At 42.4% G+C, this 57,671-nt stretch carries 42 protein-coding genes (1 of these 42 running past the window's edge); 20 read left to right on the top strand and 22 right to left on the bottom strand.

Features of this window, described 5'->3' with window-relative positions; all coding sequences use genetic code 11:
• Positions 1 to 406: the 3' end of an AsmA family protein gene (locus E0E36_RS26120; RefSeq protein WP_130858389.1), read on the top strand. 2,552 nt of this gene lie to the left of the window's left edge; 406 of the gene's 2,958 nt are visible here — the last part of the coding sequence; its start codon lies off the left edge, out of view; it ends in the stop codon at positions 404 to 406.
• Between the two features lie 87 nt (positions 407 to 493).
• Here the strand turns inward: E0E36_RS26120 and E0E36_RS26115 are convergent, their stop codons facing one another.
• The 8 genes from E0E36_RS26115 to E0E36_RS26080 form a co-directional block, all read right to left on the bottom strand.
• Entirely contained in the window at positions 494 to 2,260 is a 1,767-nt protein-coding gene (locus tag E0E36_RS26115; protein ID WP_130858388.1) for a RagB/SusD family nutrient uptake outer membrane protein, read from the bottom strand.
• A gap of 34 nt (positions 2,261 to 2,294) precedes the next feature.
• The gene (locus tag E0E36_RS26110) at positions 2,295 to 5,561 is read right to left on the bottom strand and encodes a SusC/RagA family TonB-linked outer membrane protein (protein ID WP_130858387.1); all 3,267 of its coding nucleotides are present in this window, start codon (positions 5,559 to 5,561) and stop codon (positions 2,295 to 2,297) included.
• 399 nt (positions 5,562 to 5,960) lie between these two features.
• Positions 5,961 to 6,827: a phospholipase A gene (locus tag E0E36_RS26105; protein WP_207303817.1), complete on the bottom strand. Its 867-nt coding sequence runs from the start codon at positions 6,825 to 6,827 to the stop codon at positions 5,961 to 5,963.
• 111 nt (positions 6,828 to 6,938) lie between these two features.
• On the bottom strand, positions 6,939 to 8,627 hold the full coding sequence (gene ilvD / locus E0E36_RS26100; protein WP_130858386.1) for a dihydroxy-acid dehydratase: 1,689 nt from the start codon (positions 8,625 to 8,627) through the stop codon (positions 6,939 to 6,941).
• Positions 8,628 to 8,694: 67 nt separating this feature from the next.
• Entirely contained in the window at positions 8,695 to 9,264 is a 570-nt protein-coding gene (locus tag E0E36_RS26095) for a Crp/Fnr family transcriptional regulator (protein ID WP_130858385.1), read from the bottom strand.
• An 82-nt stretch (positions 9,265 to 9,346) separates the two neighbouring features.
• Positions 9,347 to 10,723: a sulfatase-like hydrolase/transferase gene (locus tag E0E36_RS26090; protein ID WP_130858384.1), complete on the bottom strand. Its 1,377-nt coding sequence runs from the start codon at positions 10,721 to 10,723 to the stop codon at positions 9,347 to 9,349.
• Positions 10,724 to 10,761: 38 nt separating this feature from the next.
• Entirely contained in the window at positions 10,762 to 12,267 is a 1,506-nt protein-coding gene (locus E0E36_RS26085; RefSeq protein WP_130858383.1) for a family 43 glycosylhydrolase, read from the bottom strand.
• A 304-nt stretch (positions 12,268 to 12,571) separates the two neighbouring features.
• The gene (locus tag E0E36_RS26080) at positions 12,572 to 13,153 is read right to left on the bottom strand and encodes a YdeI/OmpD-associated family protein (RefSeq protein WP_130858382.1); all 582 of its coding nucleotides are present in this window, start codon (positions 13,151 to 13,153) and stop codon (positions 12,572 to 12,574) included.
• 111 nt (positions 13,154 to 13,264) lie between these two features.
• Between E0E36_RS26080 and E0E36_RS26075 the strand changes: the two genes are divergently transcribed.
• Positions 13,265 to 14,455, top strand: coding sequence for a thioredoxin family protein (locus E0E36_RS26075; protein ID WP_130858381.1), 1,191 nt, complete (start codon positions 13,265 to 13,267; stop codon positions 14,453 to 14,455).
• Positions 14,456 to 14,511: 56 nt separating this feature from the next.
• Here the strand turns inward: E0E36_RS26075 and E0E36_RS26070 are convergent, their stop codons facing one another.
• Positions 14,512 to 15,645, bottom strand: coding sequence for a glycoside hydrolase family 43 protein (locus tag E0E36_RS26070; protein ID WP_130858380.1), 1,134 nt, complete (start codon positions 15,643 to 15,645; stop codon positions 14,512 to 14,514).
• Between the two features lie 230 nt (positions 15,646 to 15,875).
• Between E0E36_RS26070 and E0E36_RS26065 the strand changes: the two genes are divergently transcribed.
• The 8 genes from E0E36_RS26065 to E0E36_RS26030 all read left to right on the top strand — a co-directional run bounded on the left by E0E36_RS26065 (position 15,876) and on the right by E0E36_RS26030 (position 30,741).
• Positions 15,876 to 18,863 carry a ligand-binding sensor domain-containing protein gene (locus tag E0E36_RS26065; protein WP_130858379.1) on the top strand — a complete coding sequence of 996 codons (2,988 nt, stop codon included), beginning with the start codon at positions 15,876 to 15,878 and terminating at the stop codon, positions 18,861 to 18,863.
• A 69-nt stretch (positions 18,864 to 18,932) separates the two neighbouring features.
• The gene (locus E0E36_RS26060) at positions 18,933 to 19,553 is read left to right on the top strand and encodes a response regulator transcription factor (RefSeq protein ID WP_130858378.1); all 621 of its coding nucleotides are present in this window, start codon (positions 18,933 to 18,935) and stop codon (positions 19,551 to 19,553) included.
• A 262-nt stretch (positions 19,554 to 19,815) separates the two neighbouring features.
• Positions 19,816 to 20,424 (top strand): phage tail protein, encoded by a 609-nt coding sequence (locus E0E36_RS26055; RefSeq protein ID WP_130858377.1) that lies wholly within the window; start codon positions 19,816 to 19,818, stop codon positions 20,422 to 20,424.
• A gap of 20 nt (positions 20,425 to 20,444) precedes the next feature.
• Complete coding sequence (locus E0E36_RS26050) at positions 20,445 to 21,602, top strand: ABC transporter substrate-binding protein (RefSeq protein ID WP_130858376.1); 1,158 nt, start codon at positions 20,445 to 20,447, stop codon at positions 21,600 to 21,602.
• Positions 21,603 to 21,623: 21 nt separating this feature from the next.
• Positions 21,624 to 28,481: an Ig-like domain-containing protein gene (locus E0E36_RS26045; RefSeq protein WP_130858375.1), complete on the top strand. Its 6,858-nt coding sequence runs from the start codon at positions 21,624 to 21,626 to the stop codon at positions 28,479 to 28,481.
• A gap of 61 nt (positions 28,482 to 28,542) precedes the next feature.
• Complete coding sequence (locus E0E36_RS26040; protein ID WP_130858374.1) at positions 28,543 to 29,451, top strand: PorP/SprF family type IX secretion system membrane protein; 909 nt, start codon at positions 28,543 to 28,545, stop codon at positions 29,449 to 29,451.
• A gap of 120 nt (positions 29,452 to 29,571) precedes the next feature.
• Entirely contained in the window at positions 29,572 to 30,375 is an 804-nt protein-coding gene (locus E0E36_RS26035; RefSeq protein WP_013667686.1) for a carbon-nitrogen hydrolase family protein, read from the top strand.
• Between the two features lie 135 nt (positions 30,376 to 30,510).
• The gene (locus E0E36_RS26030) at positions 30,511 to 30,741 is read left to right on the top strand and encodes a DUF6597 domain-containing transcriptional factor (protein ID WP_130858373.1); all 231 of its coding nucleotides are present in this window, start codon (positions 30,511 to 30,513) and stop codon (positions 30,739 to 30,741) included.
• Positions 30,742 to 31,235: 494 nt separating this feature from the next.
• On the opposite strand, the gene E0E36_RS26025 is transcribed toward E0E36_RS26030, so the two are convergent.
• On the bottom strand, positions 31,236 to 31,745 hold the full coding sequence (locus tag E0E36_RS26025; protein WP_013667683.1) for an SRPBCC family protein: 510 nt from the start codon (positions 31,743 to 31,745) through the stop codon (positions 31,236 to 31,238).
• Positions 31,746 to 31,887: 142 nt separating this feature from the next.
• The gene (locus E0E36_RS26020) at positions 31,888 to 32,247 is read right to left on the bottom strand and encodes a winged helix-turn-helix transcriptional regulator (protein ID WP_013667682.1); all 360 of its coding nucleotides are present in this window, start codon (positions 32,245 to 32,247) and stop codon (positions 31,888 to 31,890) included.
• Positions 32,248 to 32,372: 125 nt separating this feature from the next.
• Between E0E36_RS26020 and E0E36_RS26015 the strand changes: the two genes are divergently transcribed.
• Positions 32,373 to 33,164, top strand: coding sequence for an SDR family oxidoreductase (locus E0E36_RS26015; protein WP_013667681.1), 792 nt, complete (start codon positions 32,373 to 32,375; stop codon positions 33,162 to 33,164).
• 64 nt (positions 33,165 to 33,228) lie between these two features.
• Positions 33,229 to 33,552, top strand: a complete 324-nt coding sequence (locus E0E36_RS26010) for a nuclear transport factor 2 family protein (protein WP_013667680.1) — start codon at positions 33,229 to 33,231, stop codon at positions 33,550 to 33,552.
• 115 nt (positions 33,553 to 33,667) lie between these two features.
• Here E0E36_RS26010 and E0E36_RS26005 read toward each other — a convergent pair whose 3' ends face one another.
• From E0E36_RS26005 to E0E36_RS25975, 7 genes are all read right to left on the bottom strand, one after another.
• Complete coding sequence (locus E0E36_RS26005; RefSeq protein ID WP_130858372.1) at positions 33,668 to 34,450, bottom strand: NIPSNAP family protein; 783 nt, start codon at positions 34,448 to 34,450, stop codon at positions 33,668 to 33,670.
• 100 nt (positions 34,451 to 34,550) lie between these two features.
• Positions 34,551 to 36,383, bottom strand: coding sequence for a glycoside hydrolase family 2 protein (locus E0E36_RS26000; RefSeq protein ID WP_130858371.1), 1,833 nt, complete (start codon positions 36,381 to 36,383; stop codon positions 34,551 to 34,553).
• A 92-nt stretch (positions 36,384 to 36,475) separates the two neighbouring features.
• The gene (locus tag E0E36_RS25995) at positions 36,476 to 37,903 is read right to left on the bottom strand and encodes a DUF3863 domain-containing protein (RefSeq protein ID WP_130858370.1); all 1,428 of its coding nucleotides are present in this window, start codon (positions 37,901 to 37,903) and stop codon (positions 36,476 to 36,478) included.
• A gap of 127 nt (positions 37,904 to 38,030) precedes the next feature.
• On the bottom strand, positions 38,031 to 39,713 hold the full coding sequence (locus tag E0E36_RS25990; RefSeq protein ID WP_130858369.1) for a hypothetical protein: 1,683 nt from the start codon (positions 39,711 to 39,713) through the stop codon (positions 38,031 to 38,033).
• A gap of 63 nt (positions 39,714 to 39,776) precedes the next feature.
• Positions 39,777 to 41,438 carry a RagB/SusD family nutrient uptake outer membrane protein gene (locus E0E36_RS25985; RefSeq protein ID WP_130858368.1) on the bottom strand — a complete coding sequence of 554 codons (1,662 nt, stop codon included), beginning with the start codon at positions 41,436 to 41,438 and terminating at the stop codon, positions 39,777 to 39,779.
• A 19-nt stretch (positions 41,439 to 41,457) separates the two neighbouring features.
• Positions 41,458 to 44,841 carry a SusC/RagA family TonB-linked outer membrane protein gene (locus tag E0E36_RS25980; protein WP_130858367.1) on the bottom strand — a complete coding sequence of 1,128 codons (3,384 nt, stop codon included), beginning with the start codon at positions 44,839 to 44,841 and terminating at the stop codon, positions 41,458 to 41,460.
• Between the two features lie 237 nt (positions 44,842 to 45,078).
• A complete protein-coding gene (locus E0E36_RS25975; RefSeq protein WP_130858366.1) occupies positions 45,079 to 46,101 on the bottom strand; it encodes a FecR family protein in 1,023 nt (340 codons plus the stop codon).
• Positions 46,102 to 46,243: 142 nt separating this feature from the next.
• On the opposite strand from E0E36_RS25975, the gene E0E36_RS25970 reads away from it, so the two are divergent.
• The 4 genes from E0E36_RS25970 to E0E36_RS25955 all read left to right on the top strand — a co-directional run bounded on the left by E0E36_RS25970 (position 46,244) and on the right by E0E36_RS25955 (position 51,316).
• Positions 46,244 to 46,786 carry an RNA polymerase sigma-70 factor gene (locus tag E0E36_RS25970; protein WP_130858365.1) on the top strand — a complete coding sequence of 181 codons (543 nt, stop codon included), beginning with the start codon at positions 46,244 to 46,246 and terminating at the stop codon, positions 46,784 to 46,786.
• A 158-nt stretch (positions 46,787 to 46,944) separates the two neighbouring features.
• Positions 46,945 to 47,718, top strand: a complete 774-nt coding sequence (locus tag E0E36_RS25965; protein ID WP_130858364.1) for an SDR family NAD(P)-dependent oxidoreductase — start codon at positions 46,945 to 46,947, stop codon at positions 47,716 to 47,718.
• Between the two features lie 89 nt (positions 47,719 to 47,807).
• Positions 47,808 to 48,722: a helix-turn-helix domain-containing protein gene (locus E0E36_RS25960; RefSeq protein ID WP_130858363.1), complete on the top strand. Its 915-nt coding sequence runs from the start codon at positions 47,808 to 47,810 to the stop codon at positions 48,720 to 48,722.
• 197 nt (positions 48,723 to 48,919) lie between these two features.
• Complete coding sequence (locus E0E36_RS25955) at positions 48,920 to 51,316, top strand: ABC transporter permease (RefSeq protein ID WP_130858362.1); 2,397 nt, start codon at positions 48,920 to 48,922, stop codon at positions 51,314 to 51,316.
• Positions 51,317 to 51,333: 17 nt separating this feature from the next.
• Here the strand turns inward: E0E36_RS25955 and E0E36_RS25950 are convergent, their stop codons facing one another.
• The 4 genes from E0E36_RS25950 to E0E36_RS25930 form a co-directional block, all read right to left on the bottom strand.
• Positions 51,334 to 51,714 carry a VOC family protein gene (locus E0E36_RS25950; RefSeq protein WP_130858361.1) on the bottom strand — a complete coding sequence of 127 codons (381 nt, stop codon included), beginning with the start codon at positions 51,712 to 51,714 and terminating at the stop codon, positions 51,334 to 51,336.
• A gap of 304 nt (positions 51,715 to 52,018) precedes the next feature.
• Positions 52,019 to 52,669, bottom strand: a complete 651-nt coding sequence (locus E0E36_RS25940; protein WP_013667673.1) for a DUF2306 domain-containing protein — start codon at positions 52,667 to 52,669, stop codon at positions 52,019 to 52,021.
• 365 nt (positions 52,670 to 53,034) lie between these two features.
• A complete protein-coding gene (locus tag E0E36_RS25935) occupies positions 53,035 to 53,388 on the bottom strand; it encodes a cupin domain-containing protein (RefSeq protein WP_013667672.1) in 354 nt (117 codons plus the stop codon).
• A gap of 80 nt (positions 53,389 to 53,468) precedes the next feature.
• Positions 53,469 to 54,257, bottom strand: a complete 789-nt coding sequence (locus E0E36_RS25930; protein ID WP_130858360.1) for an AraC family transcriptional regulator — start codon at positions 54,255 to 54,257, stop codon at positions 53,469 to 53,471.
• 544 nt (positions 54,258 to 54,801) lie between these two features.
• On the opposite strand from E0E36_RS25930, the gene E0E36_RS25925 reads away from it, so the two are divergent.
• The 4 genes from E0E36_RS25925 to E0E36_RS25910 form a co-directional block, all read left to right on the top strand.
• Positions 54,802 to 55,650 carry a helix-turn-helix domain-containing protein gene (locus E0E36_RS25925; protein WP_130858359.1) on the top strand — a complete coding sequence of 283 codons (849 nt, stop codon included), beginning with the start codon at positions 54,802 to 54,804 and terminating at the stop codon, positions 55,648 to 55,650.
• 53 nt (positions 55,651 to 55,703) lie between these two features.
• On the top strand, positions 55,704 to 56,204 hold the full coding sequence (locus E0E36_RS25920) for a DinB family protein (protein ID WP_013667669.1): 501 nt from the start codon (positions 55,704 to 55,706) through the stop codon (positions 56,202 to 56,204).
• 199 nt (positions 56,205 to 56,403) lie between these two features.
• Positions 56,404 to 57,330, top strand: a complete 927-nt coding sequence (locus E0E36_RS25915) for a hypothetical protein (RefSeq protein ID WP_130858358.1) — start codon at positions 56,404 to 56,406, stop codon at positions 57,328 to 57,330.
• A gap of 157 nt (positions 57,331 to 57,487) precedes the next feature.
• Positions 57,488 to 57,671: hypothetical protein (locus E0E36_RS25910; protein ID WP_130858357.1), on the top strand; the 184-nt coding region annotated here is incomplete at its 3' end.

Below are 57,671 nucleotides of genomic sequence, written 5' to 3'. Positions count from 1 at the left end.
CCACTTGGCCGTGCAAGACAATGAAGCGTTTAGGGAGCTGGCCAAAACCTTCAAGTTCAAGGAACGAGACAGCACATACATCGATTCGCTGAACGTAGAAATGTTAATTAAAGATCGGCAGCTAGAGATTTTACCCGCTTTGGTCGAAATTGACCGTTATCGCCTAGCAGTAGGAGGCATACAACATATTGATCTGTCCTATGATTATCATATCTCGGTACTAAAATCTCCGGTCCCTTTTAAAATGGGCGTAGATGTAAAGGGTAAGATACCTGACTATAATATTAGCATGACAAAAGCCCGATATAAGTATTATTTTACCGATAAAGAACGTTTAGCCAAAAAAGCCGATAGTACCATTATCCGTAAGAGAAATGCGGTTCTGAAACTGATCAATTTTGAGTAAAGGAAACGCTAAAGAGAGTTCAATTAGGTGATTTCAATCGGTAAAGTTTGCATATAGAAACTTTACCGATTGAAATCATTATTTGATTTATTCTAAGGTCGGATTAAACGTACCACCCCAGTTATTGTTCTGTTCAATTTTAGGATTTTTATCGATTATGCTTTCCTGAATCGGAAAGAAATAATAGCTTTCAGGTAACGAGTTTACTTTAACGCCTGATAGGGGAACTTGTAAAACGCTATATTTAAAATTGTTTTCCATCAGTTCGTATTTATCGGCAAGTGCCCGTGCCTGTCCCATCGCCATTTCTGATCCATCATCATTAATCGCAATCGCTTCTACACCATGTTTTGTGGTGCCGTCTAAACGATTTAACATCCGTAGCCGACGTAAATCCCAAAAGCGATGTCCTTCGAAGCAGAACTCTATATTACGTTCTGCCAGAATCGCCTCACGCATTTGATCTCTCGTTATTGCTTTGATTCCGTAGTTACTGTCTCCACCGGCTTCAATACCGGCCCGTTGGCGTATTTGCTTTAAAATATCCATCGCTTCACCGATTCTCCCGGTTTCATTAGCGGCCTCTGCATAATTCAGCATAACTTCCGCGAAACGCATTAGCACAAAATCGACATCATATTGTTGCACCTCCGCCTGTGTCAGTTTCAGCAAACTATTTTTTTCGATAAAAAAACCACTGTACCTATTGAGATTGGTTGAATTCACACCAGCTTTTGGATTCACACCAAAATCATCCAATTCATGTGCTATGCCTAGTGATGTATATTGCCGTTTTCCCGTTTTGCCGGAAACAGCATAGGGTTTTCCGTTCCAAACGATCGACTTATCGAAACGGGGGTCTCTATCTTCCCAATATTGCTGGAGAAAGGCAGCCTCCGTTTTATGATAGGCGCTCGTGGAATCGTTATATAGTTTGCCATCTTTCATCGGGAATTCTTTTATGAACTCCCAAGTTGGACATGCATAGGCGGGGCCACGGCTTTCGGATCCCGGTCGGACACCATAATCCCATGAGGCGACTTTATTGGGATAGGAATTTACCACGGCAAAGATTACTTCGGGGCCTTTTTCCACTAAAGCGATATTCGCATAGTCCTCCGTCAATCGATAACCCCTTGCCTGCAAATCATTAAAGGCCTTTTTGTTTTCCTGATAAGCGGCTTCCCAGTATGAATTGTTCCAAGGGTTAGTAGGATTGAATTGAGGAGAGGCCTTATAAAGAAGTACTTTTGCTTTAAAAGCGAGCGCAAAACTAGCGTCAATTTTTCCATAGTCAGTAGATGAGGTAGCGATGCGCTCCGGGAGCTTAGCAATTGCTTCATCCAAATCACGAATAATTAAATCGAAGCACTCGGCTGTAGAGTTCCGCGCTACATAAAGGTCATCTTCATAGCGATCTTGCGGTACGGTGATATAGGGTACACCGCCATGATATACTACCATCCAAAAATACGCATAAGCACGCATAAACAAAGCTTGACCAGTTATGCCGTCTTTTGTGGCTTGGTCTAAAGCACCGGCATTGACATCCCTGATAGCTTGATTTATTAAACGTATATTACTGTAATTCCATGATTTAAACTCGCCATTCGAAATCGTCACCCGATCGGGATAAAAATTAATGCCGATCAACTGCTCGCTATCCGAATCGGCGCCTGGATTCCAGTTGCCGAACATGGGGTAGATATTAGCCATATAAGCGTTTGCCAAATTGGGGTCATTCCAAACCTGCTGTGGGTCGTAATTGTCGATATCTTCAATATCAAGTATCTTTTTGCAAGAGCTTGCAAAAACACCTATAAAGCATAAAATAATATATATATTCCTTTTCATCTTGTTTCTATTTGTTACCGTATTATTTGCCTCGTTAAAACCTGACATCCAAACCAAAAGTGAAGGTCTTCATAATAGGATAGGAGTCGTAATTTTTTTGCTCGGGATCTTGAAACTCCTTCATATCTGACAGCACAAATAAGTTGGTTCCGTTAAAGTATAATTGCGCGTTTTCCAGCTTTAGTGCAGATACCCAAGATTTCGGCAGGTTATATCCCACATTAAGTGTTCTCAAACGGAGATAGCCCCCATTTCGGATCCAGAAAGAAGACGCACCTGTTCCGGATTCATACCAATTCTGCCCAATTGGGCGAGGATATTCACCATCTGGATTTTCCGGTGTCCATACCTTGTCAGATGCCCATACAGGATAATAAGGTCTTACAGTACCTCCGTGCTGCCTCATACCTGCTCCTTCTTGGTTGCTGATAATTCGATCGTAATTGAGCACGCCCTGAAAATGCGCTTGTAAAGAGAAGTTCTTATAAGCGATGTTGAAGCCAAAACCATAGTTAATCCTAGGAGCCGCATTTGTCGAGAGCAACTGATTATCATTACCGTCTATTTTTCCGTCAGGTCCCGGAGCGTACCCATCACCCCGTACATCCTCGAAGTATAAACCACCTAAATAGGGATCACGTCCAAATTGTTTAAAACCTTGTGCGAGTAATTCATCCAGTTGTTCTTGGGTTCTTATAATTCCCAGTGTCTTTAGACCGATAATCCTTTCGGCAGGTTGTCCAATACGCGATTCGAAGTGGCGATAGCCACCAGGTCCATAAGCCGCACTTTCGTCAAAAATATCCCAGCGGTCTTTTGCATAACCCGCATTTGCCATAATGGAATAGTTAACCTCATTATTGGCCGCATTGTCGTTCCATTGTAAAGTGATTTCGCCGCCTCTCCAGGATCTAGCTGCGTAATTTTCCGGTGCTAGCGCCTGCCCATAATTATCAGGTAAAGTCACTAAACGAGAGCCGAGAATATCCGTTTCTTTCCTTAAAAATAGATCGAGCGTTCCACTCAAGCGATTATTAAAACCTGCCGCATCCAAACCGATGTTATAACTCGTAGAGGTTGCCCAAGTTAGATTCGGATTGGGCGTCGCCCCTGGTGCGATGGCTCCGTAAAAGCGATCGCCAAACATATACCCGCCGGAATTAATGTACCTTGCTACATAAGAAAAAGGATTTATCTTTTCGTTATTGACGTCTAAGTCGTTCCCGGTGGTTCCGTAAGAACCTCTAATCTTCAGTTCATTAAAAGCATTGGTGAACTTCTTGAAGAAGCTCTCTTCTGACAGACGCCAAGCGGCAGAGACTGATGGGAAAAAGCCCCAACGCTTATTTTCAGGGAATAAGGTATTCCCGTCGTAACGGAAAGAAAACTCAGCGATATATCGACTGTCAAAATTATAGTTTACTCTTCCTATGTATGATTGCCGGGCGCCTATTTCTTCCCACCCGTTCGCTTCGCGGAATTGCCTGTCGGTAGGATAAGCAAACATCTGATCTAATGAAGTTAGCGGATTTTCGGCTCTTGCATAGGATGCATAACCGCCATTCTCAGCCTGCTCAAAAACAAATAATGCATCTACACTGTGTTTATTGAAGGTCCGCGTATAATTTGCAAACCAGTTGAACTGATAGCTCCAATCGTTCGTTAGTTCATAGCTCATAAAGGGCTGATTTTGGCTGAAGGTAAAAGTGTTTGTCTTATTCGGGTCAGGAGGCCCAGGCAAAAAGCGATTACCATCCGGATCTGCTTGATTGAAGACATAGTTCTTTTGGAACGTTAAATATTTTTTTCGCATGTAGTCTTCACCCAGATAGCTTCCTACCACTTTTGTAGAGAGGCCCGGAATAAATTTATCCAGCTTAATGTTAACCGCTAGTATCGGATTGAATTGACGTTGTCGGGTCTTGATATAGCGATCACCTACGACCTGATCGATCACGCTCCAAGCCTGCCAACTCCCCATTGGCGTCTGGATAGGATAGGGAGTTACATAATTGGCTGGTGTCCCATCTGCTTCGACGTAGAAAGGATAAGTTTTTGGCCAGTTGAAGGTTACCCGATATAAATCGGACACATCAAAGTCATCATCGCCGGTAAAAGGCCAATAAAAGCGATCTAGATTTTGTTGGTACGCAGAGAGATTCAAATCAACAGAGATACTTTCACTGATTTTAGCCGAGACATTACTGCGAAGATTAAATTTACCATGATCTACCGTTTTATACGATCCGTTCTCGCCGCGATAGCTTAGTAATGAATAGTAGGTTATCTTCTCGGATCCTCCGCTAACGCTCAACGCTTGGCGATGACTCGTTGGATTTCGCCAGATCATGTCGTGTACATTGTAGCTTTTATCCTTAAAATAGTCGAACTCTTCTTGTCCGTTAGGTGGAGGTGTTCCGTTAAATTCCGCCACCCGATTTTGGTAAATTAATTCATCCGTTGCTGTTGTGAGGTCAGATAGCAGTGGCATGGTCGGGCTGGACGTTGTATAATTAGATTGAAAATTGAAGGTAGGTTTTTGCTCAATTCCCTTTCGGGTCGTTACCAGCACAACCCCATTTCCAGCTCTCGATCCGTAGATAGAGGCCGTTGCAGCGTCTTTCAAAAAGCTCATTTGGTCTACTTCAGATGCCTCCAAAGCGTCAAAAGCGGCTTTGTCTCGTACAATACCATCAATGACATAAAGTGGTTCACCAAAACTACCCCTTATTCTAATTTGGGAAGTGGCACCTGAGAGTCCGGAAGTATTAGTGACGTTTACACCTGGGGCTCGACCGGCTAGTGTATTAGACAGATTTGCCGGTGCAATATTCGTCAGTTCCCTGGCGTTAACCGAACTAACCGCCCCTGTAAGATTTACTTTCTTCTGCGTTCCATATCCAACAATAACAACTTCTTCAAGATCGCTGATCATATCTTTTAATACTACGTTAAGTTCGCGTTCTCCTGCGAAGTTGAGTTCTTGTGTCTCAAAGCCCAAATTGCTAAAAATCAAAACAGCCTTAGGGGGCACGTTTAATTGGTATCTTCCCTCACTATTGGTTTTAGCGGCTATTGTTGTTCCTTTTACAGAAATTGTTACTCCCTCTATGGGGGCGCCACGTTCATCGGTGACTGTGCCATATACACTTGTTTGACGAAAAAACGTCGATAGTCGCTTACTTGCATGTGCATGAATGGATATGCTGCTTCCTGCCGTGCAAAATGAAACAAGGAAAACATATAAAAGATTGATTGAAATGTGCCTTTTTTTAGGCAATAGGAATCCGGTACTAATCATATAGCATAGTTTAAGGGTTTTTGTTAATAATTTTGTTGCTTTGTTTGGCGTGACGTCCGCCTACAAGAATAAGTTTAACGCTCTCTCATAGTTCTTCATAATTTAGTAATACACACAATCATTCAGTCGAATACTTCGTCCTTACGGTAAAGACGAGTTCACGATTTTTCCTAGTTTATTGTGGTCAAATTGGTTACTGCGTGAGCAAACATATTCAAGCCTATATAAAAAAACAAATTGGTTTCGAGATCAATCGATTGCGTGGATTTACGCAAACGTGTGCGTAAACGCAAGCTGTAACAATAAGAAAAGAAGGGGTATTGAGGGTTCAATAAAGGGACTATGAAACATAGTTTTGGTTGCCATATTTTCCTATTTCCGCACAGTTTAATACCGGTGTTAATAAATCCCCAATGTAGTTGCTTTCAGCATGAATCCTATGCGGATCATGCTTGTATGTTCCCGATAGTCTATTAAACTTTCGCCATAACCTTGAAACCATTGTAACATGAGGTATTGGTTTTCATCCTTGAAGGGTCGCCAATTCAACTGAGCTTGGATTGATCCTCGTCTATTCCATCCTTTTCCTTTTTTTGCAGTTATATCGACTGACCATTTGTCGGGTTTAATTCGATAAGTAGCATTAGCCTCGGCATAACCTACATAGTCCATTAGATCAGGGTTGTCATCCTTATAAGACATAGGCAACCAGAACCGAAGCCCTACAATCCAGCGTTCATCTAGTTGCGATCTCAAGGAAAAGGCCATAAAGTTCCAGCTACGTGAATAAACAGAATCACGTCCGTTTGATTCGTGTTCCAGCGATAGCGTAGCGTAGGCCAAACGATGCCCTTTTAGAAAAAAAGGTCTTACTAGTGCGAGCCCGGGGTTGAAGTTAATTTCGTCAAATGGTTTAGAATCGCGATAGATATCCCAAAATGCTTTTTGTGAGTAGGTAATATAAGGAAATAGGCCACCGGGTAGTGGTGTTTTGCGTAAGCGTTGTTTGAAACTAATCTGATACTTAATATCCGAGTTATTTCGTGTTGGTTGTTGATTCATCGGAATACCCGTGATGAAATAGTTATCGCGATGTATAGAAAAACCGGGGTGACCTGTAATTGCTTCAGATGAAGTAAATGCACTGTCGCGTTCAATTAATTGCGCTTTGCTAAGGGTTGGATAGAGTAAAAATACAAAATATGAAAAACTTCTGATCCACGTTTTTCGCCAAAATTGATCATGGCGTATAAGCTGATGTCGCATCTCCAAAAATAAAGGACGGAATAACCAAATAGAATTTTTCAGTGCAATTTTACTCCGAAATTATAATTCGGACATTTACATCCTCATCAATGTCTAATTATCGCCTTTCCTTTACAGGTCACTTCTTAAGACCGCACCTTTGCTGGCATTTGTTACTAAAGCCCTGTATTGGCTAAGCCATCGCGATTGCAGCTTTTTTTTGAGGAGCACAAAATTCGCTTTTCTCTTCCCAATTTCCTCATCACTTAACTTAACCGATAAGATGTAATTGTCTACGTCAATATGAATTTCATCCCCATCCTCTATTAAACCAATCATACCACCCTCAGCCGCTTCCGGAGATACGTGTCCAATGGAGGCACCTCTAGTTGCTCCGCTAAATCTACCATCTGTTATTAGTGCAACAGAGCTTCCCAAGCCCATGCCCATAATCAAGCTTGTGGGCGTCAGCATTTCTTGCATTCCAGGACCGCCTTTTGGACCTTCGTAACGGATAACTACCACATCACCCTCTTTAACTTTTCCGCCGATTATGCCATCGACGGCTTCCTGTTGACCATTAAAACAAACGGCTTTGCCAGTAAATACCCTAGAACCCGTAAGCCCTGCGGTTTTGATAACGGCACCTTGTTCGGCCAGATTTCCATACAGAATTGCTAAGCCACCCACTTCACTGTATGGGTTATCGATGGTACGTATAATATTTTTGTCCTTAATTTCGGCTCCTACTATAAGTTGTAAAAGGTTTTCGCCGCTGATTGTTAAATTGTCTATAAGAATATTATTACTCCTTTTGGTCATCTCTTTCATCACAGCACTAACGCCACCTGCCCGATTAATGTCTTCCATATGAACATTCGTTAGGCTTGGTGAGATTTTAGCAATGTGCGAAACATTCCGTGAAATTGCGTTAATATCTTTCAGTTGAAAATCTAAACCTGCCTCATTTGCAATAGCAAGCATATGTAAAACAGTATTGGAACTACCACCCATTGCCATATCAACAGCAAAGGCATTTCGAACGGCGTTTTCGTTCAATATATTTTTCAGGGTGAATTTTTTACGTGCTGTCTCTTCTTTTGCAATCTCACAGATGCGTCGAGCCGCTTTTCTATAAAGTGTCTCCCGTTCGACTGTTTGGGCAAGGATAGTTCCGTTACCCGGTAGGGCTATGCCCATTGCCTCCATCAAGGTGTTCATAGAATTAGCCGTAAACATACCCGAGCAGCTGCCCGCACTTGGACAGGCATTACATTCGATATCCCGAAGTTGTTCCTCGCTAATAACCCCAGCCTCGTGCTTGCCCACTGCCTCAAATGCAGATGCGAGATCGATGGGAGTACCATCTTTTTTATAACCTTTTGCCATGGGACCTCCACTCACAAAAATGGTAGGTACGTTTACACGTAGTGCACCCATGATCATACCAGGTACTATCTTATCACAATTTGGTATAGCAATCATGGCGTCCAATTTGTGTGCGTTCATTACACTTTCTATTGAACTGGCAATTAATTCTCTACTCGGAAGCGAATACAGCATACCGTCATGTCCCATAGCAATGCCATCGTCAATTCCAATGGTGTTGAATTCAAAAGGGATGCATCCGTTTGCACGAATCTCCTCCTTAATGATGTTCGCCACCTTGTTCAAAAAAAAGTGTCCGGGAATAATCTCTATGAATGAGTTGGCTACACCGATAAAGGGCTTTTCGAAATCTTCATCCTTTAATCCGGTGGCTCTAAATAAAGACCGGTGTGGCGTTCTATGGTATCCTTTTTTTACTTCATCACTTCTCATGACTGATTTGCTTATTTACTTAAATCAATTTTGTTTCTGAAACGGGTATGCCGCTTTGATTCTACTATTATAAATTTGATTTTAACCTACTGAGTGTTTCGGGTGATATATTCAAATAAGCCGCTAAGTTTGCATTTGATAACCGCTGTACAAGTTCCGGGTTATTTTTTAGTAAGTTGCGATAACGTTCTGTTGCGCTCTGCGTAAGTAATCCGCTAAGCTTCGATGTAATAACGGTGAGACCGTATTCTAGGATATAAATATACATTTTGTCCCATGCCGGGATCGTCGTCCGCAATCGAAAAAAATCATGGTAGGAGATCACGAATAATTCCGAAGTTTCTACAGCCTGTATATATTCAGGTGCCGGTGTTCTTGAAATAAAACTAACAATTGACGTTAAAAAAGTATGCTCAAAAGCCATAAATCTTGTCGATACGCCGTGGTTATCATTATTGTAATAGAGCCGCAGACATCCCTTGTCAATAAAAAACAACTTATCTGCTACAGCACCCTCTGCAAGTAATAATTCGTTTTTTTTGGCGACAAGTGGCTTGAAATACCTCAGTATCTCGAGAACTTGCTTTTCTTCAAGTTGTGTTTTTCGTTGTATAAGGTCCTTTAGCATGTCAGACATCACCGTGAATTACAAGCCAAAGTTGCATTAAATAACTTTTAAAAACATTGACTTGCGTCAAAATCGAGCAACCGTATTCATGTTAAGGATTAGCGCGGTCGGCTGTTAATTCAGGTAAATAAGCCCGCCAAGTAATAAGCTTCGTTTTTAAGTCAGCTACGATATCCGAATGCCATGCGGCAACGTTGTTAGTTTCATATTTATCATCCACGATATTATATAATTCTACATTATCACCTTGGTAGTCAACTAACAGTTTCCACTTACCCGACCGGATCGCTAAGTTCGGACTCCGGTCTCTTCCTTTGGGATAGTTAAAAGCATAATCATTTCGCCCATATTCCCAATACATATCTTTTTCTCTTGAGGAGGGCTTTCCTAAGAATACCTTCATTCTATCCTCGCCGTCTCCTTTGTAATTAGGTGGTAGTGGAGCAGCGGCAATACGTGCCAAGGTGGGAAACAAGTCGCTTGAATTCAAGACCGACACACTGTCCGTCTGACCCGCAGGTGTATGGCCCGGCCATCGTACGATAAAAGGCATACGAATACCACCTTCGTAGAGTGAGAGTTTCGTGCCCCGCAAGCCGCCCGCCCTGCTGCCCTTAAAGCTCGGTAGCGGACCATTATCACTGGTGAAAATGATCAGCGTATTTTCAGCTAAACCCAGTTTCTCTAAGCCGTCAAACAACCTGCCCATTTGTTTGTCAAATTCAGCTAATACCAGCTTAAAAGCCTTCTCTTCGTCCGGATTCATTGGGAATTTACCCGATTGCCGACGATTTTCTTCCGGTACCCATGGCGTGTGCATGTCATCCGGCCAAAGGTTCACGAAACAAGGTACACCCTTATGCCGACGGAGGAAATCAAGCGTTTTATCTACAAAGTAAGCCGTTCGGTCCCAACGTTTGATGCTGTCCTCATCAGACCAGATCCAGTCCCTTGCAGTTAGGGCAGGGTCAGGATCCGGACTTTCGTACGTGCTGGCGTGCTCGTCAAAACCATATTTCTTAAAGCCCGGTGCATTTTTAATATCACGGCCACCGCCCATATGCCACTTTCCAAAATGCCCGGTGGCGTATCCCGCTGCTTTTAATACTTTGGCCAATGAGGGGGCGTTTACATTCAAATAGTTTGCTTGCTCTGCACGCGCATTGCTTCGCCGATCATTCAGGAAGGTCGTGAAATTCCATTCAGCAGGGAACATACCCGTCAGGATACTGGTACGAGAAGGGCTGCAAATAGGAGCGGCGCTATAATACTGCGTATATTTAGTGCCTTCTTTAGCCAGTTGATCCAAATGGGGGGTGGGAACAAACTGGCCTCCAAAAGTGCCTATGTCGCTGAATCCCATGTCATCTGTAAGAATAATAATGATATTAGGTTTTTCTTGACCACGCAAATTGCCTGCCAATAATAGCAGACAGAAAAGACATATAAACTTACAATATAGTTTCATTTTTTTTTCAACCCGATTAATTCAGGGGACTTAAATTTTTACTCTCCTTTAATGTAGGCACCCGCTTCTGCAAGTCCGGGTTGCTGCTGACTATCATAACCAGCCAACGGGACTAACTTAAAGTACCTACAGGTACGCCTTACATCTATATTTAAGTATTGTTTAACCAAATTTACATTAGCCAATTCAAAGGTTCCCAGACTTTCCCACGAACTGTTGTCGTCGCTTATTAAAATTTCTATTTCTTTAACTTTTCGATCACCGCTTTTCTGCGCGAGCATAAAGCCATCCACTGTTAGGGATTCCCCCATATCAACGGTAATCCAATGATCGGGATAGTTTGTTGGATTGGATGAGTATCGCGTTATCCAGTACGAATTTACGTCATTATCAATCAATTTACTAGCCAAACGATTATTGACAGTCTCCTCAGAACTAAAGCTTGCAATAGACCAGTTATCAGTACGATATACTTTTCGAATGGGTTCGCCAGAAGGTTTTGCAATAGGTACACCAATCTTAACGGGTATACCGAAGTTGGGGGTTCCATCTGCATTCCAAGTAAATTGCTGAATGCGGGCATTCCGACCGTTTCCATCCCCACCTCCAGGTAAGCTCCGTGCATGATAAATAATCCAGTCTTCGCTATCGTCCGGCGATTTGAAAAAACCATTGTGGCCGGGGCCATAAGCGCCGCTTTCGGCATTCATAGAAAAAACGGGTTGCGGTGTTTTTACCCAGTCATCGGGCTTCATTGGATCTCCATCTATGTTCAGGCTTAGTAAACCTAAGCAATAGGTGTCAACCCAATAACCACTTGCTGAATATACCACGTGTACGCGACCACTCGGACTTATTAATACCTGGGGACCTTCGTTAATCGCACTACCATTCATTTCCCAAGGATGTATCGGACTGGAGATAGCCACCTTTTCGCTACTGATGGTCCATGGATTGCTCATCTTTGCAATATAGATACGTTGCGGAGCAGCACCGGCGTTTCCACCCGACCATAACATATAGCGTTGCCCTTTATATTCAAGTACGGTACCATCAATGGCCCACTCGTTGGACGGGTCGGCCACCTTTCCCTTGAGCACCCACTCTCCGGTCGTAGGATCTGCTGCCGCATTTTCTACGACATACATTCGATGATTTGCATTCTGCCCATTGTCTGCAGCAAAATACATATACCATTTATTATCAAGGTAGTGTAATTCCGGCGCCCATAGATTTTTGGAATATGGCATACCTTGTTCGGGTATCCACGCATCGTGGGCGCTCGCCAATGCCAACTCAGACATGTTTTTTGTTTTATACAAGACTAATTTGCCCCCCTGCGTGTATGTAAAGTAGTAAAAGCCATGTTTGTGCGTCACCCATGGATCGGCGCCTCGCGGTATGATAGGGTTGGTAAAAGTGCTGTCAATAATAAAATCCGCCATATCCATCGTTTCAGGATTTGGCTGCATCTTAACGTTTTTTTCACAAGCGTACAAGAACAAGAGACATAGATAACATAAATTGATCGTAATCTTTTTCATAATTTGGACATTATAATGGTGAAATAATCGTACTTTATACGCTACCGGTGCAGTTCATGAACACCTTCGTTTGTCCGTAATTTTAGAAGAGGCCCCAATCCGGTTCTATAGGACATAATTGGTTTTTAACAAACTTGCAAGAAACCCCTCACTCTGTAGGCAAATAAAAACAAACAAGCGGAATCGAATTGCACAATATGTCTCTATTTTTCACTAATTTTTATCAGTGTTTTGTGCGTTATTTGCAAAAGGATGTGGAATTAATTTCGGAATGATTTTGATAGGTATGCCGAGTAAGTACAAGTTAAAACGGTTTCGGTTTCATTCCTTTTGAAGCGAGTGCAGCAATCTGGTGTACTCGTTCCTGTCTTGTTTCAGGCCGCTTGGCTAGAACCAACCACTGTAACATTGCCTTTCTTGCGGACTTGCTCAGCCCTTCGAAAAATGATTTTGCCCCGGTATGAATCATAAATGCAGCTTCTAAATCCGCCGGAATTTTAAGTGCTTCCACTTCATCTAAAATCGTCCAGGACCCATTCTGTTTCGCCTTTTCAATACACTCCAAACCAGCTTGTGTCATTAAGCCGCTTGCTATCAATCTCTCCACTTTATCTTTGTTGATTTTTGACCATGTGCTTTTAGCTTTTCGCTTGCTGAAAAACTGATGGGATCTTTCAGGGTCTATTTTTATCTTTTTACTATCTATCCATCCAAAGCACAAAGCAACGTCTACCGCCTCACTCCAGGAAATGGAAGGTTTGCCTGAAGATTTATTATAAAGAACGAGCCAGACGGATGATTTTGATTGATGGTTTTTCTCCAACCATGCCCGCCAAGCTGTCAAATCCATTGGATAAAATATTTCGGTGTCTTCTTTTTGAATCATAACTTAGTTACTGTAATTAGATATCCGTGCAAACTTATATAAATATTAAATGGATGTTTACAATTTTCGCAAGTACACAAACAATATGATTACATGTTGGTATATTAGCATATGAAATTCTTTAGATCGAGCCCTTACGTTATTGTGATTGGCTTTTTACTGACTATATCGTCATGCCAACACCGCGAACAAAATAAACAGACGGACACTAAAAAGCAAAAATATCTTTATACACCCGAGAAAGGCGCGCTATCGATTATTAGCGAAACAGCGAATTCCGAAATAAAAAAAGTTTCTTTGTTCAAGGACAATGAGAAGGATTCCGTTATATCCGTCCCTATTGAGAACGGGAAATTCAAACTCAAGCTGGATACCGCTAATCTTAACGAAATTTACTTTATAAAAATAGAAGGAAAGTCCACAAAACGCGGTACCAGTGGGTTAGTTTGGGAAGCCTCCATCCCGGTTTTAGCATCCGCTTCTACAGATCTGAAGCTTGTACAACGGCCCTTTAATCACCCAGGCTCCATAAGCAAAACTGCCTTTTCGATTCAAGGTGGTGGAAAAGAACAAGAGTTATTAAATAAATGGCATACTGTACTTGCCGAACTTGAAGCGGAAGAAGAAGGACAGACAGAAAGTTACAGCCTTGGCGGGGCAGGCGTCACCAAAGTTTCGGGTAAGAAAGAACTTTCGAAAAGTCCTGCTTCAATTACTGAAGATTTCATCAAAAAACACCAGCCATTAATCAGCTCATTTTATTTGTTATCACGGGCGGGAAAACAGCGTCAATACGCAAAAGCATACGGGAATCTGTTAGAACAGGCGCCAATTGAGGTAAAGCAGAGCAAGTATGGCCTAGACTTTGCCAAACGACTCGAAAAGGTGCAAACGAAAATACAACGGTTAGATCTTCAAAAACAGGTAGTCGCAACCGATGCACAGCTTTCAGAAATTCCATGGGATTCTTTTAAGGATCGTAAATATTTGCTGCTGTCATTTTGGAATAGTGCAGATCAAGCGTCCGCCAAGGCGGTTAAGCAATTGGAACAAGAAGTGCCAGTTTTGGAGAAAAGAGGAATTGATATATTGCCGATTTCAATGGAAAGCCAATTCAGTAAGTGGAAAGAGAATACGGAAGGCCTGGATTTTAAATATAGTTATAGAATGAGAAACGAAGCACAACAGGACTTAATCAATACCCTATATCTTTCTGAGCTACCCAGATTTGTCTTGGTAAAACCCAACGGCGAAGTGATTAATGATGATTTCGATCTTAAACAACTCGACACGTTAGACTGAGCCAACGTTTCCTGATCAAAAGTAAAGGGAACCCACTGTGCAGGAGGTTCCTTTTTTTATCTGCTTGGAACTAGTTGAGGTGTCGTAGTCGGTCCCTCTACTATCAATTTCCCGTCTTCTGTTATCTTCATTCTATCAATAAAAACAACACGTTCTTCACCCGTTGATAAGGTCCGTGCGTGATACACGCAGAACATTTCCTTTCCGTCTGGCGAGTAGGTCACACTATTATGACCGGTTCCTGTTACCACACCACCACGTTCGCTGTTCTTCTGCAATACAGGGTTATTAGCCGCTTTGGTAAATGGGCCGAGCGGACTTTTGGAAGTCGCGTATCCTACGGCATAATTCTTACCCCCAAAATAATTGGCCGAGTACATCATATAATAAGTGTCTCCCTTCTTAAAAATAGCGGAGCCCTCTGTCCACCGGCGATTAACTTCCTTTGACGTAACCGAACGACTTTCCCACTCCGCTTGTTTATCGCTCATTTCTACAGGAGGTCTTAATAATAAGACGGGCTCGCCTATAACGCCGCTGAAATCAGGTTTCAACTCAACACCATACACCCAACTTTCCTCTATTGTATCAAACCATCCCTTTTTCTTAGCCCAGGTAGCTACTTCGCTTTCCACGGGATGCTTATAACAGCAGCGGGAATAATAAAGATAAATCTTACCGCTGTCATCAAAAAGTACATTCGCATCGATAATAGGGTATCCAGGATCAAAAATTGGTTTATCGGTTAAGTCAACAAATGGCCCCGTAGGCTTATCCGCCACAGCTACTCCAATGCGAAAATTTTCAACCTCCTTGCCAGGGTTATCGCTCCATTGAGCGGAGTAAAATAGGTAGAACTTGCCGTTATGCGCATATACTTCCGGTGCCCAGTAGGCTCCGTTCCAAGCGGCGGTAGAATCGCTCCAACCATTTGGGTTACCGGCATAAAATACTTGGCCTTCATCTTTCCAATTCACAAGGTCGGTCGAAGAATAAGCAGCAAATCCATTTTTTGCAACTCCACCCGTGCCGTACATATAATATTTGTCGCCCGATACGTGCAGTACGTAAGGGTCACCAAATGCAACCGGCAACGGGTTTTGATAGGTGTTTTGCGATTGAGCAAACAGCTGGTTATTAAAGGATAATGTTAGTGAAAAGAAAGTGAAAATGCTTATAATTCGTTTCATTGTTGGTCATTCGATGCCGACAAATATAAACGCAGGAAAGTATAAAAGAAAATAAAAAAACTGTTCTTCTATCGATTCGTTTGGAGAAAGACTTTGGAGAACACTTTTTACCCAATTTTTATGTGTAAAAAAAATGAACAGAATGAATAAAAAAGATGGACAATATTTCGCTTAATTTATAATTAAAGTTTCGCACCAGATCAGATGGATGTGTTCCATTCTACCTATTCATGTATATTAGAAAACCTTTCTTGCTTATTGTTTTGCTTACACGTATGTTGTACGTGTACTCCCAAGAAGAGGGATTTATTTTTCGAGATGCCAAGTTTCCCGAAAATTTGCAGAGCCAAGTTATTACGGATGTTATAAGAGACAGTGCGGGGCTTCTGTGGATGGCTACTAGCGGTGGATTATGTCGATACGACGGAAACGAAACTATCTTCCTGAATAATAAAAGTAAACCCGCTATTCCGAACAGTAGAATTAAAACCCTTTTTCCCGACAGGCAAAACAACCTTTGGATCGGAACTGAAAATGGCCTCGTACGCTTCGATTTGCGAAGTTGGGAAATGAATTTTGTAAAAAACCCGGAATTAGACCAATATGTTCATAAACCGGATATAGAGTGTATTGGGCAAGGGCGCAACGGCAATATATATGCAGGGTCGTTTGATGGTAGACTCTATCAGGTCAACGGTGATAGCCTGAAACTTCTGCTTGATATCAATCGGGATTATCCAAACCATTTCAACAAGCCTTCTATCGTTTCCATCTCAGAACCTTATGCCGGAGAACTTTGGGTATCCACGAAAGCAGGGAAAATGATCCGTCTCCGAATCCGGGAGGGTTATTTATCACCTCCGACATACTTTGGCTTACCTGAATTGAATAATACAGAGATTGAACAAGTGCACTTTCATCCCTCGGGAAAATGCTTGTTAAACATTAAAGATCGTGGTTTGTATCTTTTTGATACTCAAAACGGAACTTTTGACCAAATTCCGGCATTGGAAAGGAATCAGGTTGGTAAGGACGGTACCGTATATATGGCACCTTTCAATAATGATCACATCTTGATATTCACGAATAAAGCAAGTATCGGTAAAGAACAGCTGTTTACATATAACTTTCCGACCAACCATGTAAGCAAGCAAGAAATGACCTACCCCGACAACCTAAAAGATGATCATATCGTATGGTTTAAAAATTTAGGTAATAGCTTGTTGATGTCGCTTAACAATCATGTCTTAGAGTTATTGCCCACTAATCATCGATTTCATACGCTCCTTAGCAATGGTACGTCAATCAATAGTATACGAAGCATCTATAAGCACAGTGACGGCACGCTCTATGTCGGATCGTACAAAGATCGATTTATTGCCATAAACGAGCGGACCGGAGAAAAGGAAACACTCGGTGGGCAGTTTGTTTATCGGATACTTCCATGGAGTAAAGACACCTTATTATTAGGAACGGAAGGAAGTGGCTTGCTCTGGTTCGATCGAAAAAAAAAACGACTTTCATCTATTAGGCTTAGTTTGGCGGCAAAAAGCGAAAAACTGCCAGTTGAAGCCATGACAACGTTGACGCGTGTTTCGCATGATTCTGTATGGGTAGGCACTTATGCAGGCTTATATATGGTTAATCCTTATTCAAAAACATACCGGGTAGTGAAACACCCTAAACTTGCACGATTAAAGATATTACATGTAACACCCGTTGGAAAAAAATTATGGATCGGTACGCCCGAAGGGCTATTTATCTGGGATTGCCAAACTAACAGCTTGCAAACAAATGCCTTGGGAAACGCAGTGTATTGTATTACGCCGGTAGATGATACGTTTTGGATAGGAACACATGGAGAAGGCGTTTGGATATTAGACGGGAATGGAGCGGTACGGCAGAAAATCACCAATGAAGATGGCTTGGCTGATGATATTGTGTATAGTATATTAACCAAGGCAGACCATGTCGCGGTAGCCACCCATAATGGTTTAAGTATGATTGACAAACAGACAAAGCAGATTGCTAATTACTCTCGACTGGATCGATTGCCAGCAAATGAATTTAATCAGGCGGCTGCTTTTCAGCAGGGCAATACCTTTTACTTGGGAACCATCAATGGTTTGCTTTATTTTAATGCGGAGGCGCCTCGTGTGCCGCAAGTAAGAAGATTAACGAAAACCACTCCCCTAAATATTACCAGCTTTACTACCGAGCGAGCAGGCCAGGGATTGGAACGGCATTACACCTTCCCGTATAAACAAGATAAAAGGCTTATAATAGAAGCTGGGACGCGCTATTTTACGATTGGCTTTGGCGGGGTGAGTGAGCTGGCCAAAGAGCTACAGTTTTTTTATCGATTGGATGGACACTTGGATTGGCTGCCTTTGGGGCGTCGGCAGGAAATTACCTTCGTTGAAACGCCGCCCGGCAGTTATCAGCTGCACCTTGCTTCTCGTCTGCCGGATGGGCGGTGGACTAACGCTAGCCTAATCGTGCCACTTCAAGTGAATCCCACCTTTTATCAAACAATTTGGTTTAAATGCCTGCTCGTATTGTTTTTCGCGATCATTATTTGGGCAATCTTTAAATATCGTGAATATATACAAATCAAAGAACGTCGTTTACGAATTAGCATCGCCAGCGATCTTCATGATGAGGTGGGAAGTTCTTTAACACGCATTTATTACCAAGCCGATTCGCTGAACAGCAAAATAAACGGGTGGAGTGGAGAAAATAAGCAATTGCAACAAATCGCAGATACTAGTAGGCAAGCCTTATCTACCATGAGCGACATGGTTTGGTCGATCGATTCGCGTTTTGATACACTAAAAGACCTGGTTATCCGTATGAAAGACTACCTGTATAAACTTCAGGAGGAGGTAGATTTTCAGTATAAGTTTGAGATTCGGGGAGCTTATGCCTCAAACGGCTTGTCTCAAATTGTAAGGCAGAACCTTTTTCTTATTTTTAAAGAGGCTGTGACCAACGTGATCAAGTATGGCGATGGTTCAGGAGCAATCATCGAGCTGGTTATCGACAATACTATACACTTGTCGATTAAAAATACCTGTTCAAATCCTAAGGAATTATTTGTAAATCACCAAGGTGGACGCGGACTCCAAAATATGAAGGAGCGCGCTGCTAAAATGAATGCACAGTTGTCTATTGTTGAAGAGAATCAATATTTTCAGGTGCATATAATACTTATGTAGATTAAAACTAATGCATGCACCCCCCAATGAGGGGGGTGTAGAACCAAAAATAATAAATAGTTTTAACGCATGATACGTTTAGGGATAATTGAGGATGACGAGCATATTCGTACAGCCCTGTTAAATTTTTTCAAAGAACAGCAAGGTTTTTCTTGTCTTTTAGCGGCGGGCTCGGTAGAAGACTTTATGAGTCAGTGGACAGACAATACTTATCTCGATGTGGTTTTGTCAGATATCGGGCTGCCTGGAGAATCCGGAATTAAAGGGATTTCCCGCATAAAAAAGAGAGCACCAAAATGTCAGGTAATTATGCTGACTGTTTATGATGACGCAAAAAGGGTTTTTCAAGCCTTGTGCAATGGCGCTTCCGGTTACCTCTTAAAGCAAACGCCTTTACAAAAAATCAAAGAGTCTGTTATTTCACTTTGCGATGGGGGAGCACCGATGTCGCCAGGTATTGCACGACTGGTGGTGGAGTATTTCAACCCCAGGGTGACGCCTGATCCAAAAGAAAAACTTACACCGAGAGAAGAGCAAATCGTAAGTGCTATTGAGGAAGGACTAACTAATAAGGAAGTCGCACTGCGTTTGGATATTGCTGTAGAGACCGTTAAATATCATATTAAAAATATCTATCAAAAGCTAGAGGTCAATAGTAGACATGCATTGATCAGCCGAAAATTTAAATAGTTCAAGTGTAAGAAGCTTTGTTTAATAAACTATGCCTTGTATCAGCTCCGACACTAAATAACAAGTATATCCAAGGCTACGCTAGCTCCTCCTCTTAGCCACAGCGCACAACCCTTAATCTCCACACATGCGATCCCCCCCAAAGGAGGGATACAAAGTGAGCAAAATTTGTGTTCATTTTGTGTCGTTGTGGAAATTGTGTGAAATACTTCATATCCACAATAGCAGTCAATATACGTAACACATACTAAACTCAAAAATTATGGCAGCAGAACCTCTTTTAAGTGAAATAATGATATGGGCACCTGATTTTGCCCCTAAAGGTTGGGCATTTTGTCAAGGACAGCTTTTGGCTATCAGTTCAAACTCCGCACTGTTTGCACTGCTTGGAACCATTTATGGAGGCAACGGTACGACTACCTTTGCATTGCCGGACTTGCAAGGGCGCGTAGTGATCGGCCAAGGCCAAAATCCAAGTGGGTCCAACTATATACTTGGACAAAGGGCAGGTACAGAAACCATTACCTTAACATACACGCAAATGCCAATGCACACACATCAAGCAACGTTCACGCCAACTCCCGGGAGCGTTTCCGTTGGTGTTTCCACGAACCAAGCACAAACACATGTAGCCACATCTGGTAGCGTATTGGCCGCACCTTATGACCCTAATAATGCCGCGTCATTAAATGGCTTTATCGATCAGGCAAATGCAGGTACCTTAGTAGATCTGAGTGGAGTATCAGCAACTGGTGGAGGTAATGTAGCAGTAGGTCAAGCAGGTGGCAATATACCATTCAGCATCATGCAGCCTTATCAAGTACTCCATTTTGTAATTGCACTGCAAGGTGTATTTCCTTCGAGAGAATAATCCCCCCTTCTACCTTTGATATGCAAAAGTTAAAAATAGGATTCTTAATACCCTATTCAGGGGTATTCAAAAATCTTCGCAATGATTTCAAGCAAGGTGCTATGCTTGCGTTGGCGCAAAGGACACCGAACTGCCGTATCGAAATCATTGAGGAGTTTATTCAAACCGGCGGGCAGTCCTTTGTCGAAAATGCACTAAATAAACTGGCTTTATTCGATCAAGTCGATATGATCATTGGTGTGATAGGCACCAAGGTTACTCAAAACTGCTTAGAAATCATCAATAAATACCGTATACCCGTCGCGATAGCTAATTTAGGTGGATTTGTTCCTACGTATCAATTCCGGTCAGATTATCTCTTTTATACGAGTCTCGATCTTTGGAAAAGCGAGTGGGTGATGGGGAAATGGGCGCAACGGGAATACGGCGCAGATCCATGTGTAAGCCTATCGTATTATGAGGCAGGGTATAATATGCACGAATGTTATCGTTATGGCTTACATGCGGCTGGAGCTAGCCACGTCAAGCTTAATTTTATAAATGGAATGACTTCCATGCCAAACACCCTGCTTCTCATCAATCAATTACAAATGTTGATGCCAAACCACACCCACGCCATGTTATCGGGAAAAGAAGGAGAGCAGTTTCTCCGCTATTATCAGGAAAGTAAGATATCCTCTCGCACCGCATTAAGTGTGGCTCCGTTTATGACGGATGAGTGCTTGGAAACAAGCGATCTATTCGTGACAAATCTAACCAGCGCTATAACCTGGACCTACACATTAGAAACAGGCGCTAATCAGGATTTTATACAGGCTTATGAGAGTAACTATGACGAGAAACCGATGGTGTATAGCATGCTTGGTTACGAAGTAGGCTTATGTCTTTCAAAAGCGATTCGTGGACATGAAGATAAGAAGATCACACGCGATTCATTGGCTAGCGCGTTGGCAACGATCACCTGCCTCGGTCCACGAGGGGAAATCAACCTTAAAACGACGCCTTATCAGTCCAGTCACCCGGTATATGTCCGGCTCTCACAAATCAATTGTAAAACAGGCCTAGTAGAAAATAAAGTAATTGACCAGGATCCAGGTATCAGTTGGGAGCACCCTGAAATGCTGCAAGCGGCCTATCAAAATAGTTCCGGGTGGCAGAACCCTTACTTATGCGTCTAGTCGATATTTTAACAAGTATATATGAAATACTTTTACCCTACAAAACTTTTCAACTACCTAATAACGTTTTGCGGACTGTTATTCAGTAGTCCTATTGTACATGCCCAAGTACTCAATTCCGGTGTTTATGACTGGGAGGGCTTTAATGCAGGAGAGGTTCACGCCATTAGCACAAATACAGCACCAGCCACTTGGGAGGTTGGTAATGGTTTTTCAGCCATTGCAACCGGAAATGGGAATGGTAGTCAAATCAGGGTGTTGATTGGAACTAGTCTAAGTACCAATGTTTTACGTTATGACGCGTTGGCTGGTGCTACGCTTCATTCTGCCACTTTAAAAAGTACTTCTGGAGATAATTTTGGTATAAGGCAATTTAATATTTGGCCTACCCAAAATGAAACCCAGATGATTGAAATTTATGTAAAAAGAGATGGTGTTCTTATTGATACCATCCGGACTTACTATCAACCCACTACACCCATCCATAAAATTACCATAAGTTCAAGCGACTATCCATTCTTGGCGAATATGGATGAGCTTGAAATAGTTGGTTTCAACATAGGTGTTATGTTGGATGAAATTGAAGTGGTGACTAACTGGGCTCCCAACGCCATGGATGATGCTGTATCGGTAAGGGAAGATACGCCGACCACTGGGAATGTCTTGACGAATGATAGTGATCCGGAAGAGAACGCCCTGACCGCCTCTTTGGTGACGGCGCCCGTAAATGGCACGATCGTACTCAATGCGGATGGTAGCTTTACTTATACACCAAGTGCTAATTTTAATGGTTTGGATAGTTTACGATATCAGGTTTGCGATAATGGTACACCTTCTCGATGTGATACAGCATGGGCACACTTCCAAATTGAAGCGGTAAACGATGCACCGGTAATTGCGGGACTACCTGCCGACATTACCGTGCGAGAAGACGCTACCGAAGATGCATTGGATATTTCGTCGGCGACAATAATGGATGTTGATGCGGGTGTGGGACAAGTCTCCTTAACGTTGGACGCCACCGGCGGAATATTTGATATTGCAGCAGGAACTGGAATCTCCATAACGGGCCATTTGACTGGAAAGTTAACATTGACGGGAAATCTGATAGATCTTAATAATTACATCAATGTGCCTAGTAATATTTATTTCCGACCTGATCATAACCTGTCAGGCGACAATGCGGCTCTGGTAGAAGTTTCCATCAATGATAACGGTAACACCGGTTCAGGCGGTGCAAATAATGTAGTCGTTGGTACTATCAATATAGATATTACGCCGGTGAACGATGCTCCGATGGCTGTAGACGATGCTGTCAGTACAGCGAAAAACGTAGCAGCGATAGGGAATGTTTTGACGAATGATACAGACCCTGAAGGGAATGTGCTGACTGTCTCACTGGTGACGGCGCCGGTTAATGGAACGGTGGTATTGAATGCTAACGGCAGTTTCACGTACACACCAAACACTAATTTTGTCGGCTTAGACAGCCTGAACTATCAGGTATGCGATAATGGTAGCCCGTCCTTATGCGATACAGCGACTGTCAAGTTCACCGTAAATTCAACAAATGACGCTCCGGTTGCAGTTGATGATGAAATTATTGTAACTGAAAATGAACCTGCAACGGGTAACGTTTTGACGAACGATAACGATCCCGACGGGAATGCGTTGACTGCCTCACTGGTGACGGCGCCTGTGAATGGCACAGTCGTGCTGAATGCAGACGGCAGTTTTACCTACACGCCAAATTCAGACTTTTTCGGTCAAGATAGTGTAATCTATCAAGTATGTGATAATGGCTCGCCTTCACTTTGTGACACCGCAACGCTTAGAATAGCAGTAACTGCTGGAAGCCCACGAATAAATATGGTAAATACAACTGCCTCAAACGGTTTGTATAAATTAGGAGATGAGATAAGTATCGTAGTTGTTTTTAATCAAATTGTCGTCGTTCAAGCGGCAGGGGGAAACCCCACGCTGACATTAAATACAGGTGTCGTGAACAGGGATGCCGAATATGTTTCCGGATCGGGTACCGATGCCATAACATTTAATTACACGGTGCAAGCAGGTGATCTCAGTCATGACCTGGATTACCTATCAACCACCGCATTGAGACTCAATGGTGCGGTGATAAGAAACGGGGCTTTAGTTGATGCGGATCTCACATTGCCAAATACTGGTGGTCCAAACTCCCTTGCCGGTCAACATGATATTGTCGTTGATGGAGTTACTCCCGTTTCAACCTTGGTTATTGTACCAAATAATGGATATTATAGAATGGGAAGTTCACTAAACTTTACGGTGAATTTCAATGAGCCTGTTACCGTTAGTGGCAACCCTTACCTGAACCTAACTATTGGAGAAGCACTTGTTCAGGCGGCCTATGTTGCAGGTTCAGGAACTAGCACGCTTGCGTTTAGCTACGCCGTGCAAAGCGGAGACTTAGATTTAGATGGGATCACCTTGGCCGGAATTATCGGCAATGCAAGTGTTATGCAGGACGCTGCTGGCAATGAGGCTTCCGCTATGTTGAATAATGTACCGAGTACAGCAGGAATTTTCGTCAATACCATACAACCAAGCGTAACGCTTTCTACGGAGGCCAGTTCTCCAGTTAGTAGTCCTTTCACCGTAATTGCAACGTTCAGTGAAGCCGTTACTGGATTTACACTTGAGGATATTATAGGAAGCAATGCAACACTTAGTAACTTACAAACAAACGATAATATTTCTTATTCGTTCTTAGTGACACCCGCGGTGGGGGGAATTGTGCAGATCTACATACCAGCTGATATGGCGGTTAATGTCGGTAGCAATGGTAACCTAGCATCCAATACACTAAGTCTTCAGTATGCGACGATTATTACGGGCATAACCTTGGATGACGGGTCTTTTGTGTATGACGGCACCGCAAAATCGCTGGCTATCGCCGGCACCTTACCAGCGGGCACGAGTGTCAGTTATGAAAATAACAGTCGCACCGATGTAGGTACGCAGGAAGTAACGGCCACGATTAGCGGTGATAATTATGAAACCCTGATATTAAAAGCAAACTTAACGATTACCAAAGCCGCTATCACAGGCATCAGTTTCCAAGATGGATCTTTTGTATACGACGGAACAGCAAAATCACTGGCCATCTCAGGTACTTTGCCAGTAGGCACGAGTGTCAGCTATGAGAATAACAGTCGCACGGATGTAGGTACGCAGGAAGTGACGGCCACAATCAGCGGTGACAACTACGAAACCCTGGTGCTGAAAGCAAACTTAGCGATCAGTAAGGCCACCATTACGGGCATAACCTTGGATGACGGGGCTTTTGTGTATGACGGCACCGCAAAATCACTGGCCATCTCAGGTACCTTACCGGTGGGCACCAGCGTTAGCTATGAAAATAACAGTCGCACGGATGTAGGTACACAGGAAGTAAGCGCTACGATTAGCGGTGATAATTATGAAACCCTGGTAATGAAAGCGCGCTTAACAATTACCAAGGCCAACATTACGGGCGTAACGTTGGATGACGAATCTTTTGTATATGACGGCACCGCAAAATCACTGGCTATCTCGGGGACTTTGCCAGTGGGCACGACTGTTAGCTATGGAAACAATGGTCGCACAGATGTAGGTACACAAGAGGTAACAGCAACAATCAACGGAGCGAATTATACCGATCTAGTGTTGACCGCCAATCTGACAATCACCAAGGCATCTATAGATGATGTATCAGATATCACTTTTGTTGATGGATCTTTTGTATACGACGGAACAGTAAAATCATTGGCCATCTCAGGTACTTTGCCAGTAGGCACGAGTGTCAGTTATGAGCATAACAGTCGCACGGATGTAGGAACACAGGAAGTGACGGCCACCATTAACGGTGATAATTACGAAACCCTGGTGCTGAAAGCAAACTTAACAATTACCAAGGCCAACATTACGGGCGTAACGTTGGATGACGGATCTTTCGTTTATGACGGTACCGCAAAATCGCTGGCTATCGCTGGCACCTTACCAGCGGGCACGAGTGTCAGTTATGAAAATAACAGTCGCACGGATGTAGGTACACAGGAAGTAAGTGCTACGATCAGCGGTGATAATTATGAAACGCTGGTACTGAAAGCAAACTTAACGATTACCAAGGCCAACATTACGGACGTAACGTTGTATGACGAATCTTTTGTGTATGACGGCACCGCAAAATCACTGGCTATCGCTGGCACCTTACCAGCGGGCACAAGTGTCAGTTATGAGCATAACAATCGCACGGATGTAGGAACACAGGAAGTGACGGCCACCATTAACGGTGATAATTACGAAACCCTGGTGCTGAAAGCAAACTTAACAATCAGCAAGGCCACCATTACTGGTATCACATTGGAAGATGCAAGTTTTGCCTACGATGGTAAGGCCAAGTCATTAGCAATAGCAGGTACTTTACCAGCAGGCACTACTGTTAGCTATGGAAACAATGGTCGCACAGATGTAGGTACACAAGAGGTAATAGCAACAATCAACGGAGCGAATTATACCGATCTAGTGTTGACCGCCAATCTGACAATCACCAAAGCCGCTATCACCGGCATCAGTTTCCAAGATGGATCTTTTGTATACGACAGCACCGCAAAATCATTGGCCATCTCAGGTACCTTACCGGTGGGCACCAGCGTAAGCTATGAAAATAACAACCGCACCGATGTAGGTACGCAGGAAGTAAGTGCTACGATCAGCGGTGATAATTATGAAACGCTGGTACTGAAAGCAAACTTAACGATTACCAAGGCCGCTATCACCGGCACCAGTTTCCAAGATGGATCTTTTGTATACGACGGAACAGCAAAATCGCTGGCTATCGCTGGCACCTTACCAGCGGGCACGAGTGTCAGTTATGAAAATAACAGTCGCACGGATGTAGGTACGCAGGAAGTAACGGCCACAATCAGCGGTGACAATTATGAAACCCTGGTGCTGAAAGCAAACTTAGCGATCAGTAAGGCTACCATTACAGGTGTAACGTTGGAAGACGGGGCTTTTGTGTATGACGGCACCGCAAAATCACTGGCCATCTCAGGTACCTTGCCAGCGGGCACTACTGTTAGCTATGGAAACAATGGTCGCACAGATGTAGGTACACAAGAGGTAATAGCAACAATCAACGGAGCGAATTATACCGATCTAGTGTTGACCGCCAATCTGACAATCACCAAAGCCGCTATCACCGGCATCAGTTTCCAAGATGGATCTTTTGTATACGACAGCACCGCAAAATCATTGGCCATCTCAGGTACCTTACCGGTGGGCACCAGCGTAAGCTATGAAAATAACAACCGCACCGATGTAGGTACGCAGGAAGTAAGTGCTACGATCAGCGGTGATAATTATGAAACGCTGGTACTGAAAGCAAACTTAACGATTACCAAGGCCGCTATCACCGGCACCAGTTTCCAAGATGGATCTTTTGTATACGACGGAACAGCAAAATCGCTGGCCATCTCGGGGACTTTGCCAGTGGGCACCAGCGTAAGCTATGAGAATAACAATCGCACGGATGTAGGTACACAGGAAGTAAGTGCTACGATTAGTGGTGNTACGATCAGCGGTGATAATTATGAAACGCTGGTACTGAAAGCAAACTTAACGATTACCAAGGCCGCTATCACCGGCACCAGTTTCCAAGATGGATCTTTTGTATACGACGGAACAGCAAAATCGCTGGCCATCTCGGGGACTTTGCCAGTGGGCACCAGCGTAAGCTATGAGAATAACAATCGCACGGATGTAGGTACACAGGAAGTAAGTGCTACGATTAGTGGTGATAATTATGAAACCCTGGTACTGAAAGCGCGCTTAACAATTACCAAGGCCAACATTACGGGCGTAACGTTGGATGACGGGGCTTTTGTGTATGACGGCACCGCAAAATCACTGGCCATCTCGGGGACTTTGCCAGTGGGCACAAGTGTCAGTTATGAGAATAACAATCGCACCGATGTTGGAATGCAGGAAGTAACCGCTAAGGTAAGCGGTAGCAATTATATCCCACTCACGCTAAAAGCAACCTTACAAATAAGGACTGTTGAGCGTAGTATCGATTTCGAGGAATTACCGGAAAAAACCTACGGCGATAACGATTTTAATCTACAGGCTACGGCTAATAGTGGGGAGGCGGTTAGTTACATTAGCAGTAATACCAACGTAGCGACAATCAGTGTCGACGGGCGTATCCATATTGTTGGCGCTGGTGAAACTATTATTACGGCCACCGTTCCGGATAACGCTAATTATAACAACAAGCCAACGGTAAGTAGGAAACTAATCGTTAAAAAAGCTTCGCAAGAAATTAGTTTCACGGAACTAGGAGAAGTAGCCCGTAACGTAGGCAGTCTCCCGCTAACGGTAAGTGCAAGCAGCTCCCTGCCGATTCGGCTAGAAGTAAGCGATCCACAGGTAGCAACTGTTTCCGGCACAACCCTTAATGTCCTTCGGTTAGGTACCGTAATGATAACGGCCTTCCAGGAAGGAGACGCCAACTATGAAGCCGCGGATCCTGTAAGCATCCAGGTGCAAGTAATAGATAAGGAAGCTGCGTTACCCATAAAAGTACACAAAGCGCTTTCACCAAATGGAGACGGTATCAATGATTTTCTGATGATCGAAGGAGTTAAAGACTATCCTGATAACAAACTTATAATTGTAGACCGGAACGGTATGCAAATCATAGAGATGAGCGGTTACAATAATGAAGACAAAGTGTTCCGAGGGCTTGGTCCTGGTAATAACCAGATTCCTCCAGGAACCTATTATTATCTCCTGGAAGTAAAAGTGGACGGAACTTGGAAGCATGAAAAAGGTTATTTCGTAGTCCGATATTAAGTGGTCATCAAAGATATACGCCTTCTTTTTAAGAATGAAGGCAGTGAAAATATAAGCTAACATGAACAGTATAAAATTCATATCAGTTATTGCGGTCCTATTGCTGCACCTTACATTCACAAAAGCTCAACAGGCTCCCACATATAATCAATACGCTAATCAGCCAACCGCCTTGAATCCTACTGCAAGTTTGTTACGGCCAGATGGCGAGGTTGCTTTGTTGGGCCGCAAGCAATGGGTTAACCTAGAAGGTGCGCCAACTTCCTATTGGATGACTGCGCATGCACCTTGGCACAAATTTAATGCGGCGATAGGATTAAATGTGCGCCATGAAAGTCTGGCCATTGAAAACGCAACGGAATTAAGTGCCTTTCTGGCGAAGTCAGTTCGGCTTTCGGAGAACGAGTACTTGGCAATGTCCATGAGCTTAGGGGTCAGCTTTTATAACGGAAGTTTTAGTCAAGTAGATCCAAATGACCCTGCGTTTCGTTCTGATATTCGCGAAAGTACCGCTTTGATGGGTTTCGGTGTGTTGCTTTATCGGCCCGAAGGTTATTATGTCGGTCTTTCCATGCCAAGACTTGCCCTGTCAGATTTAGGATCTGGAGGCGATATAAATCGACAATATAATTTCAGCAATCAATATCACCTCATGGGCGGTGCTGTGCTTCGGCTTGATCAGAGTTTTGACATAAAACCCGCATTCCTGGCAAGTTATATTCCGGGAGTGCCCTTACAAGCCGATTTTTCTGCAATGATATACGTGCAGAAGAAGGCTGGTTTGGGTTTAAATGCACGCACTAATAGTGATTTATCTGCCTTGCTTGAAATCATGGTAGGGCCATTGAAGCTGGGGTATAGTTATCAATTTAACTCCAATGATAATCCACTTAAACGAAGAATCGATAATGCCACTCACGAGGTCGGTTTAAGTTATCGATTTGGAAGTGGTAAAGCCGGTATTTTATAAGTTTATTGGAAGGTGTTCCTATTTACTCTAAAAATAAATGAACGATGGAATGAACACTTGTTATGATAGAAGAGGTATGATAAAACTTTGTTATATTTAGCGTATTATTCCATTCAACTCATGAAAATAGCGCTGGCTTCGCCATTTTTTCCTAAATCTCTTCGCGAGGGACTTGCTTCGTTACGTGTTTTAGCTGAATATGCCGGACTGCAACAAGCAGAAGTGGTCTGTTTCCCTGAATCTTTCATCCCTGGTTATCCCGGAATGGGTTATTCAAAAGAAGATCGTACAGCTGACGCATTAAAGTGGGCGTTGGCAGAGGCTTGTGATATAGCTAAAAGAAATCATATCGCTATTATTCTTCCCATGGATTGGTGTATTGGATCACAAGTGTTTAATCTTGCTCATGTTATATCAAATAAAGGAGAATTGTTAGGTTATCAAACAAAAAATCAGTTAGATCCTACAGAAGATAATTTATGGACGGCAGGCGAGCGGCGGCAAATTTTTGAGCTGAACAAGGTCAAGTTTGGAATCACCATATGTCATGAAGGTTTTCGATATCCTGAGTCGGTACGGTGGGCTGCTCAACGAGGTGCACAGATCGTTTTTCACCCGCATTTTGTCGGCAGTAATGAAAAAGGAATGCTTCTCACCGAGTTCGGCGCTAAAGAAAATCCCTATTACGAAAAGGCAATGATGATGCGCGCCTTGGAAAACACAATTTACTTTGCCAGCGTCAATTATGCCGCTAAGTACCAAGAAGCGGCCAGTGCTGTCATAGCGCCCGACGGTTCTTGCTTAGCTAGGCAGAACTATGGAGAAAGCGGTGTGCTGATAGTCGATATTGACCTAAGTAAAGCTACCGGCACCTTGGCGAAGCGTTTTAAGCCAGCCTTAGTATATGAGAAGACGTTTCCGTAATAACAAAAGTAAGCTCGTCGTTACGCACGTTTAATTTTGATCGTTTTTTAATTGGGGTAAGCCCATCACTAAATTTAGTTATTAAAAAATGTAACTTTGGAAGAAGCCCTTTTGGCAGGATAAGCAATCTTTAGTATGCCATTCGAATATTTCAAACCTTGTGAAGAGCTGAAACCCTATATTCACTCTGACTGGACACTCAAAGGTACGAACCGAGCTTATGAAGTTTTTTATCCTGATACCTGTGTCGACATTGTTGTGAATATGGGTGATCGATTTGCAATAAGTCAGCAGAACATTGTATTAGAACCACAAACGGCCTATTTGGGAGCGGCATTAACAGAAGCGATATACGAAAAAAGTTAGTTGATAATCAATTTTGTAAAAAAGAAGAAAGGAAATGGTTCGTTCGTACAAAATCTTGGTAGGATTGATTTTTACTTTTGCAATAGCGCATCTGCTATATCCACTTTTTGATCGCACCGGGTTAAGCTCAGCCGCAAGTGTGATGTGGTTTCTTTCAGGCGGCTTGGCCATGTTTTTCAATGGCTGTATCAATCTGATTCACTTGGTGGAAAAAAACCGTTTTGCAAGGCTGATGAGTGTGGTAACAAACGCTGTCATGTTACTTTTTTTGATCATCCTGTGCATGGTGATTTCCGAAATACAGGTTTTCGTTTTAACCTTTGTTTTATTGTTAACTTTAATCGTGAGTGTAAGGTCTTCATGTCAAATATGATAAACAAGAGCTTGCAGCTCAATCGTTAATACTGTTAGGTTCCTGCTTCTACCTTAGCATGACAGCGATAAATTGACCAATCGGTCTTCATACAAAGAGTATCCTACTGAAGACGATACGCTTATGAACCTGTTTTTAATAGGTCCATAAATCTTCCGCATTCCGCATAATCCTTTATAATACGATTTCGTTCCTCTAAGAACCTGCGAAGATAGTTGTTGAGAATTAACCGGTCGAAAGACTTGCCAAAAACACCATAAGGAATACCATAATCAAAATGATCAATAACCGTAGTGAAATTGCCAACTGTTCTAAAAAAATGATCATGTTTGATGTAAGAAAACGGCCCTTTTAATTGCTCATCTCTGAAATGGAATGGACGTTCATATGCTGTTATCTTCGAGGTCAGTTGCTGGCGTATTCCAAAATGCTTGGCTTGCCAGGTGACGGTTTCATTAAAGCCAATCAATCCACAAGTAGTACCGGCTATGGCCTTTTCATCAGTTCCTACGGTGGAAATACAGTGTAAATCAATACTTCTCGATAGATCAAAGCAGATATCAATTTCCGCTCGAATATTAGTGGTTAATTCAATTACAGGCACAATTGGTTTATTAATGAAGTTAAACATGAAAGTGGTCACTATTGTCTATAGCTAAACCACTCCGTATATCCGTAAAGTTAATGATATCAACGTAAATCTATCGTAAAAATTATGTTAACCTCTGCGATACGAATCTGGTTAATACTTTTTTTTTCACTCTCAATCGAGTTTACGGGGTAAATCTTTTTGCTATAACGGTTCTTAACTGCTCTCCATTTTCGTCTCCCCATCGTCCTAAGGTATCAATTACCGGGATCAAGCTCTTTCCGAATTCAGTAAGGCTATATTCAACTTTTGGCGGAACTACCGGGTAGATTTTCTTGCTTATAAGTTCATGCTCTTCCAATTCTTTCAATTGAATGTTCAACACCCTGCGCGAAGCATCCGGTATTTTGCGTTGTAATTCGCTTGGTCGTATATGACCTTCATTGATAAACCAAAGCAAGCGTATCTTCCACTTGCCGTATAATACTTCACCAACCAGGTCAAGTCCGCAATTTAAGTTAGGTATTATTTTTCTTTCGTACATGACACAAAAATAAGCCTATGTTCCTAGGCGTACAATAGGGGAATAATTTATCCCTATATGAATCGTAATGCCGTACTTGTAGGGACGTATCATACTTCTCAACTTTGCATTGAAAGTTATTGAACATGGAAAATTTAGATTATCAAAACGAACTATCAGGCAAGATTGCGTTGGTAACCGGCGGAACAAAAGGAGCAGGCAAAGCCATTGCTGAACGTTTAAACCAAGCGGGTGCAAAAGTAATCATCACGGCTAGAAACAGACCCGAATCACTCAATAAAGAGCAGTATTTTATTTCGGTAGATTTAAGTAAACCGGAGGGCGCTGCTAAAGTTGCGGCTGAAGTGTTTGAAAAATTCGGGAAACTCGATATCCTCGTAAACAATCTTGGAGGTTCCGAAACCCCGGGAGGGGGCTTTGTCGCATTAACTGACAGGGATTGGGAAGAGACGATACAAACCAATTTACTCGCTCCGGTTCGCTTAGATAAAGCGTTTCTACCGCAGATGCTTAACAACAAAAGCGGTGTAATTATTCACATCGCATCTATTCAAGGCAGGTTGCCGCTCTATGATTCCACGCTTCCGTATGCCGCCGCAAAAGCAGGCCTAATTAATTACAGCAAGGGGCTGTCAAAAGAAGTATCCGCTAAAGGTGTACGTGTGTTAACCGTTTCCCCGGGTTGGATAATGACAGAATCGTCAGAGCGAATGATGGAACGTATTGCTGAAAGCTCAGATATTTCCATCGAAGCAGCTACACAAAGTGTAATGGATGCGTTAGGTGGTATTCCTTATGGAAGACCAGCTCAACCTGAAGAGATTGCAGAATTGGTTGGTTTTCTTGTTTCTCCAAGAGCCGGCTATTTAACGGGTACAGAATACGTCATAGATGGGGGCACTATCCCAACCATATAATTGCAGCATGAAATTGCATCTAAAAGAAAATACAAAAAATTAGTTAACCATAAATGATACGAATATGAAGCTACCTAAGGTTATAACCAAATTAGTTGAAGCACAAAATCAAGCCGACAGTGTTGCTTATGCTAACTGTTTTTCTGAAACTGCTACTGTCTTTGATGAAGGGAAAACGTATAAAGGAAAAACAGACATCGAACAATGGATTGCCAATGCTAATGAAAATTACAAAGCCGTAATGCAGCCTCTTCACTTTGAAGAAAAAGAGACAACAAGTATTTTAAAAGCAGAAGTATCAGGAACCTTTCCCGGTAGCCCTGTCGTTTTAAACTATCATCTTGAAATCGCAGATGGACACATTCAGTCTTTAAAGATCACGACATAAAGAAGAACTGACAAAGGGCCTATTCCGTATCGTGCAGTAGAGATGCAGCCAATTGTTAGATGGCCGTAATGATTAATTCAATTGCCATCTAACAATAATTGGTTCTCGGTTGACACTATACCTGTGAATAAGGAGTTGGAATCAAAAAGCTATTGCTAATTTTAGAAATGGTATTCGCATACTGCGGATCTGCTAGTAATTTTTTCCATTCAGGGTCTGCCCCAAAAGCAGACCACCCCTTATCGCGTTCTTCCATGCTGTTGCACGTGAGCATATAAGTGATACGGGGTAGCCTGTCACCGGCAATCACTTCACCAAAGAATACAGGCATCAATTTTGCGCGTTTAAAAATAGGAAATTCTCCATCATGGAACATCTTAATCTTTCTTCTTACGGCGTCTTCACTATAACCTTCATATGTTCTTAATTCAAATATCCGTGACTCACCTGAAGGGACAACCATTGCAGGAAATCCATCAAAGGCAACCATTAAAGACGACGTAAAGCGATTGTAGACAGGTTTATCAGCAGGTATACCGTTATATGCGGCGCTATTTTTAATATAATCGGTGTCCGCTTTTACTTTTGCATTAACGGATTGATAATTATCGAGCGAAGAATAAGGCATCAATAAATAAATTTTGGCGGGATCTGATGGTCTCCATTCCTTAAAGACACCAACTTTTTTTACTCCATATTTATTCAATGCAGGAATAAGGGCTGTTTTGAAATAATTTTCCAGCTGACCTATATCAGAACCAAATCGCGCTTCATATTCGCGCCATTCGTATACTTCTTTTTGCGTCGGCGCTTTATCATTTGCCATTGTTGGGTTGATACTTACTGATGCACTTGCAGCAGCCACAAGCGAAGATTGGAGGAATTTCCTGCGTTCCATAACTGTTAATTCGGGTTTAATGTATAAATGCTAATGCATAAGATAAAGATATTCATACTCGGTCGACTTCCAAAATCTTTCAATAAAATATTGGGTGTAATCAGTCCTGTCCATTTTGTCCGATACTCTTATTCAATTCATAACTATCCTTAACAACAGCTTCGTTAATTTCCTTAATGCGCTCTAGTTGCATTTTTTCCACTTTTCTATCATAAGTCAACACACCGTTCACTTCATGTTCCACATCCGTTGTTTGCGTATATATGGCCACACTGAGCCCCTTATACTTCATGAGCTGATCTACTTGCTCTAGAAGTAGTATATAACGGTCCGTGAGCGCTGTCTGCGTAGGCTCATAAGCATAGGCATTATTTTCTACGGGCCACATATGGCCTCGGGTGTATAATCCCACACCCCCAAATTCACCTAAAGAGGCTGCCCGCGCGCTGTCAGGCACCGAAGCGCCGTAAGGTCCCACATAGATGTGTGTATCCACAAAGTCCCCATTGCCCGGGTCGCCGTAAGCCTTCTGATAGCTGGGATTATTGTTAAAGCCGGAGTTCCCATTAACCAGTCGCGACGGATCGTATTGTTTCACCCAATCCGTGATGTTTTTTACGTCAAAGGCTCCCCAGTTTTCATTGAAGGGAACCCAGGCGATGATAGATGGCGAATTATAGTGATCATCAATTATTGCCTTCAGTTCCTTTCGGAACATTTCCCGGTATATCGTCGTATCTTCGTTAGGATACCAAATGGCAGGCATATCTTGCCAAACCAGCAATCCCAATTTATCTGTCCAATAGTAAAAACGCTGCGGTTCCGTTTTCATATGCTTTCTAATCAGGTTGTATCCTGCCTTTTTCGTATACTCGATGTCCGATTTTAAGGCTTCCTCAGTCGGCGCCGTTAATATCCCATCCGGCCAATAACCCTGATCCAACAACCCCAGTTGCATCACAAACTTTCCATTCAGAAGCGGTCTTACCACACCATTTATTTTGCACAGTTTAATATCCCGCATAGCAAAATAGCTCGTTACTTCGTCGGAGATACCACCATCTTTACCATAAAGACTTAACTTTAGGTCATAGAGAAAAGGGCTGTCTGGCGACCAGAGCTTCGGATTTTTTATGGGCAGGTAAAAATACGAACCACTCACTCCATCACTCTTGGTAATCAGTTGTTTACCATCATAAGCAGCCGCGGATATCTTTTTGGCTCCATCACTTTCTACAAATATTTTTAGTCGTCCATGGTCAAGCTCCGGAAGTAAACGAATACCCTGTATAAAGTGTTTATTTACCGGTTCGAGCCATACCGTCTGCCAGATACCGGAGGTGAAGGTATAATCGCCCCGCGGACCGTTTTTGCCTGATGGTGTTTTACCATCATTTAAATCCTTAGCTGCTACAATGAGGGTGTTTTTGCCGTTTTTTAGGAAAGGAGTAATATTTATAGAGAACGCATCATAACCTCCTGCATGGCTGCCGGCTTGCTCTCCATTTACAAAGATGGTTGCATCATGATCCACCGCACCAAAATGAAGAATGATCTGTTTGTTTTTCCAGGCAGCAGGTACTTCAAAAATCCGCCTATACCACATGTTTATTTCCTGTTTCCGTTGTATGCCCGACAAAAACGATTCCGGGCAGTAAGGAACAAGAATTTTCTCCGCTACGTTATCAAAAACGGCCGGTTTTTGTGGCTGAAAAGCGTCCGGAGCATCCTTTCCCCCGAGATAATCCCACTTGCCATTAAGACATAACCATTCCGCTCGCTGCAATTGCGGTCGAGGGTATTCCGCTAAAGGGACTTCCGCCCGGCTTGCCGTTTCGGTCCACGGAGTAGGCAATTGAGCCACTTGACCCCTAAGGGGATAGGCATTGACAAAGAGAAGTAAGAAGTAGATAAAGTATTGGTAAGTCGTCATAGTAATACAAGATTATACATTTTTTTCAGTTGGTGGCTTGGTCTTTAGTCCAAAGCCCCCAAAAAATCATGTAACTGAATACGGTAAGTTGTCTAATTGCTAAAAAGCTCTGGATAGTATTTTTTAATCAACTGCTGATCATTCGTAGCCAATTCGCTCAGTTGTTTAGGCTTATCCTGGGGCCTTAAACCTTTTTGGTTCAGCACATTCATCAGACTCCAGTCTTTACCTGGTTTGTTTGGCGAGGGGTCTGCCGGCTCCCGTGCAGAAAGGTCATATCGTGTAAAATCAATAACATAGGTAGGGGACTCCTTTTTATGCCAATTACGGAGTAAAGCCAAACGAAATGATTTATTCATAAACCATTTAATTTCCAGGTTATTATAAGAATCACCTAATCCAGAACCCTTTTCTATAAATCGATAATTCCAATCCTCATTTGAGGCATGCTCCTTTCTCCAGAGATTACCAAATTCGCCGAAACTGGTAAAGTGCGTATCCGGCCAACGCTTTTTTGTATCCGTTACCCATTTTTCCATCGCCTCACAGATAAACTCCCGCCCAAATTCATGCACCATTTGCGCCTCCCAAATGTTGGTTACCCAGCCAAATCCATTTAACTCCATGCCTTTGTCAAAATGAATAGCCTGCGTATGCATGACTTCCCGGTGTCCGAGGTCTAAACCCCAGCCTTTATAAGTCTCAATAGGACCTACACCTCGGCGACTGTTATAGCCGGTTATTTCGTGACCATTGGCACCGCTCTGGCGGGCACAGATAAAGTCTACCGTCCAGCCATCCAAGTTTACACAATCAATAAAATCAGCCTTCCCCTGCGCGGGTTTGCAAAAGTGCTCTGTAGAAGGATAAAAAGGATAGGAAGGTGAACCATCCGCTCCACCGCCATCAATATTGTGCTGGCTCCATATCACAGCATGCGCCACATGAATATTTTCCTTTTCTGCAAGGTATTTAAGGTTGTCTGCCGATAAAAATCCGCCCATGATTGATTGTGGACGATAACCATTTCCTACCATATTGGAAATGAGTGTTAGCGCCTCCGATATTTCGCGATTTACCCGCTCACGTGGCAGATACATAGCGGGGAAATAACCTGGAAAGTATGATACTTCATCACCATACTTTTTTTGACAGTCGACTACATAATCACGTATTCGCTTAAAATTTTCGCGTTGGTCTTCCAAGGCATTTAATGTAAATCCCCAAGTCAAACGGCCATCGGAATTGTTCTTTGCAAAGGCTTCCCGTAAAGCGCGCACACCCTCTAAGGTATGCCAATCTCCCTCATCACGTGGATGCAATTTGACATCACGTGACACCTCCCAGGGGGTAGTGCGTATCATGATGCATAAGGTGACAAAGCGATTGCCTTTTAGCTGAAGCGCGGTATCAGAAGAAGCTATTTGTGCGTTTGCTCCTAAATTAATGAACACAAGAGCGACTCCTAAAAGAAAATATTTTAAAGAACTTAGTCGAAATACTATAAAGGTAATTTTCATTAACGTAATTATTTTATTCTTTGTGTCTGTTTCTAACAATATTCATGCTGCCTTTGGCATGAACTCGTTTCACTCATTTTAAGTTATTTACAATGAAGCTGCCATAATGCACCACCTCCTAAAAATACTAAGGGTTAGTGCAATCCAGAACGATTTGATGTGCCGCAGGCATTATCTGGAAAACCGCCTCATTTGTTTCGGCACCTTGTTGAATTGATCCCTTGTTACAATTAAGACTATAAGAAAAATTTCGAAATTCCGCCTTTACTTGTTTGCGCGTAATAGATTGGAAAGGCAGGTTCGCAGATACCGCGGTGTGTAGTTCCAATATCCAATTGAATCCTTTTTCTTTCGGTTTACAGTTCACTTCAAAGCGGTCTTCGTGGAAAATGATCGTAAAAATATTTCCCGCTTCATCCCGCGTGCTTACCTCTAATACATTTTTTTCCTTCTCTGTTACCGTTGGGTCTTTTAAAGAGAGGCTCACTTTTCTTCCACCAGAACCTATTTTCACGATGCGGAGTCCCGCGCGATCCTCTTTCGTACTCCAGTTAAAACCATCTACAATGGGTAGCGCATAATAAAAAAATTGGTTCCCGGTACCTGCTTTCCGCAAATAGCTGGATTCAAATTCTTCATCAAATAGATGTATATCCCGGAATCGAAAACTTTCTTTTTCCCACAACAAGTTAGTACGGTAGTAACGGCTGTTAAACCATACACTTTTACGCCCTTCATCCCGCACATCATCGATCGTTGTCACGGCCGTTGCTGGCGTCATATCAAACCTTGCTTTGAACCAGGCCGCGGAACTTGCCAATGTTTCTATCCGGATTTTCCCGGCTTTCGATAATGAATCAAATAAGGGAAATTGCATGGTTAAACCTGCTTCCATTCCATCCCAAGTGAACGAGTTTTCCTGACCAGCTTGTGCATAGCTAAAGGCTAGGCAGGGCTGGTTCACAACAGATTCCAAAAAGTACTCGACCCATTTTTTATTCTTACCTGACTCCTGGTAAACGGGCTCCAGAGAGATTACTCCTTGACGGGAATCTCCCAAGCCGGTATCGTATTGGTAAATAGGATCGCTCCCGAGCATGCGAAAAATCGGAACCGGAATCTGAGACATCTTGCTTTGTGCTGGCATATAGGCATTCAGTTTACTAGGATAATAGGCTTGATTCCAATATCCGCCCCAGAGCGTATACCCATCTGTTCCTACCTGATCTTTGCAATTACAGGAAGCAATGATTCCATATTTGTCATACATATAGGCCAGTGTATGTGAGTCGATAAACCAAGAACCAACCGACTTGGGATATTGGCCATAGATCTCTTTAAACTTTTCCATATAGACGTCTACCAATTTTTCTCTTTCTTCCGGACTGTAGCCAGTGGTGAAGGCAATATTAGCATGAGAAACCCACGCATGTTCTCCGCGCCATTTAATACCTGCGGCTTCTACATGCGGCTGCGTAATTTCCCACCAAGCTCCAATTTCACAGTTTTCGCGTAACTGGCTTTTCATGAGCGTCTGATATTTCGGATTAATCAAAGCATCGTATTGAAACAAGAAAGTAGCCGGAAACTGATATTGATTGACAAGTTGAATCTGCTTCCTTACCGTTTCGAACAAGAGACTATCGGCATCTTGTACCCGGTAGTCTGTTTGACGGATGAAATTCACAATATTGATGATTCGGGGTGCCTCGTTACCAGTTCGATCATTTGCTTGACCGTAGGCGAGGTCATACATTGTATTCGTTATAAAAATCAGGAAAATAAAAAAGAATGCTTTTTTTGTATACATAGAATTTATTTATTTATTGAAGAGGGAACCTTGTTGCGTACCCCCTTCTTTTTCTGTTATAAGTTACCAGCCCGGATTATTGGGTAATAAATTAGGATTGAGCGTTAACTCATCCAACGGAACGGGATAATAATAATGTTTAGGTGTTCTGAAAAAACGGGCATTCGCCGGGTCGATAATCAGAAAGCCATTCGCATCTACATTACCCGGGTTACCGTCGTTCAATACCTTGAGTTGTTCATATTGCGTTCCTTTATATTTAATGCCAAGTAGAGGTTTAACGAGTTCTGTCGCGGCGGTTTTCCAGCGGCGTAGGTCGTCTCGTCGAAAACCTTCAAAAGCTAACTCGATGGTACGCTCGCGACGGATTTCGGTCAACATGTCCAAAGCGTTGCTGTTCACAAAGGCATTACTTAGCACCGGCATTTCCACGCCTTTCCGCGAACGGATCACATTGATTGTTTGATTCAGCACATTATCACTGATAGCACCATCTTTCTCAAAAGTGGCTTCAGCTAAGATAAGTAAGACTTCCGGATAACGGATAATATGGTAATCATAGATTGCTTCATTAACACCGGCAACCGTTTCGCCCATAAACTTCCATAGCTTGTAACCTGTGCGGGTTTCCGGGCGAACGGTAAACTTTGCTACACACGAGTCGGGACCATTAGCATTGCGGTAGTTGGTGCCGGGCATGATAAAAGTTTGCGACATCCGGGGATCACGGTTACTGAATTCATCGCTGATTTTCTCATAACCCTGAAAGCCCGAATTGCTTTTTTCGATGGGAAGGCCGCTGCTTTTGCAGAGGTACATATCAGCCAATTTTTTGGTCGGCGTTCCCCGCCAGCCCCAATAAACGGAATGCGCGGCAGAATGCATGCGGATGTTTTTGGCATAACGACTGTCGAAGATGCCCTCGTGTGAGTCATCCCCTTGGTCAATGAACAGCTGACGATAGCTATCGTCCCCTGCGCCCTCGAATAATTGGTATTCGTTGCTTTCGATAACCCGTTTTGCAGCATCTATCGCTTGATCCAATAACTGACCGTAGTCGCCCCGATGCTGGTGATATTTGGCCCATGTTCCAGCAAAAAGAGCTACACGTGCTTTTAAGGCAAGGGCTGCTCCTTGAGTAACACGACCGAGCTCGCTCGACTGAACTTCACTTTGTTTAGGGAGCTTAGAAGCAGCTTCTTCAAGTTCCGACAAAATGAAGTCTTCGGCCGTCGCCTGTGGTTGACGCTTGCCATATAGCTCTTCGGAGTCGGTGCTCAAAACACTCGTTAGAATCGGAATGTCATTGAAGCGCTTCATTAAGCGCCAATGGTTATAGGCCCTGAAAAAGCGCGCCTCCGCAACATAGCGTTCAATTTCCTTTGGATCGCCGGCATAGCTTTCACTTTTTTCAATGATTTTATTGCAATTGCGCAGGTCTGCAAAGCGATTGCTCCATAAAGTATCGCTGGTAGGAGCGCTCCAGGTGCCATTGCTGAAAACGTCTGGAGCTTGATTATAGCCAATATCACTATCCACATCTTTCACGTCAAATGATTCAGCAGTAGTATATAATTGATTGACCGCTTTCATAAAATCGCTCGGCCCTTTCCAAAACTGGCTGTCGCTTAGGTTATCTTTGGGGCTTAAGTCGATCTTCTGACAATTGACCATAAGCAGTGGTATCGCGATGGCTGTAAAGATTCTTGATGGATATTTTTTCATGATGATATACATGTTACGTTTAGAAAATAAGATTAAGGCCCAATGAATAATTACGTGCAAAAGGATAGCTTGTGTAGCTGCCACCACCTTCTATATTGCCTCTATCTTCCGGATCCCAACCGCCCGGTGTATTGTGAATTTCGAATAGGTCCTCACCACTGAAATAGATCCGAAGCTTTTCAAGTTTGATCCGCTGGGTCAATTTTTTAGGGAAAGTATAACCGATCTGGAGGTTCTTAAGCCGGGCATAGCCGACCCGATGGGTGGTGTTAGTAGAAGGATTATAGTTGTAATAGCGTTTATCCGTCAGCGTAATGGCCGGGTATTGGGCATCGGTCCGCTCGGGTGTCCAGGTTTTGCCATACCAATATTGCGCCGACTGGAACCAAGGGTAATAGAAGGGCATGGAAGCTTCACCTTCTAAAATCATAGTGCGTCTGCCTATGCCTTGAATGAATGCCGTGAAATCAAAACCCTTATAAGAAGCAAAGAGGTTAATACCAAAATTATAACGCGGGTTGGTGTCTCCCAAATAAATTAAATCGCCTGATCCTGGGCTGCCGTTGCCTAATTCAGATAACCTGCCATCACCGTCCAGGTCTTTATACTTTGCATCACCAATGCCTACCTGGGTTTGGATCATCCCTTCATTGGGGAAACGTGCCCGATAGTCGGCCAACTCCTGCTCATTCTGGATAATGCCGTCAAACACATAGCCAAAGTAAGAATTTAAGGGGTAACCTGCCGGTGTAGCGTTATTGCCAAGCTCAATCAGGTTGTTACCGATCCGTTGCGTTACTTTATTTTTCGCATCGCTGATATTGGCACGTACGGAATAGCTGAGATCACCCACTTGGTCGCGCCAGCCAATATTGAGTTCCCAGCCCTGAACAGCCAGCTTGCCGCTATTGGTAGTAGGCGCTTCAATACCCAATGCCGATGGGTAGGCAATGGGTATCAACATGTTGTTATTGTTTTTCCAGAAATAGTCCAACGAACCATACAAGCGATCGCGCAGCATACTAAAATCCATACCGATGTTTTTCGAGATAATGGTTTCCCAGGTTCTTGATTTTGAGACGAGGTTGGACTGTGTAGCCAGTTGGCCGCGCTGGCCATTACCGAAGGGATAATAGCCTGCGTAAAGGCTCACTAGCTCGATATAATCATAGGGTCCAATGCCAGACTGGTTACCCATTTCACCATAGGAAGCCCGCAACTTCAGATCATCAAAAAAGTTCAGCTTTTTGATAAAAGCCTCCTCGGCCAGACGCCAGGTAGCATTTGCACCCGGAAAATAGCCCCAGCGGCTATCAGGGTCAAAACGCGAACTACCATCTGCTCTGAGGGTTGCCTCCAGGAGGTATTTATTGTTGAACGCATAATTAACCCGCGAAAAGAACGAATTGATGGTCCAGGCATTACCATGGCTCGTAGCTAATTGGTCTTGTGCGCTGCCTAAATTCAACGGCATGGACTCCTGCTGATCGAAATTGATGCGCTTAGCACGAAACATATCGTAATTGGCAGATTCGCTTGCCGCACCAATCATTACACCGATATCATGCTGTCCGATGGTTTTTTTGTAGTCGCCATATAAAGTAAAATTCTTATAAAGCGTTTTAGCATATTTTCGTTCGGCACTATTAGGGAGTCTAGCTGTCCGATGGTTGACATTATCCCAATTGTAGCTATATAATATTTTCTGCACAATGGAACTATCAATGTCATTCTTACGTACCACCGCTCTTCCTACCAAGTTCAGGTCTTTGGTTACTTTATAGGTCAACTGGTTGTTAAAGGTGAGGTTTCCTCCGGTAAGCGAAGATTCTCCACCCTCTTCCAATACCTGTGCCGGATTGTCAAAACCTTCGAAGGTGTAAAAATTGCCTGCAGGATTACGGAGTGGTGCCCAGCTTCGCGTTTTATAGGTAAGTTCCCATATGTTTTGCCCTTCACTGATACCCGAGGAATAGTTTCGGTTATTGGCTTCATACGATAAATTAAAATCGTACTGTAGGTTTTTGGTGAGATCAATGGTTGATTTTGCCCGCGCATAATAGCGTTTGTCATTATCAATGCCAAATTTAGGTAACCCTTCTTCGCGGGCATGCCCCAAAGATATCAGGTAGGTATATTTATCGCCACCTCCCGAAATACCAAGATGATAGTTCTGTAGACTGCCGTTGCCAATGATTAATTTGTTCCAATCTTGATTTTTATAGAATTTGGGATAGCCCGTCCACCGTCCCCAATTAGAAGTAGGGTCTACACGGTCGCTACCTTCCAGAATAAGTTGCAGTTCTTCTTGAGTATATTCGATGGGGAAAGAACCATCGCTGATTTCCAAGGCCATTGCAGCGTGCTCGTATAGGCTGGCTGCTTCCTTCACCAAAGCCGGTGTTTTAAGCGAGTAATAGCTGTCTAAAGAAATTCGAAGGTCTTGATTTTTCCGACCGTTCTTTGTGGTCACTAAAATAACGCCGTCCGCCGCTCTGGCTCCGTAAATAGCAGCCGTTCCATCTTTCAAAACCGAAATATTTTCGATATCGGCTGGATTAATCAGACCGATATCACCTTCTGCTCCATCGATGAGTACCAGTGGAGAACCGCCGTTAACAGAGGATACATCGCGTATACGCAATGCCGGACTGCTACCGGGTGCCCCACCATTACGGACCACAGTAAGCCCCGGAACCTGTCCTTGCAGTGCGTTGGCGGCATTCCGTACCGGTCGTGATTCGAAGGTACGTGAATCTAGGGTGGATACCGCTCCTCCTAAGTTCGCGCGTTTGACCGTGCCGTAACCTACAGCTACTACCTCTTCCATTTGTTGCATTTCTCCCGTCAGCGTAACACTGACCGTTGTTCGGGCGCCGATGCTTTCCTCAAGGGAATTATAACCGAGATAGGAAAAAATCAATACACCCTCTGTTTCACTTACTCGGAGACTATACTTACCGTTTGCATCAGTTAACGTACCGATTTTGGTGTTTTTTAATAGCACGCTTACACCTGGTAAGGGCTCTCCCATTTCATCAAGCACTTGTCCGCTAACCATTTGCTGTTTACCCGTTGCCGTCTGCTTGGCGCTTTTAGGGCTTACGGCTGTTAAAATCACATCATTGCCAATAACTTTATAATCAACTTCACGTGTGGAGAAAATATCTGATAAAATTGCAAGAACCGCTCGTTTATCAGCCTTTATAGATATGGGCTGTTCTACATCAATGAGGTTTCCATCGTAAAAGAAACGAAAGTCAGATTGTTCTTCAATCGCATCTAGTACATCAATGATTCGTTTATTTTTAAGCTCAAATGATAATTTGGTTTGCTGCGCATAAGAATCTATTGCGAATACAACATTGACTGACAAGAAAAAAAATGCCAGTATTAATTTCATAGTACGTAATATATTGGAGAATTTGCAATAACAATAATGCCAGCTCCACGCGCGTTGGAGTTGATAGACAATTTTCATATTTTTGTTATGATTTAAGTAAAAAAATAAATTTGTTTTTGATTTATTTTACGCGGGAACATGCTGGTAACATGTTTCCGTGTTTTTATTTTTAGGTGCTCTTATTTTATCATAGGCAATTACATTAGGTTTATACCAAGATCGTCCCCAATCTTTTTGTTAGCGTTGTTTGGTTATTTTTATTAAAGGTTTTGTTCCGGTTTTTGGTGTCGCATGTTCAAATGAATAAGTCATTTTCGATGCAAGCGTAATATAATCCAGTACTTGAAGTAAAGGTTTATTTTCAAAAGTACCCGTAAAGGTCCCTTGTTCAACAGACCTATCAGCGACTTCAATGTCAACATCGTAAAACGTACTGATGCGATTCAGTACCTCTTTCATCGGTGTTTTTCTGAATACCAAGCGATTGTGCAGCCAGTCTAATGCTCGATCCGTGTTAACTGTTGTTATGGATAGATTGTTGTCTTCTGTTGTATAAATTGCTTTTTCAGTAGGTTTTAAACGTTTTTTTATCTTTTTTTCCGGAAAAGCCAACTCAATACTTCCGGATATCAGTGTGGTCTGAAAGGTTTGGCTTTCTCGGTTTTCTTCTATGCTAAAAGCCGTTCCCAAAACGTTGATATACATAGCGCCATCACCAACCTTCACCTGAAACGGTGCCTTTGCATTCGGTACGATCGAAAAGTATCCTTTGCCATGCAAGGTAACGTGCCTTTCTTGATCCATTAAAGCCGGATAACTAATACTGCTTCCTGCGCCAAGAAAAACCTGAGATCCGTCTGGCAGTGTCAGTTTGGTTTGCGCATGGTTTTGAGCAGAAACCGTGACAAGGGTAGAGGAAGTTGCTTTTGGGCTGGGGGTAATAAATAGCGTACCCAAGCCGACTAATCCGATAAAAATGGCTGCAGCGATGCTTACTCTTTTGAGAATCCGCAACCGCTTTTTTCCCCGCATGCGCTGCTCAAGATGGTTGAATGCAGTGTGTGAATCTGTATATTTTAGTCTCTGTTCTACTTGTCGTGCATCATAAATAAAGGCCATGCGTTGTAGGAGTAGTTGATTGAGAACGGAGCTATTGGCCCACTTTTCTACCAGCTGTTTTTCTTCAGCAGTAAGTGTTCCCGCGAGATAGCCCATCAAGGTAGACGCCTCCGGTATTCCGTTATATTGGTCTTTATTCAAGTTTATGCTGTTTTATACACGGACGACACATAACTCTCCGCATACCCTAAACTAAAATATTTTTTTCTTGTGTTTTAGAGTAAACAATTGCTTTTGTTGCTATAGTGATAATCCCTATCTTTGTTTGCAACCTGATGATATTATGAATGATCTAGATCTCTTCGAGGCCATACGAGAAGGGAATTTGCTTGCGTATAAAGAGATGTTTCTGAAATATTATGCGCCTTTGTGTGCCTACGCTGCCCAGTTTTTATCCGATACGGATGCAGAGGAGTTGGTGCAGGATCTGATGCTCTATATTTGGGAAGCAAGAAAGCATTTAATCATCGCCACTTCCCTCAAATCCTATCTTTTTATTGCTGTAAAGAATCGATCGTTCAACGCCATCCGCAAGCAAAAATACCGCGAACGCATACATGCTAAACTTTACGACAGTTTAGAAGGAGAGCAGCTAGATGATCCCGACTTTTATATGGCAGATGAATTGGCCCTTAAGATAAACGATGCCATTCGAGATCTCCCGGAAAGCTATCGCGAAACATTTGAAATGAGTCGTTTTGAAGGGCTGACCAATGCAAAGATATCATCCAAACTTGATGTGTCCATTAAAACGGTGGAGTATCGAATAACCAAATCGTTGAAAATATTGCGAGGTAAATTAAAAGATTACATGATGCTATTTTGAGTACCATCAGTTGGTCGGTATCACGTATGCCGTCCTATTAGGAGAAAAGCAGGTCGTCTCAAGATCAGGCATTTCAGTTACAAGACTCCTTGATTTAGTTACAAGGGTGCGGAGCCGAATGCAGATTTTTGTATCAGTAATTGTTAATTGTAATACTTATGAAAAATCAAGCAGCGTCAAAGAACAATAAGCAGCCGGTTGCATTGGTGACAGGCGCCAATCAGGGTGTAGGTAATGAAATCGCCAAAGCGTTAGCAGCAAATGGCTATCAAGTATATGTAGGTTCACGTAACTTAAGCAATGGCGAAAAAGCAGCCGCTGAAATCGGTGAGAATGCCACGGCTATCCAGCTGAATGTTACCCAACAACAATCCATTAACGCCGCAGTAGCGCGTATCGAGCAAGAATATGGCCGCCTTGATTTGCTGGTCAACAACGCGGGTATATCCCATGCTGGAAAACCCGGTCGACCAATGGAAGAGGTTTTGGCAGAAGGCCGTGCTACCACCGCATCGCTTGACGAAGTGCGGGCAGTTTGGGAAACCAACGTATTCGGCGTCATTGCCGTAACACAGGCAGCGCTACCCTTACTGCGTAAGTCTGATGCGGCCCGCATCGTCAATGTATCGAGCGGGCTGGGATCACTCACTTGGGTATCCGACCCGGCTTGTTGGGCAAGAGAGCACTTTGGTGTAGTATATGCCGCATCAAAAACAGCCCTTAATGCCGTTACCCTTTCCTTTGCCCTAGAACTGGAAAAAGAAAACATCAAGGTTAACGCTACGAGCCCGGGTTTTACAGCCACTGCGCTGAATAACTTTCAGGGCACGGACAGTCTGGAAGTGGGGTCCCGCGAACCGGTTCGCGTAGCGCTGGAGACGGACGGCCCCACCGGTCGTTTTACCGGTCCGGATGGCCCGCTACCTTGGTAAACCGTCATCAAGTACAAGATAGTATTAAGGTTGCTTACTTTATGACCGTTGCTTGAAATAAGAAACGGTCATAATCATTATCTTACAGCATGAAACCGCAAACGCCAAAAGTCGCCAAACTCGAATCCATAACCGAGATACACCGTATACTCGGTCTTCCGGGCCCTGGTCATCCGCTGATCAGTTTACTGGATACCACAGAAGGGCGGATCAACCTAAGTCGATTACCATTAAGTTACGTAACCAGTCTTTACAAAATTTCCTTTATAACAAAGTTAGGTGGCAAGTTTAGATACGGCCAAGGCTATTATGATTTTGACGAGGGAAGTCTTCTGTTTACAGCACCTAACCAGCTTGTTGGTAATACCTCAAACTACCAAGGGAATGAAGGTTATTCGTTGATTATTCATCAGGATTTTTTTCAAGGATATCCGCTAGCTGCGAAAATTAAACAATACGGTTTCTTTTCCTACGCCTCAAACGAGGCGCTGCACCTGTCCGAGAAGGAGCGGACAACGGTATCGTCCATCTTTGCCATCATTCGCGACGAACTCAATAGCCGGATAGACGATTTCAGCCGCGAAGTAATTATTGCACAGATCGAGTTGCTGCTGAGTTATGCCAAGCGCTTCTACAAGCGTCAGTTCTTGACCCGCCAGCCGGCTAGCAGCGACTTACTTCAACAATTGGAAGAACTACTGAATACCTACTTTGAGAAAGGCGAGGCGGTAAAGCACGGTATGCCAACCGTACAATACTTGGCCGAACATTTACATTACACCGCCAATTATCTAAGCGATATGCTGCGTTCGCTCACCGGTCTGAATGCCCAGCAGCATATACATGAAAAGCTCATTGAGAAAGCCAAAGAACTACTCGCAATCACTACCTTAACAATCAGCGAAGTAGCCTATGAGTTAGGTTTCGAGCATCCGCAGTCATTCAGTAGGCTATTTAAAATGAAAACGAAACTTTCGCCGATGCAATTCAGGGCAGCCATTTGATTTACCTAAATCAGGAATATTTCTGAGCGTATTTAGTGCAGCTTATCTCGTGCCGTTGGAAATCTACTGTGCGCTTTCGAACACTAGCCGTCCATAAACGAACAGTAGATGCCAGCCAAAGTGCGGATGGCACGACTTAGAAGAGATTTAATGCATATGGCAGTGTTCTTGTTTTCTCAGGATAAAGCTTCTGTCTTATGATAAGAAATTATATTAAGATTGCACTGCGAAACCTCCGCAAGAATCCGGTTTATTCGTTTATCAATATATTTGGCCTCGCTTCAGGACTAGCCTGTTTTATCCTCATATTGATTTTTGTGCAACATGAATTATCGTATGATCGATTTCATAAAAATAGTGATCAGTTATATCGCGTTATCCAGCGGCGTCCAGATTCTAAAGGAGCGGATCATTGGGCTGCTACATCACCCGCATTAGCTTCTACCCTCAAGAAAGAACTTTCGGAAGTTACGAGCGCGACTTCGGTGTTTCCAACCTTTAATCCACTGATCAGTTTAGGTGACAAACGCTTTACGGAGGAAGGAATTCTTGCTGATACTAATTTCCTAAAAATATTTACCTTTCCGTTTCTACAGGGCGATGCGGCAACAGCTCTTGAAAGTCCCAATAGCATTGTGCTTACCGCCTCTTTTGCTCGAAAAATATTTGGTGAGCAAAACCCTATTGGTCAAACGTTGATATATCAAAACCAACAACCGCATATTGTTACGGGTATTATGGCTGATGTACCTGAAACCTCGCATCTAGCCTTCAGTTATATTCTCCCTGCATTATCTGATCAGTACTATCGAGATTGTATCGCCAGAGAACCTTGGTACAATAACGGTTTGTATACCTATGTGGTTTTAGCATCAGGAGCGGATACCCATAGGGTAGAGGAAAAAATGCGTGCTTACATTGACAGAAACTTGGCTGATTGGAGACCGGAAGATCGTATGGCTTTTTTATTCCAACCCTTGCGAGACATTCATCTCAAATCGCAACATCTGAAAACATTTCCCTTTGAGAAGGGGGGAAGTCAAAGATACGTATACCTTTTTTTAGCAATCGGTTTCATTGTGCTACTACTCGCTTGTGCCAATTATACCAACATAGCGGTAGCTCGGTCTATCCAACGTGCTCAGGAAGTTGGTGTACGAAAAGTAGCGGGGGCCCGGCGATGGCAACTTATGCGACAATTTTTGGGTGAATCTGTAATCATGACTTTGCTAGCACTTCTGCTGGCATTAGCGATGGTACACCTACTGTTGCCTTCATTTAGCCAGTTAATGGAGCGCCCCATTCATATAGATTATTTAAGTAATCCCATGTTGTTGCCAGCGCTATTAACGCTTGTTGTGCTAGTAAGCCTAATTTCAGGTAGCTATCCGGCCTTGCTGATGAGCAGGCTTAAACCCGTTACTATACTCAAGGGCAAGAATACAGTGCCCGCTAGTCGTTTTACATTACAACGCGTATTAACTGTCGGACAATATGCTGTTTCTATCGCTTTGCTGGCAGGGAGTTTCATTATATATAGACAGATGCAATTTGTCCAGCATAAAGAGCTTGGATACGATCGGGAGCATATCCTTACCATAAAAGTCAGTGATGCTAACTTGAGTCAACGCTACTCCACTATTCGTGAAACGTTGTTGCACGATCCTCATGTGGTTGCAATGAGCTATTCGTTATACTTACCCACGGATGTGATTACCAGTCAAAGCATGTCTGGTTGGGAAGGTAGTGATGGCAAACTATTGCCAACCCAAACCACTGGTATAGATTATGATTTTCTCGATGTTTATGGGATACCACTTGTTGCTGGACGAGGGTTTTCGCGTCAATTCGGAACAGACACACTTGGTGCTCCCATTGCACTTATAAATGAATCTGTTGCTAAGGCCTTGGGTTGGACACCAAAAGAAGCTATTGGTAAGGAGTTTAATTACTCCGATGGGCGTGGTCAAAGGCGAATTGTGGGGGTGGTGAAAGATTTTCATTTCAATTCCATACACCAACCACTCGGACTACTTGTACTGACACTAGATCAAGGACCTTCAGGATATATTTCTGCTAAGATCCGATCGGAGAATTTGCAGGAGACTATTGCGAAGTTTGAGCGGGTGATTAGGAATGTTACCCCATATCCCTTTGATTATCAGTTTATCGATGATAATTTTAATAAATTATATAAGAATGACATCAGACTTGGGGAGCTATTCACCTCATTTACGCTACTTGCCGTTTTGATCGCCTCTTTGGGACTATTCGGATTGGCAGCCTATTCTACACAACAACGCATGAAGGAGATCGGAATAAGGAAAGTGCTGGGTGCGAGTATTCCAGGTATCGTAAGGCTGTTGAGCAAAGATTACATTAAACTCGTACTTGTCGGTTTTATTATCGCCGTACCCTTGGCCTGGTATTTTATGAATCGCTGGCTAGAGAATTTTGCATATCGGGTTGACCTGGATTGGTGGATATTTGCCTTAGCAGGTATATTTGCCCTTATGATCGCTTTGCTAACGGTGGCTTTTCAGTCATTGAAAGCGGCCTGGATGAATCCCACGAAGTCGTTGAGAGCAGAATAATTTTGGTAATTGACTCCTTATTTCTTTACCGGTGTAAACAAATTGACCAAATTACCGTCAGGGTCACGGAATAATAATGATTTATTTCCCCAAGGCATTAGCGTAGGTTTTTGAACAAGATAGGGCTGTAAAAGATCCGCCAATCTTTCATAATCACGATCTACATCTTCAACCCTAAATTCTATGATCACACTACGGTTTGTGGCGGACTGGGCAACAGAATCGCCACCGAAAAACTGCAGCGTTCGAGTACTTCCTATCGCTAAGGTTGCCGTTTTTGTTTTCAACTCCACAAAATCAGGCGTGTAATGCACAACAGAACTTTGGGTCACTTGTTCATAAAATGCGATTAAGCCATTTATATTGGCCGTTATAATTCGGATTGATACTAGATTCATGCTGTCTTCTTTAATTGTACATTTCAAAAGTAAGTTAGCCTTATGACAACTGTATGTCAGGAGCAGTTGAATTTTTTTATATATTCAGATTATAGGAGTTTATAAGTTAATGGTAACTTTGTTCATATGACAAAATATTCCAAAGGCTAACTAGAAGAGGCGCTAGAGGCTTTAAATTCAACACTTGGCAAATGCGAAAAAGCCATACTCAAATTAAGAGAAAATTCGGCTCAACATACCTTAATGATGCGTAGAATTAATGCATTTCGTATTGCATTAGCGCTTGTTGAAAACGAATTGCAGGTTAACGATTGATCGTTTCCGCAGGTTCCAAACCATCCGGCTCATTTTTATGTTTTAACCCTTTTACGATCAAATAGGCGATAAACAAATTAGGTAGCCAACACCACCAAGCCACAATAATATAAGCTGATCTATAATTGCCGATGATTGAAATCAAAATAGGCAACCAAATTCTTAGCGTTACGGCAGCAAAGCAAGATGCATAACTATATACCATCATAATTTGATGGGTCAGAAACTGTTTTTTCTTGACAGTTAAGTAAGCCCTCAACGTCGTATAAAACCAAATCACGGCCAAGCAAGCAAATCCAAAGGAGGTCCAGGGGCCTTCATCTGCAAACAATGCAATGTAAAAGCCAGCTAGAGAACTTAATAAAACCGATCCGACATAAATTTTACCAACTTGCCTGTGAAGCAAGGGTGTTTTAATCCGCAGTTTTGAACTAAATTGAACCCACCCAATAAGTAAGGCAAGCCCCCCTAAAATAATATGCGTGTAAAAGGCAACATTCCAGAACGTATCTGTTAAAAGCCATGCCGGTTTTGAATTTAATATTCCCACTCTTCCGGCAATTAAGAAATATTGCAGCGGATATAGCCCAATTATTATCGATAAAGCAGCAAATAGAATCCAAGAAATCTTTTTTATCATTATCATCATTTAAGTTTACCAAGAAGACATGCCTGTTTAACAAGAAATGAGGTTGATCACTTTTATCGCCGGGTAGTCAAGTCAGATCTACTTATTTCTTACACTAAAGATATATTTTTATATTCAAATAATGTAACTATTGAGCCTCTTTGTCGGCAATAGAGAGCTTAAAGATAATAATGAATGGTCTACAATTGGCCTTAAAGTTTGTTCTGATAGTAGCACAGTAAAAGAAAAACGAATAATTTTAACGTAACGCTTGTTATCTATCGGGAGTTAAGCTTTGTAATGAGTTCACACCTATTTATGCCATGCAGTCAAGAACGTGCATGGCTTCTTTTTTTAATCATGATAGGGGTGTAGGCTTATAAAATTTCCACTTCTTCAGGGATTACCAATAAGAGAAGGCAACCCAGTTCTGTATGCACACTATGTTTGAAGTTGGGGGGTGTATATAAATAAGAGCCCTCCGAGAGTCTTGTTTTCTCAATAATGGCTTCTCCCTTCAATACAAACAACTCTTCTCCCGCTGGGTGGTTGTGGTAAGGATAAGCAGCACCAGGTTCGAATTTAAGAAGGATGGTTTTAGATCGCTTTGTTAGCTTGTCGTATCGAAGCGACTTTACAAATATGCCTTCGTAATGATGATTATTCTCGATTAAAGGAATCCATTCAATGGCTTCGCTTTGAACAATGTAATTGTTAATATTAGTGTCCATAACTTGTTTTTAATACTTTACAAAAATCCATATAGATGCGAAGCCATAAAATGGACAAAGCTTGGAAAAACATGTAATATTTAGAGGAGATAGGCCTTTCTATAATCTTTTGGCGATAGTGTTGTGTGTTTCTTAAAGAAGTTAGAAAAATAGAAAGGATCGCTAAAACCTAGCTCGAAAGCTATTTCCTTAATGGAACGGTGCGATTGGTAAATAAGCAGTCGTTTCGCCTCAGATACAACCAGACTGTAAATTACGTTTTGCGCGGTTTTACTGGTATGAAGTTTAGCTAGTTCATTTAACTTTGTTTCTGTCGTATTGAGGATAGCAGCTATATCAACCAAAGAGTAATTTCGAGAAAAATTATTCCTCACAAGCTCTAAAAAATATAAAAACAGAGCGCTAGGCTTCCATATTTCATCTCCACGGGCAATTTTAGCCCGATTAACTTCCACGATTAACAGTTCGATGTATGTACGAAGCGCAATATGGTATTGATAAGGCTGTGTGCTTAGTTCCGTATCGATAGCATTTAATAGCCCTTCAAATTTTTCGGTTTCATAAATGCATATTACCTCATTCATTCCAAAATGGCAGAATAAGCCGTTGTGGAAAATTAGTTCAATATCGTTTTCATCCTTGCATATAAAGTCCAGCGTAAATTCTAAAACTCTTATACATCCTCTTATTTCTTTAAAATAATGGACCTGACCAGAGGTGATGGAAACCAGTTCATTTTCGGTGAGCGAGAACTGTTGCGCGTCAATAACAATACTGGCAGAACCCTGTTGGCACCAAATCAGTTTATATCTGAGTACTCGTGTAGGTTTATCGCTATCAACACCGTTAAGCGTATACAAACTAATCATAGCCTTCTAATATAATTTATTCGATCTTGGTAAATCATTGTCAACGCTTATACCACACGGTAAAAAAAGTATAATATAATTTCCATGTGATAGTTCTTTGATACGTACCGAAAATAAGAAGAAGTTTTCTAATCCTCACGGCGAAGAAAGAAGACGATTAAAACACATTCTACTAAATTCGAACTGAGGTATTTCTATTGCGACGCTAGGATATGACGGGCGATCTAAGGTGACTGCATTAAGCATTTCCACTAAATATTATACCAACAATACTTGGAAGCAAGAACTACAGGTGATATTGACTGATTCCGTTCGAGTATGATGATCGAAGGAGTAACAATCATAAACATAAAATGCAGCCTCCAAAATTTTCGGTAGCTATAGGCTAAGTAAGAGCAGTTACGTGGTAGAAAATTTTGCCGCTGCGAGGTTCTTTGCTTCTTTCTTCACGGCGAAGAAAGAAGACGATTAAAACATTTACTAAATTTGGAGCAACGTATTCTTTTGCAGGGAGTGACGTTAGACTAGGGATAAGCAATCTAAAATGGATACATTGAGCATACACGATTACGTTTCAGACCGGCAAGCGCCCAGAAACAAAATCTTTCTTCCACAAAATCTGATTTCGTTATTAGAACAAGGCGAGAAAGTAGTGTATTATGCCAACAGCAAAACCATTATTACAGACAAGCAATTTGCGATACTTTCTTCCGGTAATTGTTTAATGACAGAAAAACTTCCGGTAAACAATCATTATCGTAGCTTGATGTTGTTCTTTGATAATACGACATTAGCCACATTCTTTATTAAATACGCTTCTATAATTGACAAAATTCCATCAAAACCCGACAGGCCCAATCAGCCGTTTGTCGTATTTGAGAAAGACGAATTTATCAGAACCTACATCACCTCGCTTAAGCTCATTCAATCAAAACCCGCATCTTTTTCTGAAAAAATAATAGAACTGAAATTTGAAGAATTAATGTTGCATCTACTTGAAAAATACCCGAACGAAATGCTTGCGTTCCAAGTAAAAAATCAAGAAAAATACTCGGACCTTGAAATACGGAAAGCAGTTGAATTAAACATAACCAACAATCTCACCTTAGAAGAATTGGCGTTTTTGTGCAACACAAGCGTATCTACTTTCAAGCGAAAATTTGTAAAACTCTACCATGTAGTGCCAAGCCAATACTTCCAGCAACAAAAAATGGAAATGGCAAAGACCCTGTTGTTACAGAACGAAAATCCGGGCGAAGTATATTATAAAGTTGGATACGAAAATCATTCAAGTTTTTCGAAATCGTTCAAACAGGTTTATGGCATAAGCCCTAAACAATTTCAGCAGCAGAATATGGCTGTTCCTCAACAGCAATTGAACGATCTGCGATAACGCTGCCATATACAAGTCTTCTACTTTTGCGTTACACTTTAACGCAACAAAAAATGACAAAAAAGTATCTGTTGGAAATTGCTAATTATAGCAACTGGACTGATAGCGCTGTAATCAAATGGCTTGAACAAATCAGTGATGAGCAATGGGAAAAAGAAATACCAAGCAGTTTTAATTCAATTGCAAAAACAGCAATTCACCTAGTGAGTGCTAAAAAGATTTGGATTGATTTTTGGAAAAATGTAGCTAATCCGGTTTTTCTTTCAGCTCGATTTACGGGAACAAAAAGCGAGCTGATTGAAATCTGGAAGAAAACAATGGACGATTACCAAGATCTCATTGCGAATTACCCAGAAGCAAATTATTCCCAGATAATTTCGTTTAAGGTAAGAGGGAAAGAATGGGGAATGGAGTTTGCACAAACCGTTTTACACCACAACAATCACGCTACTTACCATCGCGGACAATTGGTAACCATGCTACGGCAAGTCGGTTTTACTGGTTTTTCTAACACAGATTTGGCAACTTATTTTGTCACCGGTTCGGTTGGGTGATTATAGCAAGCTGAATACGCTGTTATCCGCTGATTTAAAAAATGAATGGCTTAAAGCTTTATACTGGCCATTATGACTTTCTCAAATCATTTTATAGACAGTAATGCAAGTAGGATAGAAGCTAACCCTCCATTAATTTAGCTAAAATCTGTATATTAGAGAATCAATTCATTTGGGACAATTCCTTAAACCCTAAATTATGCGTAATAATCATCGTAAATCTTTGATCGCCGTTAGCATAATAATTCTCGTCGTCTTATCTATTTCTTTAAGCGGCTGGTCACTAGTTCCTTTCGGAAAACGATATTTGCCGGATTATTTCTTTGACAATGTTTCCAGCGGAATCAAAGGGTATGTCCGGCCAAATGATCGACTAATTCTCCTGAACGACTCCATTTTCCATCCGGAAGAAGGAAAATACGCACTTGGCGTAAGTCATGCATCCACTATAGTGGAATACAGTAGGGAAAAGGCGATGGAAAAATTCGGAGATGCCGGGCAGTATGGTGCAGTAGAGATAAGAGGAGGCAAAGCACAGATCTTTTATGGAAGGGAAGATAGCGTTCGTATGAATAAAAAAATGGCTCTTCTCTTGGCTCACAATACCGGTTCCGTTCCTTCTCGCTTAAACCTGGGCCTTAACGCCATTCATTCCACTGGAGAAATAGATGATACGCTATTTCTAGGATCCTTAAGTTACCGTTTAAAAGGTGATACGTTGCTGACATTAACACCGGATAACCTATATTACGTCAGCAACAGTGAGACAAAAAAGGAAAAAAGTAGACGCTTGCTTATTTATCGCTATGGGAAATTAGACACTATTTTAAATGGCCAGATAAAGATTGAAGGAAACATCGAACCTGGCTCAAACGTATATACCTATAACAGAGGCATAGCCATCTATCACAAATGGGCAGCAAACACCCTTGTCGGCGTCTTGGGTAATCACCACGTATTAACCATTAATGGCAAGAATATTAAGGAGCCCCTTAGTAGGGTACAAGCAACAGGAGGTTCTGTACACTACCTGAATGGAATAGAGGCAGTGAAGAAATATGGCATAAAAGGATTGTTCGGGGCTGCCGAAATTTCCGGAAATAGTTTGAAGTATTTCCGGAATTGAGTAAAAAACGTTAAGAATAATACTGTAAGTTTATAGACGTCAATAATTTAATTGCTATGTATGACTTTTTTATTTAAGAATACCGTTTCTAAATTTCTACGCTGAATGGTGAAATCAATATGTCTTTCCTTATTTTTCTTTATTAGCTAATAAACCGATGATTAAAATAGCTTACCAAATACAATCTCAATTGACGTCCTACCTGCAATCAAAATCTTATATCCAATTATTTTTCATTTTTCTTATTGCTGAAATGACTTTTTCAGGTGTCACTGCTTTTATCGCCACCATGATTGACCCCGACTTAACCTATAATCCGATTGAAAAGGAAAGTATTTACG

The sequence above is a fragment of the Olivibacter jilunii genome (assembly GCF_900607235.1).
GTDB classification, from domain to species: Bacteria; Bacteroidota; Bacteroidia; order Sphingobacteriales; family Sphingobacteriaceae; genus Olivibacter; species Olivibacter oleidegradans.
This window is presented reverse-complemented; position numbering and strand designations above follow the sequence as displayed.

Coding starts and splice junctions, on each gene's coding strand:
- E0E36_RS26115 (WP_130858388.1), bottom strand. CDS start 2,260: ATGAAAAGGAATATATATATTATTTTATGCTTTATAGGTGTTTTTGCA.
- E0E36_RS26110 (WP_130858387.1), bottom strand. CDS start 5,561: ATGATTAGTACCGGATTCCTATTGCCTAAAAAAAGGCACATTTCAATC.
- E0E36_RS26105 (WP_207303817.1), bottom strand. CDS start 6,827: ATGCGACATCAGCTTATACGCCATGATCAATTTTGGCGAAAAACGTGG.
- ilvD (WP_130858386.1), bottom strand. CDS start 8,627: ATGAGAAGTGATGAAGTAAAAAAAGGATACCATAGAACGCCACACCGG.
- E0E36_RS26095 (WP_130858385.1), bottom strand. CDS start 9,264: ATGTCTGACATGCTAAAGGACCTTATACAACGAAAAACACAACTTGAA.
- E0E36_RS26090 (WP_130858384.1), bottom strand. CDS start 10,723: ATGAAACTATATTGTAAGTTTATATGTCTTTTCTGTCTGCTATTATTG.
- E0E36_RS26085 (WP_130858383.1), bottom strand. CDS start 12,267: ATGAAAAAGATTACGATCAATTTATGTTATCTATGTCTCTTGTTCTTG.
- E0E36_RS26080 (WP_130858382.1), bottom strand. CDS start 13,153: ATGATTCAAAAAGAAGACACCGAAATATTTTATCCAATGGATTTGACA.
- E0E36_RS26075 (WP_130858381.1), top strand. CDS start 13,265: ATGAAATTCTTTAGATCGAGCCCTTACGTTATTGTGATTGGCTTTTTA.
- E0E36_RS26070 (WP_130858380.1), bottom strand. CDS start 15,645: ATGAAACGAATTATAAGCATTTTCACTTTCTTTTCACTAACATTATCC.
- E0E36_RS26065 (WP_130858379.1), top strand. CDS start 15,876: ATGTATATTAGAAAACCTTTCTTGCTTATTGTTTTGCTTACACGTATG.
- E0E36_RS26060 (WP_130858378.1), top strand. CDS start 18,933: ATGATACGTTTAGGGATAATTGAGGATGACGAGCATATTCGTACAGCC.
- E0E36_RS26055 (WP_130858377.1), top strand. CDS start 19,816: ATGGCAGCAGAACCTCTTTTAAGTGAAATAATGATATGGGCACCTGAT.
- E0E36_RS26050 (WP_130858376.1), top strand. CDS start 20,445: ATGCAAAAGTTAAAAATAGGATTCTTAATACCCTATTCAGGGGTATTC.
- E0E36_RS26040 (WP_130858374.1), top strand. CDS start 28,543: ATGAACAGTATAAAATTCATATCAGTTATTGCGGTCCTATTGCTGCAC.
- E0E36_RS26035 (WP_013667686.1), top strand. CDS start 29,572: ATGAAAATAGCGCTGGCTTCGCCATTTTTTCCTAAATCTCTTCGCGAG.
- E0E36_RS26030 (WP_130858373.1), top strand. CDS start 30,511: ATGCCATTCGAATATTTCAAACCTTGTGAAGAGCTGAAACCCTATATT.
- E0E36_RS26025 (WP_013667683.1), bottom strand. CDS start 31,745: ATGTTTAACTTCATTAATAAACCAATTGTGCCTGTAATTGAATTAACC.
- E0E36_RS26020 (WP_013667682.1), bottom strand. CDS start 32,247: ATGTACGAAAGAAAAATAATACCTAACTTAAATTGCGGACTTGACCTG.
- E0E36_RS26015 (WP_013667681.1), top strand. CDS start 32,373: ATGGAAAATTTAGATTATCAAAACGAACTATCAGGCAAGATTGCGTTG.
- E0E36_RS26010 (WP_013667680.1), top strand. CDS start 33,229: ATGAAGCTACCTAAGGTTATAACCAAATTAGTTGAAGCACAAAATCAA.
- E0E36_RS26005 (WP_130858372.1), bottom strand. CDS start 34,450: ATGGAACGCAGGAAATTCCTCCAATCTTCGCTTGTGGCTGCTGCAAGT.
- E0E36_RS26000 (WP_130858371.1), bottom strand. CDS start 36,383: ATGACGACTTACCAATACTTTATCTACTTCTTACTTCTCTTTGTCAAT.
- E0E36_RS25995 (WP_130858370.1), bottom strand. CDS start 37,903: ATGAAAATTACCTTTATAGTATTTCGACTAAGTTCTTTAAAATATTTT.
- E0E36_RS25990 (WP_130858369.1), bottom strand. CDS start 39,713: ATGTATACAAAAAAAGCATTCTTTTTTATTTTCCTGATTTTTATAACG.
- E0E36_RS25985 (WP_130858368.1), bottom strand. CDS start 41,438: ATGAAAAAATATCCATCAAGAATCTTTACAGCCATCGCGATACCACTG.
- E0E36_RS25980 (WP_130858367.1), bottom strand. CDS start 44,841: ATGAAATTAATACTGGCATTTTTTTTCTTGTCAGTCAATGTTGTATTC.
- E0E36_RS25970 (WP_130858365.1), top strand. CDS start 46,244: ATGAATGATCTAGATCTCTTCGAGGCCATACGAGAAGGGAATTTGCTT.
- E0E36_RS25965 (WP_130858364.1), top strand. CDS start 46,945: ATGAAAAATCAAGCAGCGTCAAAGAACAATAAGCAGCCGGTTGCATTG.
- E0E36_RS25960 (WP_130858363.1), top strand. CDS start 47,808: ATGAAACCGCAAACGCCAAAAGTCGCCAAACTCGAATCCATAACCGAG.
- E0E36_RS25955 (WP_130858362.1), top strand. CDS start 48,920: ATGATAAGAAATTATATTAAGATTGCACTGCGAAACCTCCGCAAGAAT.
- E0E36_RS25950 (WP_130858361.1), bottom strand. CDS start 51,714: ATGAATCTAGTATCAATCCGAATTATAACGGCCAATATAAATGGCTTA.
- E0E36_RS25940 (WP_013667673.1), bottom strand. CDS start 52,669: ATGATAAAAAAGATTTCTTGGATTCTATTTGCTGCTTTATCGATAATA.
- E0E36_RS25935 (WP_013667672.1), bottom strand. CDS start 53,388: ATGGACACTAATATTAACAATTACATTGTTCAAAGCGAAGCCATTGAA.
- E0E36_RS25930 (WP_130858360.1), bottom strand. CDS start 54,257: ATGATTAGTTTGTATACGCTTAACGGTGTTGATAGCGATAAACCTACA.
- E0E36_RS25925 (WP_130858359.1), top strand. CDS start 54,802: ATGGATACATTGAGCATACACGATTACGTTTCAGACCGGCAAGCGCCC.
- E0E36_RS25920 (WP_013667669.1), top strand. CDS start 55,704: ATGACAAAAAAGTATCTGTTGGAAATTGCTAATTATAGCAACTGGACT.
- E0E36_RS25915 (WP_130858358.1), top strand. CDS start 56,404: ATGCGTAATAATCATCGTAAATCTTTGATCGCCGTTAGCATAATAATT.